The organism is Photobacterium sp. BZF1 (assembly GCF_014349205.1).
In the GTDB taxonomy this organism is placed as follows: Bacteria; Pseudomonadota; Gammaproteobacteria; order Enterobacterales; family Vibrionaceae; genus Photobacterium.
In genome coordinates this window covers 1-57,671 of the sequence record NZ_JACSOF010000009.1, presented here as the reverse complement: position 1 = coordinate 57,671, position 57,671 = coordinate 1, and the positions used below count along the sequence as shown (strand labels likewise).

The window sequence follows — 57,671 nt, the reverse complement described above, 5'->3', positions numbered from 1 at the left end:
CTTACCGCGGCATTCTTAAGCAGAGAAGGTATTATGAAATCAAAGATGTACTCAACGTTCGCTAGCGAATATGACGAAGTTATTCAAGACAACATCTACAATGCTCATTTAGAGCGTCCAACGCTTCAAGCAATGCTGCCAGCCCTCAACGATATTGATGTGCTTGATCTTGGCTGTGGCTCTGGTGTGTATGCTCAATTCTTGCTTGAGCAAGGGGCTAAACATGTTACCTGTATTGATTACTCTGAAGAGATGGTTCAATTGGTAGCAAGCAAGGCAGAAAAAGCTGCGCTTACCGATAAGGTTGTTGCGTATGCGCAGGATCTTTCTAAAGGGTTGCCGAAGGAAAAGGATGCGAGTGTAGATTTGGTCATTTCACCACTGATGGCCCATTACCTTGAAGATTTAAATCCACTGTTCAGAGACGTTCACCGTGTATTGAGAGTGGGTGGTTCTTTTGTTTTTTCGACCCACCATCCGTTCGCAGACTTTGAGTGTACGCAAAGCGGTAACTATTTCGATCGCGAATTAGTGCAAGAAGAGTGGAATACAGTGGGTAAACCGGTTCAAGTAAGCTTTTATCGTCGTTCGCTGACCGAAATCATGAACGCGCTAACCCAGAATGGTTTGGTGATCACCCAACTCTCTGAGGGTGAAGTGTCAGAGAAGGTCAAGGAAATGGATGAAGGCCGTTACGAGTATCTATCAAAGAACCCAAACTTCATTTTCATTAAGTGCCAGAGACTCGCTTAATTTATAGCAAGTGTACATGTGTAAAAGGCCGAGTTAACTAGCTCGGCCTTTTTGTATCGGCTATGGGTGTGAAAAAGCACGAATAGTCGTCATCACAATGTTATCAATCTTCTGTTCAAGTTCTTCACCTTCAGGTAAAGGCAATATATCCAGTACCATAGGCCAAAACAGTTGGCCTTGTAATAGGCTGACATAAACACTAGTAATAGTTTGGACATCTCGAGCGAATAGCTTTTTAGCCACGAGCGCTTGTGCGAACCACTGGCTTACTGCGTGAGTATGATATAGGCGTTGGGTAATGGATTTTGCCAAGTCAGGTTGACGGAAAAACTCCATCAAAATAGTGCGCGACAATTCAATGCCATATTGCTCGTAAATGATCTTTAATTCATGCTGGGTGATTAAACGTAACTGTTCATCCAGTGGCTTATTCACATCAAATTGATAGTGCTCTTCTTCGACTGACTTCTCTCTAATTTCGGTTAAAACCGCTTCAAACAATAACTCTTTACTCTCAAAGTGCCTGTAAAGCGTCCGCTTAGAGACTTCTGCTGCCTGACAAATATTGTTCATATTGGCAGCTAAAAAGCCATTTTTTATAAATTCTTGCTTAGCAGCACTGACGATAGCCAATCTTTTTTGTTCTGAACGCGCCATTAATTCATTCCGTGATGGTTTTCACTGAGTTTAGCAACGTATTGCCATAAGGTAAACTCATGAGTTTACTTTTGGGGGTTCCTGAACTAGAATCCGCCAAAATTTGCTGTACAGATTTTGATCGCCTCAAAAGGGCGACTTTTTTCCTTTTCCAAGAGGAGGATGCTATGGAAAACATACATAGAGTATTTGAGAGATATTCGTTGAAGACTTTGGCTGTGTCTGTAAGTCTCGCTTTTGCTGGTTTGACGTTATTTGGTTGTGGTCAAGAACCGACACAACTAGAAATTACATCAAAGGAAACTAGGCCAACTGTAAGGCCTGCAATGACTGAAGTAGTGTCAGCAACCCGTGGCGATCAGCTGATTTTCAATGGCGTTGTTCGAGCCGCTGAGCGAGCTGAGTTAGCCTTTCGTGTGGGTGGTAGGTTGACAGAGTTACTTGTCGGTGAGGGGGATAAAGTTAAGAAAGGGCAACTACTGGCTCGCCTTGATTCACGTGATGCAACTACGGCGTTGGCTTCGGCAAAGTTAGAGCTGAACAACACGGAAGCCGAATTCTTACGCGCAAAAGCGATTTATGACAAGAGTAAAGCCATTTCAAAAAGCCAACTGGACGAAATCACCACTCGCTATAACTTGGCGAAAAATCGACGTGATGAAGCGCAGCGTCAGTTAGATTACACACGCATAGAGGCTCCGTTCGATGGCATTATCGGTCGTCGATATGTTGATAATTTCGTGCAAATGCAAGCAAATAATCCGGTATTTACGCTTCACAACATTGATGATCTTGAGGTTGTCATTCACATACCAGATAGCGTGATGCTATCAAGTGTGAGCGGTACGGAGGCCAAAGCCGAAATTAATGGTATTCCAAATCACCTTTTTGACCTGTCGTTGAAAACATTTGCGACTCAGGCTGACCCAGTGAGTCAAACTTATCCAGTCGTGTTGGCCTTCAGGGATGTCCAAAACTATCGGGTCTTGCCAGGTATGACGGTAAAGGTGGTCCCAGCAGAGACCGGCGATATGAGTCAACACTCGATGATCACTGTGCCTTTAATTGCAGTGGTACCAGATAACCAAGGCAAGCAATACGTGTGGGTTGTAACTGAAGATAATACTGTCAGTAAGCGATATGTAGAAGTAGGGGCCTTGAGCCGAGATCGAGTGGCTATCACCCAAAACTTGAAGACTGGTGAGCAAGTGGTTGTTGCTGGTGTGTCGAGTTTGGTGGAAGGGATGGAAGTTCGCCCGATGCAGACAGCAAGTAGTTTGGGAGTAACTACGAGCTGGGTGGTTCACGAGGGTCAGCAATGAACATTGCTCGTTATACGCTAGCTAAACGCACCAGTGTTTGGGTTCTTATTGGTTTGATTTTGCTCGGTGGTTATATCAGCTACCTAAAATTAGGCCGATTTGAAGATCCAGAATTTATCATCCGCCAAGCCGTAATAAATACCGCTTATTCAGGGGCAACGGCACAAGAAGTCTCTGACGAAGTCACCGATGTGATTGAAGGGGCGGTTCAGTCACTGCAAGAGCTGAAAGAGGTAAAGTCGGTTTCCAAGCAAGGCATGTCAGAAGTGACGGTGGAAATCAAACTTGAGTTTGCCAAAACAAATGCTGACTTACAGCAAGTATGGGATAAGTTACGGCGTAAGGTCGCTGATGCACAGAGGTTGTTACCGCCTGGAGCAAGCCCATCTATTGTTAATGATGACTTTGCTGATGTTTATGCGCTGTTCTTCGCTGTAACGGGTGAAGGTTTTAGTGATAAACAATTGCAGGATTATGTTGATAGCTTGCGTCGCGAATTGGTGTTGGTTCCAGGGGTAGCCAAAACAGCGACATTGGCTGAACGTCAGGAAACAATATTCGTTGAGATATCGAGTGAGCGACTAGCTCCCTTTGGGGTATCGGCAGAGCAGGTGTTCCAAGTTCTGCAGAAGCAAAACTTGGTGACAGTTGCAGGTGCGATTGATTCGCAAGAGATGCGCATTCCGGTTATTCCTGTCTCCAATATTCGCTCTTTTGACGATTTGCGAAATTTGCAGATTGGTGTCGGTCCAGACAATACGGTCATGCGGCTTGGTGATATTGCCAATGTGACGCGTGGATACCAAGAGCCGGCCAGTATGTTGATGCGCTATAACGGTCAACGAGCGGTCGGTTTTGGTATCTCCAATGTGACCGGAGGTAATGTTGTTGAGATGGGGGATGCGGTTAAGGCAAGGCTGGCTGAACTAGAAGGCCAGAGGCCACTAGGCGTAGAACTCCATGTTATCTCAATGCAGTCAGATTCGGTAAGGGACTCAGTTGCGAACTTTATCGATAACTTAATTGCTGCCGTTGTGATCGTTTTTGTCGTCCTATTAGTGTTTATGGGATTACGCTCAGGGTTGATCATTGGCTTTGTCTTATTGCTCACTGTTGCTGGCACACTTTGTATCATGTTCATTGAAGATATAGCCATGCAACGTATCTCCTTGGGGGCATTGATCATTGCTCTAGGTATGCTGGTGGACAATGCGATTGTGGTCACTGAAGGTATTTTGGTCCGGTTGCAGCAAGACCTAGAACAAGATAGAGAAACCGTTATTTCAGAGGTGGTCGACGCGACAAAGTGGCCACTGTTAGGCGGTACAATAGTCGGTATATTTGCTTTCAGTGCGATAGGCCTTTCGGCATCTGATATGGGGGAATACGCCGGTTCACTATTTTGGGTGATCCTTTACTCGATGTTTTTGAGTTGGGTATTTGCTGTTACCGTTACCCCGATGCTTTGCCATGACTTTTTAAAAGTAAAAGCAACCAAGGGTAAGACTAAAATTAGCCCGATGATGGCCATGTACAAAGTGGTATTGGTTTGGGTATTGAAGCACCGAATCGCTACCGTATCTATGCTTGTCGCTTTATTGGCTGTATCGGTTTATGGCTTGCGATATGTTCCACCAGGATTTATGCCTGAATCACAACGGGCACAGTTTGTCATTGATGTCTATTTGCCTCAGGGTTCTGATATTCAACGTACAGAGCGGTTCGTTGCGAATATAGAAGCTGATGTGAAAGCGAAAGAGGGGGTAACCAACATCACTAGCTTTATTGGTGGTGGTGGGCTTCGGTTTATGCTGACTTATGCACCGGAAGCGCGGAACACAAGTTATGGTCAGCTATTGATAGATATTGATGACTATACCAAGATTGCGTCCCTGTTGATTGAGTTGCAGGATGAACTGTCGGATAAATACCAGGATGCTTCCATTAAAGTGTGGAAGTTTATGTTAGGCCGAGGTGGCGGTAAAAAGATCGAAGCGGGCTTCAAAGGACCAGATAGCCAGGTTTTACGTCAGCTGGCAGAGCAAGCCAAGGCAATCATGCATGCCGATTCGAATCTGATAGCGATACAAGATGATTGGCGTCAGCAAGTGCCAGTGTTGAGCCCGGTATATTCACCGGAAAAAGCACAACGCTTTGGGTTGACCACTCAAGAGATCAATCAGGCTATCGCTCAAACATTATCTGGGCGCAATGTCGGTGTTTACCGAGAAGGTGATAGCTTAATCCCTATCGTTGTTCGTTCGCCAGAGCACGAGCGCAATCATCAACGTGCAGTTGAAAATACAGATGTGTTTAGCTCTGCAGCGGGGGGATATATTCCGGTAAGTCAATTGGTCGACTCGGTTAACGTGGTATATCAAAATGCTATTTTGCGCCGTATCAACCGTGTGCCGACTATCTTGGTACAAGCCGATCCCGCTCCCGGTGTATTGACTGCGGATGCATTCAATAGTGTTCGCGCTAAAATTGAAGCGATTGATTTGCCGCCGGGCTATGAGTTGATTTGGTATGGGGAATATAAAGCATCGAAGGATGCCAATGAAGGGCTTGTCATCTCTGCGCCTTATGGTTTCGCTGCGATGATCCTGTCGGTGATCTTCATGTTTAATGCTATCCGCCAACCATTGGTGATTTGGCTTACCGCGCCGCTAGCCGTTATAGGGGTGACAGTTGGCTTGATCGCATTTCAAACACCGTTTGAATTCATGGCGATACTTGGCTTCCTGAGCTTAATTGGCATGATGGTGAAGAATGCGATTGTCTTGGTTGATCAAGCTGACATGGAGATCGCAGATGGCAAAGCCCCATACTTTGCAATCATTGATGCAGCAATGAGTCGAGCAAGGCCGGTATTGCTTGGGGCGCTGACAACTATCCTAGGTGTTGCACCTTTGCTTATTGACCCGTTCTTTAAGAGCATGGCTGTGACGATTATGTTTGGTTTGCTGTTTGCTACAGTCTTAACCTTGGTTGTTATTCCACTATTTTACGCTTTGCTCTTTAGGGTAAGCGTGGAGAGTTAAAATAAAGTACAAGTAAGGAAAAAGGCGAATCTTTTGATTCGCCTTTTTTTATCGTGAATTATGAGCGGGTACCGACAGTTTGGTAACAATAATTCGTGATACTTAGATGTTTTGCTCTATAGTGGTACCTGCCGTTGTCACAATTATCCAATATGTCAGTGGTTTATATATAAAAAAGATAACAGTTAAAGGAAGAGCTGAATATGTACCCGTTTATGCGTCTAGCGAAAGTAATGTGGCAAGCCAAGCGTAACTCCCCGGTTCACATTACTGATAAGAGTGAAATCTCATTCTCTTGTCGCCCCTGGGATCTCGATATTTTTAATGAAATGAATAACGGTCGGGTGCTTACCCTGTATGACTTGGGTCGAACTGAGCTGGGTATCCGCTGCGGGTTAATGAAAGTACTGGCAAAAAAACGGTGGGCATTAGTAGTAGCAGGCAGTTCAGTGCGTTATAGAAAACGCATCCATATGTTCCACAAGGTAAAAATGTACTCCCAGTGTGTAGGCTGGGACGATAAATGGCTTTATGTCGAACAGTCTATGTGGGTAGACGGCAAACCGTGTTCGTCTGTATTAATTCGGGCGGGTGTGACGTCAAAGAAAGGATTAGTTTCACCACAAGATTTGCTCGAAGCGATGAATGAGCCGGTGAATACACCGATATTGCCACAATGGGTAACAGAATGGATTGATTCCGAGCAGCACAGGCCGTGGCCACCTATTGGTCAATAATTACTCTCCATTCTTAGGTTTATAAACAGCGGAGAGCGCGATAGGGCTCTCCGGCTGCTTGAAACCACATTTAATCGAGTAGTTCGCGTTTAATTACGGTTATTACCCCTGCATCGCGGTGACTTGGTGCTGAGAATCGCGCTATATCCTTTACTTTCGGGTGAGCATTATCCATGGCATAGGAGTGGTAGCTTGCTTTGAGCATTTCTAAATCATTAAGGTAATCACCAAAGCTCATGGTCTGCTCATAGCTAAAACCTAGCGTGTTCTGTAAGTGTTCAATAGCAGCTCCTTTAGAAGCCTCGGCATTCATTACATCAAGCCAGATTTTTGCACTTACTACTACCTGATGAGTCTGACCAAACTCGCGATCAAAGCTTGGGAAAACATGTTCTTCAGTGCCATTAAAGTGGCAAATAGCGACTTTGATAAAGTCATCGTCGACAGCCAAGAGGTCGCTGACATACTGACAACGCTGGTAGTATTTCGAAAACTCTTTCAGTGCCTGTGGATCCTGAGTTTCAATGTAGGCTGATTGGGTACCACACAAAACGATGTGCGCTCCGTCGATTGCTCGTGCCTGCTGAATAATTGCTGATATAGACGCTTTGTCGATTTCGCAGCGGTACAGTTCTTTGCCTTGGTGCATCACCATGGTGCCATTTTCAGCAATAAACATCATATCTTCGCTTACCGGTGCGAATGTCTCCATCAAGCTGTAATACTGACGACCCGATGCAGCAGCCAAAATAATATCGCGTTGTTCTAGTTGCTGGTAAACCGAATAAAATTCGGCAGGGAGCTGGCTATTTTCATCGAGTAAGGTCCCGTCCATATCGACGGCGATAAATTTGATGTCTTTACTTGGCATAGTTGACCGTATTGTTTTCATTAGCAATGGTTCGAGCGTGACAAAGTACATGAGATATGAATCTCTGCAAGTATTTTCGTCTTAACCCCTTCTTAACCCCCTTACCGTTATCTTATCCGCGTCTTAGTGGGAGATAGCATCAATGACGTTCCGATATTCACTGGTTTCACTGATGTTGCTCGGCCTGGTTGGCTGTGCGACAACAGGGGAAGCCGACTTTGCAACGCAAGCCAGCAGCAACCAAAACATCGCCATCCAGCAACTCGTTGAGCGGGTTGAGCAAACACCGCCAGCACTGGGGAGCCAGCAAGCTCCTAACCGGATCACCGATCTGATCAATGTACCTGAGTTGGAGCAATACCTGTCCGCCGCGTTTGCCAATAACCCAAGCTTGCAACAAAGTATTGTGGCGATGAAGATTGCCTACGCCCAAGAGGGGATCAGCTTTGCCGACCAACTGCCAACTTTAGCGGCAGGTTTTTCGGGCGAGAAAACAGAAGGCAGTAACGAAAGCTACAATGCCGACCTTACTGTTAGCTGGGAGTTGGATGTCTGGCAGCGCCTGTCTGATGTCACTGCGGCCTCACAAAAAGATGTCGCCGTCAACCAAGCCAACCTGCAAAATGCCACCAACCTTTTAGCCGCAAACATTATGCGTGGCTGGCTTGAGAACAGCGTTAACCAGCAGCTGTTGGACATCGAACAGCGCCGCTTGGTTATCCTAGAGAACAACGAAACACTGGTACTCGAGCGCTACCAAGTAGGGCTGGGCACACTGGAAGAGCTAGATAACGCCAAAACTAACACCGCCTCAACTCGTGCAACGGTCGCCCAGTACCAAGAGAGCCTCGCCCAAAGCAAACGCAGCTTGCTATTGCTAACTGGTGAGTTGAACGCTCCAGTTACCGATATTCAGGTCGCGGCAGACTTTCCCCAAATCCTTAACCCCTTGGACTCTATGTCGGTGCAAGATCTCTCCGGCCGCCCGGATTTACAGCAAGCCTTTTTCAATATCGAAGCCGAAAGCTTAAGAACCGATGCGGCCTACAAAGCCATGCTGCCGTCATTTAGCTTGTCTGCCAGCCTGAAAGATATGGCAGAGACCCCAAGCGAAGCGTTGTTTGCCAACCCGTTATGGACGGCATTGGGTCAAATCTCTGCGCCGTTATTCCAAGGCGGCAAACTCAAAGCGAATGCGGAAATTGCCGAGCTGACTACAGAGCAAAGTTATTGGGCATACCAGGAAACCCTGCTGACAGCCGTGAACGAAGTTGAGAATGCCATTGGCCAAGAAAGCGCGCTAGCACAGCAACAACAACATTTAAGCACTTCCTTGACCAGTGCCAAGCGCAGTGTCGTGAGCTATGAAGAGAAATACCGCCAGGGGCTGGTCGATATCTTCGATTTGCTGACCGTCCAGCGCCAAGCCTATGACGTCGAAGCCCAGCTGACCAATACCACTTACCAACGACTATTAAACCGAATTGATTTAGGCCTAGCCCTAGGCTTGGGAGTCAACGCATGAAAACCACAATCAAAAAGAATGCCATTACCTTAGCCATCACACTGGCGGCGGCTGGCTCTATCTTTGCCGTCGTAGCCTACAACGGCAGCCAAATGGCACAGGCGGCCCAAGCCACTCCGGCCACGCCAACAACAAAAAATGATGACATTATCAATTGGCAGGCGATGGATGAAAAAGCCATGCAGCAAGCCCTGTCTCAGGTTGGGGTGCAGCTTACCCAAGCTGCGAGCTATCAGGCACAAATCATCGGCTACGGTGAGGCAAAACCACGCTATGAGCTGGCGTTTGCCAGCGAGGTCAGTGGCCGGGTTGAATGGTTATCCGATGCCTTCGAAGCCGGCGCCACGGTGAAGAAAGGAGAGTTATTGGCAAAGCTGGATACCACGTCCTACGAGCAAGCCGTTACCCAAGCAAAATCAGATGTTGCCTCGGCCACACAAGCACTGCTTGAAGAGCAGCGCCAAGGGGAGCAAGCGCGCTCTGAATGGCAGCGTTCAGGCCTGACTGGGACACCGAGCTCACCCAGCGCCTAATCGCCCAGTACGGCTGGCAATATCAAACCACCCAAGCTAATGATGGCTGGAGGGTTGAAGTGGTGTTTGATACTGCCACTTAATATAATTCTTGCTGTTTAGCTTTGAGTACGAAGGTACCACCACACTAATGGAACCAGAAGAATCACTTCGATTACTACATATAACCATTGTTTGGCAACTGAACCGTCCAACATTATTCCTATTAACCTTGCTACAAGTAAACCAAAAACAAGAGAGGCACTGGTAGCGGCAATTGTCGTCATCCAAGGTTGTAACTGGTGGTGAAACAGCAACAAAGAACCGAATCCGATCAGCAAACCCCACCATATTCTGCGTTCGATAGCATGAAAAGTATCATTTGGGATCGGCTTGTTACTGAGGAGTTCTGGGTTGGCTACTAACACCAAGCCAATAATAATCAATAAGATGCCAGCACATCGTAAAATCAAGGTATTTTCTATCATCGTTCTTCTATCCAGAATTTAAGTAGTATTTTCGGGTACATATGGTTTCGTTGCACGAAAGCCATAGTTACAACGCCCAGTTTAATGCTGTTTTTTGCTCAGAAAGCGACCAGAGTTTTGCAGCCATTTCAGTATCCAGAGCAACGTGATCCAATTTACAAGCTCCAACCGGACCAACGGTATCAGCACGTTTGGTAGGGCCGTAAAGCGTAGCGGGTTGTAAATTATCTTCGGTCGCACACATTACCTCAGGCCAAGCGCCTTTTTCTGCCGACTGAGCGATGACACGAGAAAGTACCGACCATAGCATTTTGTTGAAAGTGCTAGCAGTGTCCATCAACAAGTTGGTACGAGATGCTCCTGGGTGACACACCTGAACTTCGACTTGTTTTCCTGCAACGTCAACACGTCGTTGAAGTTCATAGGCAAACATCATCTGGGCGAGTTTACTCTGAGCGTAAGAGTCCCAAGCGGTGTATTTACTACTAAAATTAAGATCTTCGAACTTAATTCTTTTTAGGCCCATTTTATAGGCGTTGCTGCCAACAACGACAATACGTCCTTGAGATGCTTCGATTCGATCAAACAGTAAGCCACATAGCAAGAAATGACCAAAGTGATTGACCCCAAGTTGGCTCTCAAAACCATCTATGGTGATTTCTTGTTTGGTGACCTGAGCAATAGCGCCATTACAGATGAGTGCGTCAATTACTGGTGTTGACCCCAAAAGTTCATCTGCAGCTTGGCGGACGGATGAAAGCTCGGCCAAATCCATCTGTACGAAACGCACATCAATATGGTCACCAAGGTCTTGTTTTAGCTGTTCGATTGCTGCTGCCGACTTGACTGGATTGCGATTCATCATGACAACTTTTGAACCTTTGGAAAGAAGGATGCGGGATGCTTCAAAGCCAGCACCACTGTTAGCCCCCGTTATGACGTAAGTCTTGCCATTAAGAGAACCAATACGCTCTGGAGTCCAACCTTTTGTACCAAATAGCTTAGTTGTCATGATGTAAACCTTATCAGTAATGCGTTAATCCGTGATACGGCGATAAAGGAACTTGTACGCCGTTGTCTACAGTAGTATCGTTGTCTGGAAGTTACTATAACTCTCACTGCGGGGCATAAATAGACGGATTTATCTCTAAAACATGCCTATTTGTATCGATTTTGGCTGGCGGGTATTGCGATGAAAAGGGATGAAATAAAACAGTTGGTAGAAAAGCGTATTACTGAAGATGGTATGGTGGAAACAGGCATTAATGGTGTGCGTATTTTTAAAGTAACCAATGCTATCCCTTGTGCGCCAGCGGTGTATGAGCCAGCCGTCATTGTCATCCTAACTGGAAGAAAAGAAGCAATACTCGACGGTGACAAATATATTTACGATAACAGTCAGTACATGTGCTGTACGGTTTCAATGCCTGTTGAAGCAGGAACGCCAGATGCTTCGCCCGAAGATCCATTATTGGGTGTGTATATCTCCCTTGATACCAAAGTAATGACCGAGTTGGCGATAGAAATGGAAAGTGCGGGGGGCGCAATTAAGCTTCCCAAAGGCAACTTACAACCCCAGGGGCTTTCGCTTGCGAGTTGGGACGATAGCTTTTCGGACGCTCTATTACGGTTACTTCAGTTAGGAGAGGATACGATGGATATATCAATCCTTGGCGAAAGCCGTTTGCGAGAGTTGTATTATGCCGTTTTAAAAGGCGATGCAGGTATTTCAGCTAGAAGATCTTTCAGTATTGGCAACGAAATCGCGCGAACCATTCAGTATCTATCTATGAACCTCAAAAAGAATGTCACGATTGATGAACTCGCTTCGTTAGTAGGTATGAGCCGCGCCGTATTCCATCGTAAATTCAAACAGGCCACCAGAATGTCACCGATTCAATTTATGAAAGCAATGCGCTTGAATAATGCAGCGATGAGGATTGCCGCCGGTATGAGTGTCAATGAAGCGGCTTTGGCAGTAGGCTATGTAAGCTCAACGCAATTTAGTCGTGAATTTAAGCGGTTGTATGGTCAATCGCCGAAAAAATGGAGCCAATCAAAAGAACTCCTTGAGAATATTGCATAGGACTACATACTGCAAAAAGGTAAATGAACAAACAAAAGGCGAACCTATGGTTCGCCTTTTTCATTCTTTGTTCTGCGTTGTAATAGTGGAAAAACGTAAGTTATTGTTAATTATGAGGCTTATAACGGCTTTATGTTATTCACATATGCACCATGTGGTGTATTCTTGGTGTGTTTTTGATGTATCAATGGCTTTTAGGGGAAGGATGATGGAAACCAACAGCCATCCAATGGTGACAATTGAAAATTTATTAGAAGAATACCAAACGCATATAAAGTCTGTTGAGGCAGACTCACTAAAAGGTTTTGTATCCAAACTTAAAGATATCGTATACGGGAATAATACGCTTATTCTCAAGTCGATTAGCGAATTACTGCAACTCAATTTTTTTGTCGATGACTACCAGCGAGGATATAAATGGCAAAAAGACCAAGTTGAAGACTTGCTCAATGATATTGATGAGTTTGAACAAAAGGGAGCAGACTTTTACTGCTTGCAACCTGTGGTTGTAAAATACCATTCAGCAGAAAATGCAGATTCACAATCTCGCTGGGAGCTGATAGACGGGCAGCAACGTATCACAACTGTATTTATGATCCTCTCTTACCTTGATAACAAGCGATATAAGATTGATTACCAAACGAGGGAGAGCAGTAGCGAATTTCTCCAGAACTATTTGTCAGAAACCCTAAGCTATAAGAAATGGGACGACTTTGTTAGCGATCGGAAAGAGTTAGATAATGTCGACAACTATCACTTCTATGAAGCTTACAAGGCAATTCATCAATGGTTTGAAGATAAGTGCCCGGAAGACGTAGGCCGCAAAAAGTGGTTGGCGAAATTGTTAGACCATACCAAGGTAATTTGGTATGCCGCTCGTGATGAAAAGGGCACCGTTGATAAAGCTCAGTCTATTGATATCTTTATGCGGATTAATAGCGGGAAGATCCCACTGACTGATGCAGAACTCATCAAAGCATTATTTTTAAACCATGTCGTTGATGAAAACAATCTTGAATGGTCTTTGTTGAAACAGTCAGAGCTGGCCCAGCAATGGGATATGATTGAACATGGGTTGCAGAATGAAGAGTTCTGGGCGTTTTTAAGCCCGAAAGATCGTCTGAATAACAAAACCACACGTATTGAGTTACTGTTTGATCTCTTGAGTGGTAATAATATCTCTAGTCAGTCTAAACAGACAAATACGCACGATTCTCATGCCGCATTTCGTTTCTATCACGAACAGTTGAAAGACAGTAAAGATGTACATGAACTGTGGCATAAGGTCAAACAAGGTTATTACCGCTTGCTTGAATGGTATAACGATGACGATCTATATCATTTAGTGGGATTTTTGATAACGCGAGATATAACAAGTGTACAGGCGTTGTGGGCGCTAGCAGAACAAAAAACGAAGTCGAGCTTTGCCGAAATACTGAAAAGTGAAATTGCGAAGACTCTGAGAAAAGACTTCAAGCAAGACAATGAGAGTCTACAGTTCGATAACGTCAGTTATGATTCAACTAAACGTCAAACAATAATTTCATTATTGATGTTGTTGAATATTGACGTGCATCGAAAAAATAAAACACGCCTTTCGTTTAGACTCTATCGGGAGACGCAGTGGGATATTGAACATATTCATGCACAGCAATCAAAGGATCATAATAACAAGCAGCAATTTCAGGTATGGAAAGATGAATTACACTACATATCCGAATCTGGTTTAATTTCTTCAGATACCAAAGCAGAGCTTGAACAAAAATTAGCATTTTGGCAACTAGCATTGCAAAACAAGGATGCTAATTGTAATGATTTAAGGAGTGAATACTTAAAATCGTTAGGTGAAGTGGTAGGTGAATTTGATGATGAAAGTTTGCATTCTTTAGATAATCTTTGTTTGCTGCCAGCTAAGGTGAACCGAGGCATCGGTAACCATATTTTTTCGATGAAACGTCAATTAATCATTAACTATGAAAAGCTTGATGGTCAATATATTCCTTTAGCGACGAAGAATGTTTTCTCGAAGTATTACAGTGAAAGTGTATCACAAATGCATAAATGGTCAGAAAATGATCGAGAGGCTTACAGGAACGCACTAATTACCAGTTTCAAATATTATCTTGGCGAGGAGATGTTGTCGTGAGTGTAAAACAGACCTTTTGGCATCTTTTAGATGACTACAGCATAGAAGTACCGATCATCCAGCGCGACTATGCACAAGGCCGCGAAGGGGCAAAAGAACAACAGATCCGACAAAGCTTTGTGCAAACGCTGCACGAAATGGTTATTCATACTGACCGCAGCCAAGATTTAGATTTTGTTTATGGTTCATTGAAAAAGGATAAGCTCGTTCTGCTTGACGGGCAGCAGCGTTTGACTACCTTGTTTTTGCTTCATTGGTATATTGCAGCAGGGACTGGGGTGATAGAGGAAGTTAAACCTAAGCTGGAGAAATTTAACTATGAAACCCGTATTAGCTCCAGGGAGTTTATTCAGTCGTTGATTGCTAATAGCCATGGCTTGATTGATGCTGTTGGCAAAAAATCGCTTTCCAAAAGAATTATCGATACGCATTGGTTTTTCTCTGTTTGGCAGAATGACCCGACCGTACAGTCCATGCTGACGATGCTTGATGAAATCGACAAGGTCTTCAAATCTGATTTGGAGCAAGGCGTTAGCTTGTGGCAGCAATTGGTTTGTAATGATCATCCACCGATTACATTCCACTTCTTGGAAATGCAAGAGTTTGCCCTGACCGATGAGCTGTATATAAAAATGAATGCTCGTGGCAGGCCACTGACTGAATTTGAAAACTTCAAAGCCTGGCTTCAAAGTTATGTTGATAAATCAGACGACATTGTAATTCCTGATACGTTTTGGACTGCTATGGACAAAGAGTGGACCGATGTATTTTGGCGAATGCGCGAAAGCGGCGAGTACGAAGTTGATGGGTTGTTTTTAACTACCTTCAAAAGTGTCGCCCAGTATAACATTGCAGGCAGAATTACACTTGCAGGAAGCAAGTTAGCAGTGGGTGATGAGAAGATCATTACTGCACTCCACAATAATACTTTTGTCTCTTCCACTGAGTACGATGTTCATCGCTGCTTCAAAGACAATACTCTTAATATTATCGGCGATCTGTTCAACTTAATAAGCTATCTTCAGTCACCAGAAGGGAAGGATGGACTTCCAGAACTAGCCAAGCAATGTGATAGCATCATTAAAGGAATGCTGAGGAATAAAGGTTATTATGAACAGACTCGGTTTTCAGCCTTACTTTCTTTTATCAGGCAACGTGAGAGTGGGACGCACTGGGATGCTGATGAGTTAAAACAGCTGACAGATTGGCTAGGTGTGACGACAAGGCTGATCAATAATACACAGTCAGATATTGTTAACTATGTCCGTGCTGTCCACGCATTGCATGAAATGTGTAAGCTAATTGGTGATGGCTGCTTTATACATCGTTTGCTGGATACAGAGCCGAATGCGATCCCTTTCTTTAATGAAATTCAGAAAAAGGAAGAAATTCTCAAAGCTAAATTAGTTGTAGAAGACCCATCATGGCACCCATTGCTCAGAAAGTTTGAAGAGCATGAGTACTTTTATGGTCAAGTTGGCTTTTTGTTGAAAGGATCACAAGACCCAGAATCAGGTCTTTATTGCATTAATAAATTTACGACATTAGCTAATATAGCAGCAGTCCTATTTTCACATGAATTAATTGAGACAAAAGATTTTCTTTTACAGCGAGCATTGTTATCGCTTGGAAATTATTTAATTTGGTCAAAAAGTAACTTAAGCTTCTGTATGAAGAATCCGGGAGCTAGGAATGACAATTGGCGTAAAGTATTTAATGATGAAAAACGTTGTAAAATATTGCTAGAACTATTAGGTAAGTTGAAAGAAGGTAATGAAGTTCAAGGCCTAAAATCTATTATCGAAAGTTCAAACTGCAACCATTGGCGACAATACTTCATCAAGTATCCTCAGGCTATTACTGCTTGTGGAAGACGAAAGATTAGGATGTACTATAATAGTGAAATTTATCTATTAAACAGCGAGAGAATGTCTGGTTGGCATGGTGATGTTCGTACATACGCTCTTTATTTAGAACTTCAAAATGAAAAGTCAGAAAAAATATCTAAGCTTAAGCAAGTACTTAAACCTTACGGTTCAGTAAAAAAAGAGAATGATTACCCAGGTGTAATTTTTAGCCCATGGCAGGGAGGAACCCTTCGTGTTGAATTCATAAAAGATGATTTTGTGATTACGCTGAAGAGCGACACTGGTCGCGTAATCGACGTAGAACAATGCCCAGAGGTAGAAGCACTCTACAGTATTATTGATAATTTAAAGACAATGGAAGGGCTGTAAGAGATAGTGATATCTCATTTAGGTAAAAAGGCGAACCAGTAGGTTCGCCTTTATCGTTTTAGAATCAGATCATACTCCTGATTTGAGCAATGGTCGTTGCAGCATTTTGATAATCAATCGGTAGTTGAATGACGCTATCTGAGGTTTGCATGATTAGCGATGGAAAACTATTTCCACCTATGGAGCGGGCAAAGTCTATTTCATCTAATAAACGTTGGTGATTCTGCTGCGAAAGAAACTCCGCTTCGAATTGAGCCATATCTAAACCAATCTTTTGACCTAGACTGAGCAAGACATCGTTATCACTGGGGTTTTTGGCATTCAGATAGTAGGCCTGTTGAATCGCAATTAACATTGCGAGCTCAGCACCTTGCGAACGGGCGGCGAGAATCGCACGGCACGAAGGGTAGGTGGAACGCCGAGGTGTATTGTTGGCCCAGAAATCATAATTGAAGCGGGTGCCTAGGTAGTCTTCGATTTTCTTCCAATAAGACATAATCTGCTGTTGCATGATCTCGGGCATAGGTACGTCAGAATCTGGGGCAAGGCCACCAAGGACATAGACGATTTCCACCTGATCAGAAACGGCTTCGGTGACTTGATCCCATGTAGGCTTATAACCCCAGCACCATGAGCACATTGGATCGTAAACGTAATACAGCGTTGCCTTTGTTGAGGGCATAGTCTTTCCTTCCTTGGTTTAGTCGTGCAAATAGAAAAATGGACAAACCGAAGTTTGTCCATTTTTGAAAGGTTAGTCCAAATTAATTTGGGGTATTGAAAGCATTACGCTTTAAATCTTAGTCTTCCATGTAGTTCTCGATGCTTGGGCAAGAACAAACAAGGTTACGGTCACCAAACACGTTATCGACACGGTTCACTGTTGGCCAGTATTTCGAGTCTTTGGTTTGTGCTGATGGGAAGCAAGCAAGCTCACGGCTGTAGCTGCGGTTCCACTCTGCGTCCATCATGTCAGCCTGGGTGTGAGGGGCGTTAACTAGTGGGTTGTCTTTAAGATCCCACTCGCCATCTTGAACGCGGGCAATTTCATGACGGATAGCAATCATGGCTTCACAGAAACGGTCTAGCTCAGCAATGTCTTCTGATTCCGTTGGCTCAATCATTAGCGTACCCGCAACTGGGAACGACATGGTTGGTGCGTGGAAACCGTAGTCCATTAGACGCTTAGCAACATCTTCTTCCGAGATACCCGATGCTTCTTTGATTGGACGAATGTCGATAATACATTCGTGGGCAATACGGCCGTGTGTGCCACGGTATAGCACTGGGTAGTGCGGGCGTAGACGTTCCATCACGTAGTTAGCGTTCAGGATTGCTAGTTTGGTTGCTTCCGTCAAACCTTCTTCGCCCATCATCGCGATGTAAGCGTAAGAGATAGGCAGGATTGATGCAGAACCAAGGTCTGCAGCAGAAACTGCATATTGTGGTTGGTCTGCTTCAGTGTTCTCAACATGGCCCGGTAGGAACGGAGCAAGGTGAGATTTAACACCAATAGGCCCCATACCTGGACCGCCACCACCGTGTGGGATACAGAAGGTCTTGTGCAGGTTAAGGTGAGAAACGTCAGAGCCAATGAAGCCAGGGCTAGTTAGGCCAACCTGTGCGTTCATGTTGGCACCGTCAAGGTAAACCTGACCGCCAGCTTCATGAACAAGCTCACACACTTCCTGTACGGCTTCTTCATACACACCGTGCGTAGACGGGTAGGTGATCATGATGCAAGACAGGTTGTCACGGTGTTTTTCGATCTTCGCTTTAAGATCTTCAACATCGATGTTGCCTTGATCATCACAGCCAACAACCACAACCTTCATTGAAACCATTGCCGCTGAAGCAGGGTTAGTACCGTGCGCAGAGCTTGGGATCAAACATACATTACGGTGTGAGTCGCCATTCGCTTCATGGTAACGCTGGATTGCGATAAGACCTGCGTATTCGCCCTGTGCGCCAGAGTTAGGCTGTAGCGAGAATGCGTCGTAGCCAGTGATTTCACAAAGCATCTTAGACAGGTTGTCTGCTAGCTCAGCATAACCTTTCGCTTGGTTTGCTGGTGCGAATGGGTGTAGGGCACCAAACTCAGGCCAAGTAACAGGGATCATCTCTGCAGCAGCGTTTAGCTTCATGGTACAGCTACCTAGCGGGATCATGCCGTGAGTTAGCGAGTAATCCTTGTTTTCCAGTTTCTTCATGTAACGCATCATTAGCGTTTCACTGTGGTACTTGTTGAATACTGGGTGGGTCAGGTACTGGCTTGTACGGCGGCAGCTCTCAGGAATTGCTGCAAACTCGTCGCTGGCAATATCCGCTGTGAACATTGACGCTTTCAGGTCATCGCCGCTGAATAGAGCCAGTAGCTCTTCGATGTCGGCAACCTTAGTGGTTTCGTCAATGCTGATACCTAGCTGTGAGTCGTACTTACGTAGGTTGATGCCAGCATCTAGCGCCTTGTTGTAGAACTCAGTGGTTTTCTTGCCGGTGTTCAACGTTAGGGTATCGAAGAAGCTGTCATTAGCCAGTTCGATGCCTGAGTTGCGAAGACCAGCAGCAAGAATCGCTGTTAGGTGGTGTACACGGCGGCCGATTTTGCGTAGGCCTTCTGGACCGTGGTAGAGCGCGTAGAAGGCTGCCATGTTGGCAAGTAGCGCCTGAGCGGTACAGATGTTAGAAGTCGCTTTCTCACGGCGGATATGCTGCTCGCGTGTCTGCATTGCCATACGTAGTGCTTGGTTGTCACGGGAGTCTTTAGACACACCGATAACACGACCTGGCATAGTACGTTTGTGCTTGTCTTTAGTTGCCATGAAGCCAGCGTGTGGACCACCGAAGCCCATAGGTACGCCGAAGCGCTGTGCCGAGCCGATAACTACGTCTGCGCCCATTTCACCTGGTGCTTTAAGCAGGGTAAGGGCAAGCAGGTCTGAAGCCACTGCAACCAAGGTCTTCTTGGCATGTGCAGCTTCAATAATGTCTGTTAGATCTTGTACGTTACCTGTAGTACCTGGGTATTGAACCAATGCACCGAAAACATCGTGCTGGTCAAGATCTTGGATGTCACCACGGATAATTTCGATACCGATGTAACCGGCACGAGTCAGGACAACATCGACAGTCTGAGGGTGCAAGTCGTTAGAAACAAAGAACGCCTTGCTCTTGTTTTTGCTAGCGCGCTGGCACAGGGTCATGGCTTCTGCCGCTGCTGTTGCTTCATCAAGAAGGGAAGCGTTAGCCAGTTCCATGCCCGTTAGGTCCATGATCACCTGCTGGTAATTCAGCAGTGATTCTAGACGGCCCTGTGAGATTTCAGGCTGGTAAGGGGTGTAAGCCGTGTACCAACCCGGATTTTCCAGAACGTTACGTAGGATAACGTTTGGCGTAAAGGTGTTGTAGTAACCCTGACCGATAAAGCTGCGGTTGATGATGTTTTTGCTGGCGATAGCTTTCAGAGAGGCCAGCATGTCCGCTTCGCTTTGTGGCAGGTCGAGCTGCATTGCCTGTGGTAGGCGAATTGCTGCCGGAACCGTTTCATCGATTAGCTGATCGACGCTTGATGCGCCAATGGTTTCCAGCATGATTTTTTGTTGTGCCGAATCCGGGCCATTGTGACGACCTGCAAATTCTTTATCGTCACTTAGAGCATTTAGAAGAGTCATGTCGGTCATGGTTCTTTCCTGAACAGTTACTACCTATTGCATTGAGCATATTGCAATAGTTTAGGGTCATCGAGTTGTTGAGCGAATATCTGTGTTAAATGGGCTTTCAGATGATTTACCCGAAAGCCCAGCTCAATTAGTCTTCTTCGATGGTTGCTAGGTATTTTTCAGCGTCGATCAGGTTAGAGAGTTCCTCTACATCCTGAACCTTGATTTTAGCAATCCAGCCGCCTTCGTATGGTTCTTCGTTTACAAGCTCAGGGCTGTCTTCCAGCTCTTCGTTAACTTCAACGATTTCACCCGTAATTGGCGCGTAGATATCAGATGCGGCTTTGACTGACTCAACAAGAGAGAAAGACTCGCCAGCTTCTGTTGAATCACCAACTTCTGGTAGGTCAACAAATACAACATCACCAAGCAACCCCTGAGCGTGGTCAGAGATACCCATAGTGATAGTGCCGTCACCATTGTCTCGAACCCACTCGTGGCTTTCAGCGAACTTCAGTGTATTTTCCATTTGTAACTCCTTGCGCAATCTTTCCGCAGATTTTATTAGTTGTTTCAGCGACTGGCTTTACCAGCCGCTAGGTCAAAATAAGTGTTAGTCAGTTTTATCGTTCAGCTTATTGGTAAAGAGGGAAGCGGCTGCAAAGCTTCTGAACTTGTTGCTTCACTTGCTTCTCAACGGCGCTGTTGTCTTCTGGGTTTGCTGCCAAACCATCAAGTACATCGCCGATCCACTGACCAATTTGCTTAAATTCTTCTGCACCGAAGCCGCGGCTAGTGCCAGCTGGTGTACCAAGGCGAATACCTGAAGTCACCATTGGTTTTTCCGGATCAAAAGGTATACCGTTCTTGTTACAGGTAATGCCTGCACGCTCCAGTGCTTCTTCAACTTGGTTGCCTTTTAGACCTTTCGGACGTAGGTCAACCAACATCAAATGTGTGTCGGTACCGTTAGTGACGATATCGCATCCGCGAGCTTGCAGTACTTCGGCCAAGACTTTCGCGTTGTTGATCACATTCTTGATATATAACTTAAATTCAGGCTCTAGCGCTTCACCCAACGCTACAGCTTTACCAGCAATAACATGCATTAATGGACCACCTTGAAGACCAGGGAAAACCGCAGAGTTGATCTTCTTATTGATATCTTCATGGTTGGTTAGGATCATGCCGCCACGAGGGCCTCGCAATGTTTTGTGCGTAGTTGTTGTAATAACGTGGGCATGAGGGATTGGGCTAGGGTGCTCACCAGCAGCGATAAGGCCAGCAATGTGTGCCATATCGACCATTAGGAATGCGCCAACTTCATCAGCGATAGCACGGAACTTAGCGAAATCAATTTGGCGAGGAATAGCAGAACCACCAGCAATGATCATTTTTGGCTGGCTTTCGATAGCAAGCTGACGAACCTGCTCGTAATCAATTTCACAAGTCTCTTTATCTACACCGTATTGGACTGCATCGAACCATTTACCAGAGAGAGCTGGGCGCGCACCGTGCGTTAGGTGGCCACCTGCATCAAGAGACATACCCAAAATAGTGTCGCCTGGTTGAAGCAGGGCTAGCATTACAGCGCCATTGGCTTGTGCGCCTGAGTGAGGCTGAACATTGACGTATTCACATTGGAAAAGCTGCTTAGCGCGGGCAATAGCGATGCGTTCTACTTCGTCGACATGCTCACAACCACCGTAGTAACGGCGACCTGCATAACCTTCAGCATACTTGTTAGTTAGACAGCTGCCCTGGGCCTGCATGACCGCTTTAGAGACAATGTTCTCTGATGCAATCAACTCGATCTGCTGGTTCTGGCGTGTGAGTTCTGCAGCAATGCCTGCGTTGACAGCGCCATCAACCTCAGCAAGGTGGGTTGAGAAGAACACTTCTAAATCGTGGTTTTGGTATGAAGCTTTCATTTCACGTTATCCTCTAATCGCGCTCTTAAGAAGGTCATCCCTTGTTCCGAGCCAAAGCGTGTATCGTTGTTATGGATAGTTGTAGTTACACGTTGCTGAATACCAGTAATACGCGTTGAGTAACGTATCACCCTAACAACTGCATAACATGCCTTATTATAGATAGCCGATTAAACGAAAATTTCCAATAGTGGAACATCATGTACTTTAGTAGTCACAATCTTACGCAAACGTTTGCCTTTTGCAAACTAAATTTCTAATATGATGTTAACTTTTTTCTAAAGAGTCGATGGCTGCCAACTGTATTAAAAAGGTTAAAATTGTATACCAGCCCTTGTTGCGCAAGGGGTTATGATGTTCTACAACGCATTGGCAAAGGATTTGTGATTGACGTAGTTATGCAGTTTTAAGTGAGATTCGATGCGAGGAGAGTGATTGATTTTTGCTCTGTTTCCTTTTGGAAACTAAATTTCAAATATGATGCATTGGTCATATTTTTTTTATCGATGCGCTTTTATGTTTCCGAGTTGCTATGCCAGAATGAAGTAAGTGTCGTTACCAGGGAGGGAAGTAATGAGTGACGAACAACAGGTTGATGTATATCCATCAATGACCGTCGTAAAAGAGTTTGAGTCAGACAAGGCAGATAAGATTGAGCCAATGCAATTAGGAAAGCGGCTCAAAGAAATCCGTATGGCCCACGGCCTGACGCTAGAGGAAGCCAGTAAACGTACAGGTCTTGCTCGCTCTACACTGTCTAAAATTGAAAACGAGCAAATCTCGCCGACATTTCAGGCGATGCAAAAGCTGGCTGGTGGCTTAGAGATTGATATTCCACAGCTTTTTGCACCGCCTAAGCAACTTAAAGCAACTGGGCGTAGGGACATTACACGCAAAGAGCAGGGCAAGCCACACCCTACAACAACCTATGAACATGAGCTTTTGGCAACGCAATTAACTAACAAGAAGATGATGCCTTTTAAATCAAAAGTGCGAGCACGGGCTTTTGAGGATTACTCAGATTGGATTCGTCATGATGGTGAAGAGTTCTTGTTGGTTTTGGATGGTGAGATCACGTTCTATTCAGAGTTCTATGAGCCAGTGAATTTAAGCGAAGGTGATTCTGTTTATTACGATGCCAACATGGGTCATATGCTGACATCGGTCAGTGAAGACGATGCTTTGATTTTGTGGGTCACAGCCTCTTAAGTGACCTTGTCACTTTTTGGTGTGGAGAGCGAGCGGCCAAGGAATTGTTTTGAACAATAAACAGTTTTATCTGCTGTCTTTTCGCATGGTGATTGAATGCCAATATTATGGCTGCTGATTGTTAATCTTATTGAGTGTTTTAACAATTGGTGGCTGGGCACTTAAGAAGAGGAGCTTATTGTGAGGCTCCTTTTATTTTGAAAAAGTGTTAACCCAAGATTATTTACCTATGGTTCAAATGTGTGATGTGGCACGGTTTGAATGATAGGAAACTTTGTTTACTATAAGAAACCATGTATAACATGGTTGTAACAGCTGATATGGAGTATCGCCGCATTGCTCGCGGTGTATGGAGTAAAATCGTATGTCACAAGAATTACTGGTAACACCACTACACGCACTACACATTGAGATGGGCGCCAAAATGGTTCCTTTCGCTGGTTATGATATGCCGGTTCAGTATGCGCTAGGTGTACGTAAAGAACATATCCATTGCCGTGAGTCGGCTGGTCTATTCGATGTTTCTCACATGGGGCAACTTCGCCTGCACGGTGCAAATGCTGCAAAAGCTATTGAGGCTCTTGTACCTGTTGATATCATCGACCTGCCTGAAGGCAAGCAGCGTTATGCGTTCTTCACAAACGAGCAGGGTGGCATTCTTGACGACCTGATGGTGACAAACTTTGGTGATCACCTGTTTGTCGTTGTGAACGCGGCATGTAAAGAACAAGACATTGCCCATATCAAAGCGCACCTACCTGAAGATGTCACACTAGAAATTATTGAAGACCGCGCCTTGCTAGCACTACAAGGTCCTAAGGCGGCACAGGTTTTGGCTCGTTTGAACCCAACTGTTAGCGACATGATTTTCATGGATGCTGCAAAAGTTGAATTGTTGGGGGTTGAGTGCCTAGTTAGCCGTTCTGGTTACACTGGCGAAGATGGCTATGAAATTTCAGTTCCAGCTGATAAAGCAGACGCGCTAGCCCGTGAATTGCTTGGCCAAGAAGAAGTAGAGTGGATTGGCCTTGGTGCTCGTGACTCGCTTCGCCTTGAGTGTGGTCTATGCCTGTATGGTCACGATATTGATACGACAACAACGCCAGTTGAAGGCAGCTTGTTGTGGGGTATTAGCAAGCCTCGCCGTGCCGATGGTGAGCGTGCTGGTGGCTTCCCTGGTGCTGATATCATTCTTGAGCAGATCAAAACAAAAGATGTTGCTCGTAAGCGTGTTGGTTTGGTTGGTCAATCAAAGGCTCCTGTACGTGAAGGTAGCAAGTTGTTTGATGCTGATGATAATGAAATCGGCATTGTTACCTCTGGTACTTTTGGCCCAACGAAAGGTGCACCAGTAGCGATGGGTTATGTCAAAACAGACCTCGCTGTTATCGGTACTGAGATTTTCGCTGAAGTGCGTGGCAAAAAGCTACCGATGACAGTAGAAAAAATGCCATTCGTTCCACAAAACTACTACCGTGGTTAATCAAGTAACCGTCAGTAATGCATTGATATCCTAAGATTTCATTGCATATCTCTAAAGGGGCTATCTAGGCCCCTTTTTTTGTCTCAAAGTCAGGTTGGAAAAGTACGCTGAAATCAACTTTGCTTTAAGTAGGGCGATGCCAACTAAGCAGGGGTTGATATGCAAAAGGGTTGCTTACTTAAGAATCGTGCTTCGAGATATATCTCGACGGTTGCTTTTACGATGGTGATGTCATTCAGCGTGTCCGCCGAATCATTACTGATGGGGTTTGACGAGTATATGGATAGGTGCATGTCTTCTTTTGGCCAAGACAAGGTTACCCGTTCCGTCTGTGAGAATCAGTACAAGGCCATTGAGCAAAAAGAGCAGGAAATTTTTGCTCAAACCAATGATTTAAATAATGAGAATTGGCTCGAAGAAAATAAAAAAGATGACAAATTAAGTGATCAAAATTAATAGCGAAATATCACTTGTTAATAAGAAATATTTGTTGGATTAATCATTTTTATTAATTCAATAAATATTTTTGAGTCCCGTCTTGTCAATTCTGAACACAACCTGTCTGTTGGTGATATTTATTGGTAAATTTACATTGGTTGTCAGCGATTCTTAAGTTGCCTGTGGTTTGGGTTCTGTTTTTTTGTCTTTATAACAGTGGTTTAGTTGTAACTCTCGTTGTTTCAGACGTTTGGTTAATCTATCGGCTGTGATTTAACTGTTCAGCTTATATTTAGCCGATAGGCGTACTATCACTAAGGTAAATTAATCAATTAATGGAAGCTGTTTTATCCTTCGCTTGTTAAGAAGCATCAGGCTTTCATTAAACCTTGTGAGTATATGGTTATGCGGCATTATTTGACTAAGTTTCCATTGTTTGTACGTGAGCAATTAAATATGCGAGAAATGTTATTCGAGATCCTGTTAGCGATCGTAGCAATAGCAGCGGCAATTGGCTTGTTTACCGCTGCTGTAATGGCCTAGTTCTTTGATTCTCCCTCTAGCGTCACTGTTGGTAGCATGACGCAGACTTCAACACCCAGATTATCTTTACGATTCCTCATCAGAATCTTTCCTTGATGATAGTCAGTAATCAAACGAGCGATGAACAGCCCAAGCCCTAAGTGGGGTTTGCTTTGCTGGTTTTGAGTACGAACGGATACCATTGAGTTCAGTAACTGATCGCCCATATTTTCCGGAAGCAGTGGACCCTTATTACTGACTATCAGACAAGCTTGGTTATTTTGTTGTGACAATGTCACGTTGATCGGTTGATCATTTTGGCTAAAATCGACGGCGTTTGAAATAAGCTTGTCGAGTAACTGGGCCAAGTAGTCTGGCGCGCCATCAATCATGACAGGACGTGTTCCTGTATCCACACTAAATAGTTGTTTTTCATAGGCCATTTGATAGCCCTGCATGCAGCCAACAACCAACTCGTTAAATGGGAATATTTCTTTTTCCGCGCCTTGCAGGCTTTGTTCAATCCGTGTTGCTTCTGTCATGCTCGACAAAATAGTATTTAGCCTTTGAACGCCTTCCTGCGCTCTATCTATGTAGCGCTTGGCATCTTCGTCTTGCTCGTGCATGGCGAGGTTTTCAATGGAAGACCGAACAACTGCGACAGGCGTCCGTAATTCATGGGACAGTCGAGAGGAAAGGTTCTCGAGATAATGGTTATACTGGCCCAGCCGATTAACCATACCCGCTAAACTACGGCTAAGATCGCCAATCTCATCGCTGTCGCTTGTCGCAGTGATCGTATGTTGAATCTTTCCTTGGCTATCGATTGCACTCTCAGCTTCGTTTCTGAGTTTTCTTATACGGCGAGAGATATTTGAAGCAAACAAGAAGAGTGTAAGTGTACCAACCACAATAATGGCGAAAAGTGCATTGAGTAACTTCTCAAGGGCTCGGTTACGCAATGTCTGGATGCCAATGGTCGACTCTTCTGCGACTACTGCACCCATTACGTTTTCACCTAGCCAGATCGGGTAGGCGGCAGCCAATATCATTGCGTTGCCATCACTTGAACGACGCCAATGTGAATAGCCTCGGCCTTGTAGTGCTTGTGAGATATGTACGCCTTCAACCTTGGCTGCATCTTTTAGCGAGTCCTGGAATTCAGTAGGTTCGTTGATGAGGTAGCGATAGTAGAGGGGGTGAAGCCACTTTTGTTCTAATGCCGCCCACCAGGAATCATTGTCATCGCTATATTTTACCGATGATGACCATACGCCATTGGAATCTTGGATATCGCCTGTTTGGGCTAATATGCGCTGGTGCCGGTCTATTACCCAGATACGAGAACTGGTATGACCCATACCTTTGAGGATATTTTCGATCTCTGGTGAAGGAATAAGTACGGTGCCAAGTTTGCTGAGTTGGTTGGTATTTGAGGTACCAATAATCGTCTCGATCTCGCGGTTGCTGGTGTTGTTAACATCATAAAATGCAAAGCCAAGTTTGCTTCCTAACATTTCCAGAGGAATACGCAGTTCGATGTTGTAGCCACTGTCGGTAGAATGCCAATACCCCTGTATTTGGCTTTCTAGGGTTAAGTCTGCGGGGTTGGAAATATCCCCATTAATTTGCCAGGCATTAAACCAACCGTCTTCATATACAGAGATGACATATCGTTGGAAATCACCTTTGGGCGTTGTCATGGCTATGATCATATGGTCGTTACGGTCGACCCTCGATGATCCTTTCCTTCGTAAGACAGGCTTTTTGTCATTCACTTCAAACATCGCGTAGAGGTAACCCTCATATTTACCGACCATATGATTGAAGTGAATGCTGGTCCTTTGATATGGCCATCGACTAAATTGAACATATTCACGGCCATAGTGGACTACCTGCTCGGAGTAGTCCGCCCAGTCATTTATTTGGCCATCGAGTTTTATCGCTGATGTCAGTTCGTAGGCATATAAATCACGCCCTTTTTGTACCGACTGTAGAAAGCTAGCTTGGTCGCTAAATAGGTTAGGACGCTCATTGAGTGCAGTTGCTACAGCTCTTGTAGTCCCCACCAAGGTTTGCTCCTGGCCTTGGCGAAGTAACTTTTCCATCTCGAGAATGTAGTTATAGCCAATCCAAGGTAAGGTCAGCAGCAAACATGCAATTAGGGTGATTTTTGAACGTAGGCCAAATGTTGGCTTGAGTTTTGGTCGTTCGAAATGTGTCAGTTTGGTTTTTAATCTTGTGAGCATTAAGACCCCCAGCGGTAGCCCATGCCATAAACGGTATTGATGCAGTCGAAATTAGTGTCAAACTGCATGAACTTCTTACGGATACGCTTGATGTGTGAAGTAATGGTACTGTCATCAACCACAACTTGGGCTTCATCCATTAAATCATGCCGGCTTTTCACATGGCCGGGACGTTTGGCAAGGGCATAGACCATCCAAAATTCGGTCACTGTCAGCTCTACAAGGTTTTGTTGCCAGAATACCTGCATCTTATTTTTGTCGATGGACAGATCCCCATGCTGAATAAGATCGACTTTCTCAGTCGGTTGTTGCATTAAATCACTACGACGAAACAAGGCTGCAATGCGGGCAATCAAATGTGGCAGGCTGATATCCTTAGTGAGGTAGTCGTCAGCCCCCATGCGTAATCCACATACCGTATCAAAATCGCTGTCCCGTGCTGTGAGAAAAATGATAGGCAAGGTTGGTGATAAGGCTCGTAGAGACTGGCAAAGGGTAAAACCACCGTCAATTTCATCCTGCAAGCCAATATCAATAATGGCCAAATCTGGCAGTTCATTTTCGAAGGCTACTTGTGCGTCTGGGCGGTTGTCATAACCTAGGACATCGTAGCCATGCTTTTTTAGTACATCGATGTAGTTTTCACGGATGGCTTTTTCATCTTCGACAATGACAATTTTTTTCATGGCTTATTACCTATACCGCCGGCGGTTGAATATTGTGAACAGTGTTTATGCTGTGACTATACAACAATCTAGCTGATAGAAAAGGCTTGTAGAGGCAATCGGGTCAATTGCCATTTTTTTGCCACAATTGATCATGACATTGCCTTTTTTTGCGCCCTGATTCGCCAGATCGGCTTGCTTTAATAACCTCATCAAAACGAAACAGCGACGCAAACCATGAGTCGCAAGCAAGACACTTGATGAGGACATCACAATGAAAAAGCAGCTTATCTCAACACTAATCGCAACAACGCTTGTAGCATCTTTGGTTTCTCCAATCGCAACTGCCAATGACAACATGGACGATAGCTACAAAGTGGGTGAGCAAGAACAGCTAATTGGTTTGGGCTCAGGTGCAGCCTTTGGTGCCATTGTTGGTGGCCCGGTCGGTGCGGTTGTTGGTGCTATGGTTGGTGGCATTGTTGGTACAGCAGTCGGCCAAGACGAACAAATCAAAGCGCAAGACGCCGAACTGGGTGAGTTGGTCACCCGAAATACCGAACTGGAGCGTATCAGCCGTAAGTACAACCAAGCCCAAATCGAGATTGCCCGTCTCGAACAAGATAAATATGACTTGCTAAACCATCAAGATCGTCAACTTGATCTGGCGCTAGAAATGAATGTTCATTTCAGAACAGGTTCTGCCGAGATCGAGCCTCTATTCAAAGTCCAACTCGATGAAATCGCCGAGATCATGAAGCAAGCGCCAGATATCCGCTGGGAGCTATCTGGCTACTCTGACCGCCGAGGCAGTAGTGAACGAAACCTTGCGCTTTCAGAGCTTAGAGTTGAAGCCGTTCGAAATTATCTGGAGTCACAAGGTGTCGAGAGCGTACAGCTTTTTGCAAGTGCTTATGGTGACCAAGAGCCACTTAAGCATGAACAAAACTTCGAAGGTGACTTCTTCGATCGTCGGGTGACCTTGCGCAGCTCAAATGACAATGTCAGCACGGCCAAAAGTCACTAAGGGGTAAGTGAATGACGGAACAACAGAAAATGAACGTCAAAGAGGAGGCACCGAGCTGGGTGCTTTCCTTCCTGATAACGCTTTTGCTTACCATGCAATTAACGGTTAGGGCAGATGATATTACCGCCCAAAAGATAGACATTATGGATGGCGATACACTTTATGCCTGGGATGAAAACTGGCTGGCAGTTGATACAGAGCAGCACATTCACCAGTTACCAAATAAAGCTGATAGTGCGCTGGTACAGCCAAAAAAGGTAGGGCAGCAATGATGGATAGCATCGTTTGGTACGAACTGTTCCTCAAAGTCTCACTGCTTCACTTTAGCCTTATCTATTGCTGATTAATTAGCTGAAACATTAAAGGAGGAAACGGAACCGGAGAGAGTAATGATATGTGGCATAAACGCTCGCCCTAACGTGGAGATGATCACTGGAGGGCGAGCTTATGTGGTTAAAGGATCTGCTTTAGCCTGTCTTGAACCACTTCGACCAAAAGGTCGGGCTGGAATTTAGAGATAAAACGGTCACATCCTACTTTTTTTACCATCGCCTCATTGAAATTGCCGCTCAACGAGGTGTTCAAAGCAATATGTAAGTCTCTCATTCTTGGGTCGTTACGAATTTCATGGGTCAGCTTGTAGCCATCCATTTCAGGCATTTCAGCATCGGTGAACATCATAAGCAGTTCTTCATTGAGGTTGAGGCCTTTATCACACCAACTTCTCAGCAAATTAAATGCCTGTAAACCGTTATGGGCTTCAATGACTTCTACACCTAATTGTGACAAGGTTTCCCTTATTTGCGTACGAGCTGTGGATGAGTCATCGACAATCAGAACTCTTCGCCCCTGAAAGTGATTAATCAGCGAAGCATCAAGGACTTCCTGTGAAATTTTCGTGTCGTAATCAACAATTTCTGCCAGCACTTTTTCAACATCAATGATGCTGACCAAGCGATCCACTTTATCTTTCTTGATTTTTGTTATGGCTGTTAGGTAGTTGTTTTTACCAACCTGACTAGGGGGCGGCTGAATATCTTGCCAGGTCATGTTCATAATGTTCATCACTTGGCCCACTAAGAATGCCTGCACCGAACGGTTGTATTCGGTAATGATGATATTACTTTCTTCCTCGCAATCGCCTGCCCTCATGCCAATCGCCCTGCGCAAATCAATAACAGGTATTGAAGTACCACGAATATTGGCAACACCACTGATGTTAGGGTGGGAGCCCGGTAGCTTGTTCAAACGGGGCAGTTTGACGACTTCTTTTACCTTGAACACATTAATGGCGAACAACTGTGAGGTGTGGAGCCGGAAGATGAGTAGCTCTAAGCGGTTTTCGCCCACAAGATTTGTTCGCAGGTCAACAGAGTCGAGAATATTGGTCATTAAGTGTGCAGGGGATTAGTAATATCAAATTTATCAATATATTACCTCACTGTCATGGTCTTGTCTAAGTCAGTGTTATTGGTAGCAATAAAAAGCTAGAACAGATCCGATCTCATTAAATAATTTACAAAATAAATACCCGAAATGTTTCAAATCAAAGATTTTGATTCTGCAGGGAGATAGTCTGACCTAATAACTAAAAAAGATGATCGACTAAACCCAATATAAAACTACTGGTTATCATCCTGAGCGTTGTGCTGCTTCTCCCTATGAATAAGAAGTTAGCTATTTAAAGAGCCTGTGAAACTCATAATAAAGGCACAGCGCCAGCAACAGCAAAGAGGCAACTATGAGCAATGTCACGATAGACGGTCAGGTTCTGGCTACTGACGGTCAATTGTCAATTCTTGAGCTCGCTCAACAGTTCGAGATTGAAATCCCATCTCTGTGTGGGCTAAACAAAAACGGTGAAAAAGTACCATGTGATTTGTGTGTGGTAGATATAGAAGGCCAAGGTATTCAGCGAGCGTGTGAAGTGACTGCCACACCTGAAATGGTGATCACTACGCAAAGTGAAGTACTCTCTGAACGCCGTCGCCAATCACTTAACCGTATTATGTCAGATCACTATGCAGACTGTGAGGCGCCTTGCCAAACCGCATGTCCTGCTGGTGTCGATATTCAGTCCTATCTTTACCATATTTCCCAAAATGACCATCAGAAAGCGGTAGAGGTGATCAAACGCACCTTACCAATGCCGTTATCTATCGGTCGTGTTTGTCCTGCATTCTGTGAGACTGAATGTCGCCGTGGTATTGTCGATGAGCCTATCGCAATCCGCCAATTGAAGCGTCACGCTGCAGATATTGATCTTGAAGCCCAAGAGCAATATGTACCAGTGCGAAAAGCTGACAAGGGTAAGAACGTTGCCATTATCGGTAGTGGACCGGGTGGTTTGAGCTGTGGTTACTACCTTAGCAATGAGGGTTACAACGTCACCGTTTTTGAGTCGATGCCAAAAGCGGGTGGTTGGCTGCGTTATGGTATTCCTGAATACCGCCTTCCAAAAGCGATTCTTGATAAAGAAATTGAGCTTATTTGCCGTAATGGTATGAAGGTAGAAACTAACACCAAACTAGGTAAAGACTTCTTGTTGTCTGAGCTGACTACACAGTATGACGCTGTTTGTTTGGCTGTAGGTGCATCCCAAGCGGTTGAAATGAACTACCCAGGTAGTGATCAAGACGGTTGCTACCTAGGTGTTGATTACCTGAAAGATTATGTCACGACGCAAAACTACACCACAGGTAAGAAAGTAGCGGTTATTGGTGGTGGTAACACCGCGATTGACTGTGCGCGTACCGCTGTACGTGCTGGTGCGGATACCACACTTATTTACCGTCGTACTCGTGACGAAATGCCAGCCGAAGATTATGAAATTGTTGAAGCTGAGCATGAAGGGGTGAAGTTCCACTTCCTGACCAATCCGGTTGAAAACATTGCTGATAGCAATGGCCGAGTGACAGAAATTAAACTGGAAAAAATGGCTCTGGGAGAGCCGGATGCATCTGGCCGCCGCCGTCCAGAAGCTACTGGCGAGTACTTTGTCGAGCATTTTGATACTGTAATTTCTGCGGTATCGCAAAAGCCAGATCTGTCTTTCCTAGACAATGACTCAATTGAACTACCTGTTACACGCTGGCTCACCCTAGAGTCAAATGACGACACCATGCACTCTGGTGTGGAAAACATCTTCAGCATTGGCGACTTCCGCCGTGGTCCTGCGACCGCTATTGAAGCCGTTGCTGATGGCCGTGTTGCTGCAGAAGCTATCGACCGTTTCTTCAATGGCGATATGGAGCATATTCCTGTTAAGCCATACAATTCGCAGAAGGCAGCCAAAGTTAAAGACGTGGATCCTAAACAGTTTGAAGGGATCCAAAAGGCTATGCGTTCGATCATGCCGGAGTTGACCTGCGAACAGCGCCAGTTGAACTTTGCTGAGGTCGAGACCGGTTTCATCAATGAAGAAGCCATGCGTGAAGCTGCTCGTTGTCTTGAGTGTGGTTGCCAGGCGAACACAGACTGTAAACTGCGTGATTTTGCGACTGAATATAAGGTCGACAAAGACGAGTTGGATATGTCCAGCTGCCAGAAGTTTGCTGTCGATGACAGCTCTGAATTTATCGTCTTCGATGCTAACCGTTGTATCAGCTGTGGCCAATGTGTCGACACCTGTAATAACAAAGCCGTTCACGGTGTACTGAGCTTCATGAAGGACGATGCGGGCAACAGCGCCAAACGTCCGGAATGCCGTCCAGGCTTTGAAAATGGCTACAATATGGGCGACTCCAACTGTGTGCAATGTGGTGCTTGTGTACAGGTATGTCCTACGGGCGCATTAACAGATGCCCGTGATAAGTCTCAGGGCCGTATCGAAATGCTCAAGCCGGTAGATACAATTTGTACCTACTGTGGTGTGGGCTGTAAGGTCACTATGTATGTGGATGAACTGACTGATAAGATCCGCTACGTACAAGGTGCGAAAGATTCACCAGTGAACCAAGGCATGCTGTGTGTGAAAGGGCGTTTTGGCTTTGACTTTGTCCAAAGCGAAGAGCGTTTGAGCCAACCTTTGATCCGTAAAGACGGCGAACTGCAACCGGCAAGTTGGGAAGAAGCGATTTCACTTATTGCCGATAAGTTCTCTTCTATTAAGAAAGAGTCGGGCGGTAATGCACTGGCTGGTTTCTCTTCAGCGAAAACCACCAATGAAGATAATTTCGCTTTCCAGAAATTCATCCGCCGTGAATTTGGTACCAACAACGTCGACCACTGTGCTCGTTTGTGTCATTCCACAACCGTGACCGGCCTTGAAGCATCACTGGGTAGTGGTGCGATGACTAACGATATTCCGAGTATTGCCCACTCTGATCTGATCTTCATTATTGGTTCAGACACGACGTCAGCTCACCCAATTATTGCCTCGCACATCAAGCAAGTGCTTCGCAAGGGATCTGCTCGTCTGGTCGTCGCCGATCCGAAGAAAGTGGATATTGCTGACCACGCTGAGCTATATGTCGCACACCGCCCGGGTACAGACGTGATGTTGCTCAACGGTATTATGCAGCAAATCATCAAGAATGGCTGGCAAGATCAGAGCTACATCGAACAGCGTGTCGAGGGTTATGAAAACCTTAAAGCTGAGGTTATGAGTGACGCTTACGCGCCTGATAAAGTCGAGCTGGTTACTGGTGTTAAGCAAGCGGATTTGATTAAGCTGGCAGAGGCAATCGGTACAGCTAAACGCACTGCGATTTACTATTCAATGGGTATCACCCAGCATACAACGGGCCACGATAACGTGCGTTCAATTGCTAACCTGCAATTGTTGTGTGGCAACATTGGTATTGAGGGCGGCGGTATCAACCCACTTCGTGGTCAGTCGAATGTTCAAGGTGCTTGTGACATGGGGGCTCTGCCTTGGGATTTCCCTGGCTATCAGAAGGTGACCAATAAAGAAGCGCATGCCAAGTTTGCCAAAGCATGGGATCGCGCAGACTTGTCTGCTGAACTTGGTTTGACACTGACTGAGATCATCGATGCAGCCTGTAAGAGGGAAGTACGCGGCTTATACGTAATGGGTGAGAACCCGGTACTGAGTGACCCAGATCAGAAGCACGTGCTGGAAGGTATTGATAAGCTCGACTTCTTGGTGGTGCAGGATATCTTCATGACAGAAACCGCGCAGCTGGCAGATGTCGTACTCCCTGCTTATTCTTTTGCAGAGAAAGCGGGTCACTTTACCAATACCGAACGTCGTGTTCAGCGCTTGAACCCAGCTGTTAAAGCGCCGGGGCTTGCAATGGAAGATTGGCAGATTATCCAAAATATCGCTAATGCCATGGGCAGTGATTGGGCATATCAGTCGGTTGAGGACATTACTGCCGAAATTAATGCGCTAACACCGCAATATGCCGGTATTACTTGGGACCGTGTAGGTAAAGATGGCCTGCAGTGGCCGTGCCGTGATGAAAACCATCCTGGTACCCGTGTGATGCACCAAGAGAAATTTGTCCGTGGTGAAAAAGCAGAAATGGCTGCCATACCTTTCTTGTATGCCGCTGAGCTTCCGGATGACGAGTATCCAATGGTGCTTTCAACGGGCCGATTGTTGGAGCAGTTCCATACCGGAACCATGACACGTAAAACAAAAGGCTTGGATAATCTTGCAGGCCCAAGGGTGATGATTTCTGTATTTGATGCAGAGCGGTTAGGTGTGTCAAATGGCGAGATGCTGACTCTATCAACCCGACGGGGTTCGATTAATGCACCGGCATTTGTTACTAAGCGAATTCAACCCAATGTTGTCTTCGTACCATTCCACTTTGCGGAATCAGCGGCAAACAAACTGACGGTTACAGCCACAGACCCATACGCCAAGATCCCTGAGTTCAAGGTCGCAGCAGTAAGGGTTGAGAAAGCGTTAGAGCTTGTAGAATAAGCCTAATTAGCTAGAAATATTCAAAAAGCACTCATTTTATGGGTGCTTTTTTTTGCTTGTGAAAATCAAAGGGTGATGTGCGTCACAAAAAATGCATGTGATAAGAGTATCATATTCTAATCGTTTAGCTTGATTCACTACATCCCTCTCTTGCAATAAGAGATCTTTCATAAACGTTTCAAATCATTGCTGCTCCATACGAAATTGTAATCATACATTGCAAATATTTAATATAAGAAAAATTTGTTTGGCATTATAATGCTATCAGTTTTTCTTATTCACGCATTTATTCACTCTTTGACCTGCCAGATTGAGCTTACCGCTCTGACCGATGGGAACATTTATTGGATAAAGATGCGTAACACTTGGGGTAAGCATGAGTTACGGAGATACCAGCAATAATCAACTGTTTTCGCCGATGGAAATGATGGCGGAAGCGGAGAAGTTTGCTCTTAGCAAAGCAAAGAAGACCAGCAGCATGACGCTGGGATTAGCGATGATGGCTGGCGCATTTATCGGGTTGGCTTTCGTATTTTATATCACTGTAACAACAGGGAGTGCTTCTGCTGGATGGGGCCTGAGCCGGTTAGTCGGTGGCATGGTTTTCAGTATGGGGCTGATTCTCATTGTGCTCTGTGGCGGTGAATTATTCACAAGTTCGGTACTTTCCAGTATTTCGTGGGCAAACCGGCAGATCACATTAAAGAAAATGTTATCGATTTGGGGCAAGGTCTATATCGGTAACTTTTTCGGTGCCATGTTCATGCTTATGCTCATCACTGGTGGCGGTCTGTTTCTACTGAACCACGGTCAGTGGGGCCTTAATGCCCTTAACATTGCCCAGCATAAGCTTCATCATACGCCTATTCAGGCATTCACTTTAGGCGTGCTGTGTAACTTACTGGTTTGTTTAGCTATTTGGATGACTTTCAGTTCAGCAAACGCATTAACCAAAGCGGTGTTGATGATACTGCCCGTTTCCATGTTCGTCTCTAGTGGCTTTGAACACTCCGTTGCCAACATGTTTATGGTGCCGCTTGGTATTGTGATTCAAAACTTCGCTCCGGATCAATTCTGGCAAATGGTCGGTAGCACCCCACAGCAGTACAGTGACCTGAATATCAACAACTTTTTATTTGCGAATCTGATACCTGTTACGCTTGGCAACATCGTCGGTGGGGCAGTATTGGTTGGGCTTGCTAATTGGTGTATTTTCCGTCGCCCGCAACTTAAAGCGACTAACGTGACATCAATTTCCCAAAGTGTAGAACTCTCGACTGCCAAGGAGGTGGACATGCTCTCACATGTAACAGTAAAGGACTTGGTCGATTCACATCCACTTACATTATCCGCTGATCTAACTGTGCCGAAAGCCGTAGATTTGATGACAGAGCATCAACTTTCAGGCGCTCCTGTCTGTGATGTCAATGGGCGTCTGATTGGATTCTTATCGATGTTCGATGTAATGAAAGAGCTTTGGTACAAGGATTATCAACCAGCCAAAGAAACCAAAGTGGTCGATTTGATGAGCAGCGAAGTCGTTGCTGTAGATATCAATGATCGTCTGGTCGATTTGGTCGAGTACATGTGTATTGATAAAGACATGCTTTACCCAAGCTCTGATATGGGAATAGCAACCAGTGCGACGTCTTTATCACTAGATCAGCGCGTAAAAGCATTGAAAGCCAGTAAGCCCCGTGTTCTACCTGTTCTGCAAGATGGTCTGTTTGTCGGGGTGATAACACGCGATGCCCTGATGGCAGAATTACGCAAGGTTTACCACGATGTCGCATTGACAGAAGTGAAGAAGCTTGAGATCGCATAATTATAACCATTAGATGTGTGAAATTTGTGATTGTTAAAAACACCCGGTTTTACTGGGTGTTTTTTTATATCCGTCACAAAATGGAATGTCACATAACTGAAAGATTAAATTCCATATTTAATGTCGCCCACTGGTTGTCTGATGAAATTGAATACTAAGATTTCACCATTAAGCGGTGGTAACTTGGATGTATTTAGCGAAAAAAGGCTATTCGACACTATTTCTTACATTTTTAAGGGTTGGTTACACATCTTTAACAAATGAATGGTAAACTTATACACGGTAGATATTTAGGGTGTTACAAAATGTAAAATAATGAAAGTTAGGGCGAAAAGCTGTGTGCTACAGAGCGTCAGGGTGTATGCATTTTGATCGGAAAGTGGGAAAATGCTCGTATTAGCTTAAAGCACATTGAAAGGACGCAATTCTAACTTTCTCAAAGAGGTGTCTATGAAGTTCGGTTTGATTTTTTTGTTGTCTGCCGTTGCTGGTGTTCTATCTGGTGAGCATTTTCACTCCTTTCTAGTCGGTTTTGGAGTTGCCTCGGTGGCTGTCGGCGCGGGCTACTGGTTAGCTTTCCGCTGTTCAACTCGATATCCTCAACTTGCATTGCTGATGCTTCTTATGGGGCTGATGGCAAAAATAGGTGTCACTATCGCCGGTGTGATGTGGGGACTTGAGTCTAACCTTATCAACTCACCATTCGTTTTCTCACTGTCGTACTTGTTCTTCTCCATTGTCGTGACCTACTTGTATGCCAAGCTACGTGAATTCCAGATGTCTCGTACATCCGTAACACTCACTGCGAAAGCAGCTTAATAAACGCATTTAAGAAAAAACGGGCTATATGCCCGTTTTTTTGTGCCTGTAACAAATGGATAATGAAATTGAAAATAGAAGAGGCGGCATAGATACACTCAGGAGCTATTCTTGGGGGTGTCTACAAAGTAGATAAATAACTAGTCCTATGCCGCCATGTACCTCTTGGGTACTTGGTTATTTTTACGCTAAAATAGGAAACCTAAAACAGAAGAAGCAAAATAAATAGGTTCCTCTTTTATGAGCGGTCAACGTCTTAAAGTCCAATTTCAACGTTTATACAATCACTTCTCTGGCCAAGATGCCGATACCAACCTTCAAGATATTGCCGAAGTACTGTTTTGTACTCGCCGCAACGTGCGTATGGTCATTAATAAAATGGTCGATAAAGGTTGGATTGACTGGGAGCCTGCCGTTGGTCGAGGTAAGCAATCAAGGTTGACTTTCTGTAGTACCGACAGTGAATTGCAGTTAATGCATGCAAGAAAGTTGGTAGCAGAAGGGAAGTTAGAGCCGGCGTTGGAGGCCTTAGAGCATAATGCTGACAAACTGGCCCAGATCATCCAGGAACAATTAGGCCATACAACCGCACACGGTAAACAGATTGTGCGACTGCCATATTATCGCGCGTTTAGTAATCTTAATCCGCTGCAACCATTGCGACGTTCAGAGCAACATTTGGTACGACAAGTGTTCAATGGCCTCACTAGAATAAACGAGGAAAAAGAGGAAGTAGAAGGTGATTTAGCCCACCATTGGGAGGCACTGACTCCTCGTCATTGGCGTTTTTACATCAGGCCATCAGTCCGTTTCCATGATGGCCGGATATTAAGTAGCGAAGATATCATTGCTACTTTCAATCAGGTCAAGCAGCACCGGTTGTTTAATCATATTAATGAGATTCAAGCGCCTTTTAATCACACCATCGATTTCTATTTAGCATCAGATGATCATCGCTTTCCTGATTTGCTCACCAACTTGATAGCCATGGTCCAGCCCGCTGATGCTGATATGAGCAACCCTAATGTCCTTTTCCCTGTAGGCACTGGCCCATATAAAGTGCTCCAGAATGACAGTAAGCGATTCAAGCTGGAAGCGTCAGATCAGTATTTTGGCTTTAGGGCTTTGATTGATGTTGTCGATATTTGGATGTTGTCTGAGGTGGCATCTTGTTATCTTCAACCAGCCACTGATGCGAGCCAACTGGGGGGAGTCAGTGTCTCAACGCGTTTGAAACTCGATGAGGGGTGTAACTTCTTGCTATTTAACCGCACCAGTGGGCTACCGGCTGATCCTGAGTGGTTAAATTATCTGAAAGGGCGCTTAACTGCACTGCAACTGCTACAGCGTTTGAATAAAGATCAAATCGGTGATTTCCGTCTGACCAATGCTTATGGCATCTTGCCGGGTTGGACACATGTCCCGCTGCACTCTATACCTGTCCAGACTCCTCCTTCCAAGCGTATTGTGACGATTGCTTTTGCTTGCCAACATCCCGTTTATCCTCATGTTGCCAAGGCCATACAAGAGATTTTGGCTGAAGACGGTATCAAGTTACGTATGCTTGAACTCACGACGACAGAGATTGCGCTGGGCAAACATAGCCAGAAAATTGATTTTTGGCTAGGGGGGATGAGCTTAATGAATTACCGGGACGATGCCCTGCTATCTTGGTTCTTTAACTTTGACCATATTGCCAGAGCAATGCCAAAAGATGAGTTCCAACTTCTCGAGCAGGAAGTGATGAGGTGGCGTGCAAACCCGGAACAAGCATCGCCCTGCCAAGACCTCGGCGCAAAGTTAGTCGAGTTTGGTCAGGTAATGCCATTGTTTCATAACTGGCTAGGGGTAGATGATACTGGGGCAGTGCAGGGGATGCAGTCTAATTCAATGGGCTGGTTTGATTTCAAATCAGTTTGGATGAAACCTGATCTTGAAGATACCGGAATCTAATCAGGTATTTATCTCTCTGTTGAATCTTAATATATCTAACATTTTTTATTCATCGTTCTGACATCCTGACTGATTACAAAATAGCCATGCCTTGTCACTTATGTTCCGGCATTAAGTGGCACGGTATAGTTATTACTAGCATGGAGAGTCACAATGTTTGAGTTTGATCCGAATGATATTGAGCTTAACGAACACGATCTGTGGGACGAGAATCAGGATGAGATAGAATTCGATGACTGGTTTGAATCTGAAGATCTTGAAGATGATTATGAGTAAACCGAATTAAATAACAGAGAACAGGCCGGAGCTTGTTCTCTGTTTATTCAGTAATTCATTCATCGATCTAAGTTTGATTTACCGAGGCTTTTAATGCTTCATTTTGGTCACTGAACCATTGATTGATAGGCCGCCAAACGACATCAAACATCGACTTGTACCATGGTGCTTCTTCAACCGCTCCCTTTGACAGTAAGGGTTGCTCTGCGATAACTTCGTCTTGTATATACCACACGACCTTACCGACTTCTTGCCCCTGAGTGATTGGCGCCTCAAGGTTTTCGTAATGAATGCTATATTCAACGTTCTTTCTTTGCCTACGGGGAATAGTGACTTTGCCACCCGAGGCAACTTCAACATCTATCGTGGATGGACTGCCGTACCAAACGCGTAAAGGAACGAGTTCATTACTACTAAAGTTTGGTTCGATATCTTGATAGAAACGAAAGCCCCAAGTTAACAGCTTTTTGCTTTCAGTGCGGCGAACGTTGGCGCTTTTTGTTCCAAGCACAACCGCAATCAAACGCTGGCCATTTTGCTCTGCTGAAGAGACAAGGCTATAACCCGCTTGCTTGGTATAGCCGGTTTTTACCCCATCTACATTGATCGTGGTATCCCATAACAGGGCATTTCGATTACCTTGCTTAATTTTGCCAAAGGTAAAGGACTTTTCTTTGAATAACGGGTACATATCAGGCAAATCAGCAATTAATGCTTTAGTCAGCAGTGCCATATCATAGGCTGTCGTTTGTTGGTCAGCTGAATCAAGCCCATGGGGGTTGGTAAAGTAAGTGTCCTGCATACCAACTTTCTCAGCATACTTGTTCATCATTTCAATGAATGCAGACTGGTGACCTGCTACATGTTCGGCGAGGGCAACCGTTGCATCATTGCCTGACGAGATAATGACGCCCCGATTGAGATCATCGACCGTGACCTGATCGCCTACGTTGAGAAACATCTTAGATGAACCGGGGAACTTTTTACCCCAAGCATTTTCGCTGATCACCACCATATCTTCTGCCGTGATATGGCCAGATTGAATTTCTTTTCCAACCACATAACTAGTCATAATTTTCACTAGACTGGCAGGCGCATGGGGCGCATTGATGTTTTCACCAGCAATGACTTGTCCAGTGTCGTAGCTCATCAAAACCCAAGACTGGGCGGCAACTTCGGGTGGTGTAGGCAGGTAATCTGCATAAGTGTGAGTAGCGATCACCAACGAAAAAGCACTTATTGCCAGTCTACGGCAAGCTTTCGCTAAGGTTGGAAATGTCATTGGAAAAACCCCGTGTTTGCTGCATCGTTGCACTTTTCAGCATAGTAAAAAAATACAGACAAGAATAAATTTGATGCTCAATGCGCGAGATAATTCACTGGGTGTCTCATGGCTGAGATTAATATAAATATTCTTTATAACAATATATTAGGGTATGAAAAGATCATTGTGGCGCTACGAAGACCGAACCTAACGATAAATTTTGGTGGTTCATTGACTGCATAAAATGAACATGGGCATCGATGAGTTGCTGACTTTCATTTTGCCAAACTACCGTTGATTGTTGTTGGCAGAATTCCAGCATGTTGATGACCATTATTTCGAGCTTTTTAATGCACCATCGTTTGATTGCCGCATCCTGCTGCGGCGCTATCGCCAGTGCCTGTAGTTTGCTGTAACAAAACTGTTTGTAACGAAAAGCAAGCTCGTAATCACCGTTATTTTGGTAGAAGTTCACCAGTTGTTGGCAGAGCTCAAGCCAATAGGCAATAGCCTCGTTTTGCGTTTCGGTGATGACAGGACCGAATATGACTGGTGGTGCGCCATTGAGTAGCTGGATTGCTGGGTTAATATCACTCTTTAATTTTAAATCTAGTTTGCTGACGCTTTTCAACCAACAATCAACGTTGTGTTTGTTCTCAATGTCATTCATCTGATTGAATCCTATTTCCTTCCAATACATCTCTACTAATTTAGTCAAAATGGTTAAAAGCAATGGTGGTAGCAAGAAAGTGTGATGGGGTGCATGCAAAATAATACTGATAAATAACTCAATTTACGTATGTTTTTTTGATGTTAATTGTCTGTTGTAATATTTGCTAACATATTGGATTGGTTCACGTAAATGTCTTCAAGGAATGTGTAGACTATCGCTAGATTAATCACTCAGGGAGTTGAGTTGCGAATGAAACTGTTACGAGGAAGCATGTTTTTCGGGGGTATCGCTGCAGCCCTGATGGCATCAAGCAGTGCTTTAGCAGTGGTTCCGGGTACAGATCTTACCCAATCAACAGTCGGCTATGCCTCACTGGTCATTTTTGGTCTTGCCTATTGCTTAGTCATGGGTGAAGAGTACCTACAATTGAGAAAGTCGAAGCCGGTGCTGTTGGCGGCAGGTATTATTTGGTTAATGATTGGCTTCGTTTTCCAGCAACAAGGCCAAATAGAGTTAGCTCAATCGGCACTAGAACATAATTTATTGGAATATGCTGAGCTGTTGTTGTTTTTGTTAGTCGCGATGACATACATCAGTGCGATGGAAGAACGCCGGTTGTTTGATTCTTTGCAGGCCTGGATGGTTAGCAAAGGGTTTAATTTTAGAAGTTTGTTTTGGCTTACCGGTTTATTGTCTTTTGTTATTTCACCTATCGCCGATAACTTGACGACAGCACTGCTGATGTGTGCAGTCGTTATGAAAGTGGGGGGGAGTAATCTTCGCTTTATCAATATCGCCTGCATTAATATTGTTGTAGCCGCTAATGCTGGTGGGGCATTCAGCCCTTTTGGTGATATTACGACCTTAATGGTGTGGCAAGCCGGTTTGGTCACATTCACCCAGTTCCTTGACCTATTCGTTCCATCTCTGGTGAATTACCTGATCCCTGCACTTATCATGTCGTTCTTTGTACCTAAGACAAAGCCGAATACAACCAGTGAACATGTCGAATTGAAGCGTGGTGCAAGACGTATTGTATTCCTCTTTATCATGACCATTGCAACGGCTGTCAGTTTCCATGCTTGGGTCCATTTCCCACCGGTTATTGGCATGATGATGGGCTTGGCCTACTTACAGTTCTTTGGTTTCTATCTTCGGAAAACCCTGCCACGTTCACTAGAGAAGAAAACAGCACTGGCGATAGCGAATAACGATGAAGAGGCCTTGAAACGTATTGGCTCAGTGGTGCCATTTGATGTCTTTAAGCGGGTATCACATGCCGAGTGGGATACATTATTGTTTTTCTACGGTGTGGTGATGTGCGTGGGTGGCTTGAGTCTATTAGGCTACCTCGGCTTGGTTTCTGAGGTGATGTATTCTCAATGGAACCCTGTGTGGGCCAATGTGATGGTTGGGATATTATCAGCGATTGTCGATAATATACCCGTGATGTTTGCTGTGTTGACGATGCAACCTGAACTGTCTTTGGGGAACTGGCTCTTGGTGACTTTGACTGCGGGTGTCGGTGGTAGCTTGTTGTCGATTGGCTCAGCGGCAGGTGTTGCACTAATGGGGGCTGCGCATGGTAAATATACTTTCTTTGGACATTTGAAATGGATGCCCGTTATCGCATTAGGGTATGTGGCCAGTATTTTATGTCACCTGCTATTGAACGGTCATTTGTTCTAATTGACACATCAATAAATTGCCAGTATTGGAAATTGATTAAATTTCACACGGGTAAGCAAAAGTTAGTAATTAGAAAGTGTGTAGAACGTCACTAAAGAATAATGAAATGTAAGCCCAGCAAATGCTGGGCTTTTTTTTGGGTAAATGTCGTGCTTAACTAGGAATATAAAGCTGTAGTAGTCATAGGAATGGCGCATGAAAAAATATGGATGTTATGTTGTTGGCGCATTGACGCTTTTTTCTGGAACTGTTGCCCATGCAATGAACTTAGAAGATTTATTCAGGGTTCCTAGTGTTAAATTAGGTATTGCTAAGTCGACTGGCAACGTTGATATTTCAAAAGACGGTGAGTTTAACGATATTCCATTTAACTCATCAAATTCGGTTACGCCCGTAATTAGCCTGATTCAATCACCTTACTTTTTCACAGAATCTACCCGCTGGGGTTACCATACCGAGCTATCGGCGAGCTACTTTGACCTAGATTATGATGACGACGATGACGATCAGTTCTCTGGTGGCGATTATAAAGGGTATTCAGTGGGTTTTACCCCTGTGCTGTTTTACCAATGGGGCGATCGTAAACTCTGTTCAACGTGTAAGAGTTGGCGGGTAGAGATTGGCGCAGGTGTTCATTACCTTAATGCTGATGGAAAACTCAAGAATGCAGACAACAGTCAAATTAAGTTTGATTCATCTGGCTTTGGTTTTAACTCGCATCTAGGCACTGTCGTTAACTACAAAAAGTGGGAGTTGGGCCTGAGGTTAGTTGCCCCAACCAGAATGGATGACGGTGATATCAAGGTCGAACATGGTATTTCTTCTGTCAGTCTTGGCTATCGATTCTAGGGTAAATACCACTTATATAAGTGGGGCACTTAGTTGAAAAAAGGCGCTTAATGTTATCAACATTAAGCGCCTTTCCGTTTTATGGTCGTTTAAAGAAGGTGAATTAAGCTAGGGCTATTTCCAGTTCTTTAAGGAAGGTACCAATGTCGTCACGGGTAATATCAATATGGGTGACCAGTCGCATTGGATTTCCAGGGGTGATGATGATGTCTTTTTCTTTTAGCTTTGCAGCCAGTGCCTGTTGGTCGATAGCCGGGTCCACTTTGGTAAATACAATGTTGGTTTGGACAACATCAGTATTGACTTTGAAACCGGGAACGCGGTTAAGTCCTTCAGCTAGCGCTTTAGCATTAGCATGATCATCCGCTAACCGACCTACGTGCTCAGTCAATGCGATCTTAGCGGCAGCAGCTAAGATGCCGGCCTGACGCATACCGCCGCCTAATACTTTACGCCAGCGTCTTACACGTGAAATAAAGGCTTTGTCGCCGAGAACTAGAGAGCCAATAGGCGCACCTAACCCTTTAGATAGGCATACTGTCATTGAGTCAAAGTACTGGCTGATTTCTTTAATATCTACACCCAAAGCAACCGCAGCATTGTAGACTCGAGCGCCGTCTAAGTGCAGTTTAAGGTTATGTTGGTTTACAAACTCCCTTGCTTCAGCCATGTATGACAAAGGGAGTACTTTGCCATTGATGGTATTTTCAAGGCTCAGAAGTCGGGTACGCGCGAAGTGTGCATCATCCGGCTTAATGGCAGCAGCAAGTTTAGTAAAAGGAATCGTTCCATCCTTTTCGTTTTCAATCGGCTGCGGCTGGATAGAGCCAAGTACGGCGGCACCACCACCTTCAAACATATAGTTGTGAGCTTGCTGGCCGCATAGGTATTCATCACCGCGCTCACAGTGGGCCATTAGCGACAATAAGTTTGCTTGTGTGCCCGAGCTACAAAATAGAGCACTCTCAAAACCATGACGCTCTGCTGCCCATTGTTCTAGTTCATTGACGGTAGGATCGTCACCATACACGTCATCACCAACTAGTGCTGCAGCCATTGCATCGCGCATGGCTTGTGTCGGGCGGGTGACGGTATCAGAACGAAAATCTATCATGGCTACTTCCTTGGTTTATTCTGTTTAGCCCATTGCTTATTTAAATGGGATATAACACTTTGCCAGAAACAAAACAAAGAGAATAGAAATCTATGCCATGATTTTTCTGGGATGGCGAAAATTTGATACCGAGCAAAAAAATGATTGAATAATTGTTATCCTTTCGTGAATTTTCATTTCCCACTTGCTGGTTTAGCTAGACTTAAGATGAAGTGAGATTGGGAGCGCTGCTTTGCAGCGTTATTCAGCACCTTACGTTGTAAGTTTGCTGAAGCGGGAGAATCATGGCGTAAGTCAGATAGGAGGCTGTCATATGTTGGCTGAGCATAGGCATTTCATTTTACCTGGAGAGTCAAGACTTCATGCGGATGTTACTGTAAGTCCGGTTGGCGAACTTGAAGTGAACATCTTAGAGCAAAATAGCCATTTAAGTGGTGAATTTGATCAGCTCTATTTTTATTCTGAAGGTAAGAAAACGGAGCTTGTTTGTAAAAGCCAGATTCAAAAGGATGATGTGCAATGGCACTTGCCTTTGTCGAGTGACGATGCAAGGGAACTGGCCAAATTGATCGAACTTGCTGAGGAAGAATACGAAATTCTGATGCGTGATCTATAGCGACTGCTTTACATTGGGCGTGACAATTTTCTTTTGATCCTGCTTTTTCAAGCAGGATTTTTTTATGGGGGGACTTAACCCTGACTCAGCAACTGGGTAATAGTCTCGATAATATGCTGGTAGCGCTTGGGAAGAGGGCGGTGTTGTTTTCTCAATAAGTAAAGCTCTTGCATAACCGTGTTTGGTAGCGGGAGTGTTTTGATCTTATCTTGGTAGCTGAACTGGCTAACAGCCTTTTCCGGCAATACCGTAAAGCCAAGTCCTTTTGAGACAGGTAATAGGATTTGATTTAACTGGTTGATGTAACCCGATTTGGTAATTTTGTTGAAGTCAAAGTGACTGTCACTGAAATTTGCCAAATGCACCTGCTGGAGATAATGCTTTCCATCAGGGTGGTTGATAAAACCGAATGAGTAGAGCGACTCTTTATCTAAATCTTCATCTGGATAGTTGGCAGGCACAACCACGCAAAGGGCCTCTTGTCCTATTTGATTCTGCTCGAAATAAGGATCATCCAATGAATGAGTGATGATACCTATATCAAATTGGCTACTCTTGATCCCTTCTATAATGCGGTGGTTCGGTGCCGACTCTAAATGAATACTAATAGCGGGGTAATTTTGCTGATGGCTGAGAAAGTGGGGGTAAAGGAACATGGCGAGTGATCCTGAACAAGCCACGTAGCACTCACCACTAAAGGGGTCATCTGCTAATAATTGGCTCAACAATTGCTTTTCATCTTCTTGCCGTTTGACACCATATTGATAAAGCTGTTGTCCTGCAGGTGTCAGCTCAAACCGTTTACCTATGCGTTTGATGAGCGGCGTACCGGCTTGTTCTTCGAGCTTCTTGATATGTTGGCTGACTCCAGGTTGAGTCATAAACAGTTTTTCTGCAGTCTGCGTGAAGTGGCCGACTTCAACCAAGGTAATAAAGGTATGTAGCCATTGGGTGTTTAGCATGGCAGTTAGCGATCTTTAAATGATTAACTCCTTTGATTAGTATCATTTGCTGATTAAGCACGTCAAGCAGATACCTAGATAGGTATCTGCTTGACGTGAAAATAAAGTGCAGAAGAATAATACTAATTAAGTCGTGTAGATTAGGAATTCTCTAGCATTAAAGGCGCTTGTTGCCCATTTGATATACCGCGCATACTTCATTGTGATCGTTCAGCAGAGTGATGTTGGCTTTGTAGCCAGGCAGTAACTGGCCATACTGTTCATCAATCCCAGCTGCTTTTGCTGGGTATAAGCTAGCCATCCGAAGTGCTTCTTCGCGGCTTAGCCCAACATGCTGGATAAGGTTTTTGATACCTTCGATCATTGTGATGGCTGCGCCGGCAATGGTGCCATCGGCGTAATGACACTTACCGTCTGTAACGTATGCCGTGGTACCTGCCATATCGTATTCTTTCATATCTGTTCCAGCGGGAGCTACAGCGTCGGTAACCATGAACAGTTTTTCACCAAGAATTTGATGGGCAATACGCACAGAAGCGTAAGAGGAGTGAATGCCATCGACGATAATACCTGCATGGGGTTTTTTATCGAAAATATAACCCACAGTACCTGGCTCACGGGAGCCGAGAGGGGTCATAGCATTGTACAAATGGGTTGCCATTTTTAGATGGTTTTTCGCTGTTAGCTGGTGGTAGTCGGCATTGGTGTGACCGAGTGATACCATGATGCCTGCATCATTGAGTATATCGATAACAGCTTGAGAAGTATTTTCTGGGGCAAGCGTAACCACGGAGATATGTTTGGCATTATCTGCCATATAATGAGCCGTTAGTTCATCGAGGATACGAATGTGATTCTCGTCATGAGCCCCTTTTTTTTCTTTGCTAATAAAAGGCCCTTCAAGGTGCAATCCGATGATGCCTTCGCTTTCATGGTTTTCAATGGCCGAAATCAGTTCAACAGCTTGGCACATTGTTTCATGTTTGCTGGTAATTAAGGTCGGCAGGTATTGCGTGGTACCCGATTGAATGTTGGTTTCATTCATTGTGTCGAGCGTTTGCTTTGAAATATCGATATTTAGCATCACGCCACCACAGCCGTTGAGCTGTAGGTCAATGAAACCAGCGGTTGCCGTCAGTCCCTGACCATCATAAACGGTCTCTGGTAAGTTAGCAGTTTCCATTGGAACAACGGCTTCAATGGTATCGCCGGCAACAATAATGGCTTGGTTCTCAAGGGTATCTTGACCGTTAAAAACATTGATATTTGTGATAGCGTACATAGGCGTCCCAACTCTTGAAGCTTTATAGAATAAGTGAAAACGTAACCCTGCAAATAAGCAAATCGGTGCCATACAAGGTAACTTATTTTTGTTTAAAAAATAAGTTAGAGTAATGTCTGCCTTTTGTCAATGCTCAGCGTGTTATAAGTGAGAGCTTATGCTCCATAATCTTCTGTTTTCGTAATCAAATGTTTGATTTATCCTTGTGGCGCATTCATAGGAGGGCACATGTCGCCTAAAACGATTTTTGCCAGCGTCGCATTAGTTATTGCGCTGGGTTCATTAGAGAAAAGTATTGTAACAACGCCTTTACCTATTATTGGTGAAGAGCTTGGTGCCGGTCAGGCATTGACCTGGGTGGTGACGGCCTATTTGTTGGCGGCAACAGCAGTGCTGCCAGTGTACGGTAAGCTGAGTGACATCTTTGGCAGGGTCAAGATGCTAAATATTAGCGTGGTATTGTTCCTGCTAGGTTCGGTTGCCTGCGCGGTTGCTCAAGACTTGCCGACATTGGTCGCAGCGAGAGTATTGCAAGGTATTGGTGGTGGGGGCCTCATTGCTCTGGCATTCACTGTAATTGCTGATTGTATTCCTGCTCGCGAAGTGGGTAAGTATCAGGGGTATATCTCGGCGGTTTACGCCGCCTCGAGTATCGCCGGACCGCTGCTTGGGGGATATTTCGCTGAGCACTTAAGTTGGCGTTGGGTATTCTGGATTAATCTGCCTTTGGGGGCTTTAGCTTTATGGATGATAAATACCAACCTAAAACATCTAAGCAAAGGGCGGGATAGCCGCTTTGATTGGGCGGGAGCGGGTTTATTGATGACAATTACTACGCTCTTGCTGTTACTGATGTCACCGGATATCGCGATAAGCCAAATCAGCTTAATTATTGCAACGGTTGTTGCAACGATAATTTTTATGATTGTAGAAAAGCGAGTGCCAGACCCAATCCTTCCTGCACGTTTGTTTAACCTTCCCGGTTATATGATTAGTGTGTTGCTTATTATGTGTTCTCAGCTTCTGATGTTTGCAGTGTTGGTGTATTTACCACTGCAAATGCAATGGCAGCATGGAATGACTGCTTCAGCAAGTGGCCTCATCATGATGGTGTTTATGATGAGTATCACCAGCGGGGCGTACCTCGGTGGTAAGCGAATAGCCAGAACAGGTTATTATAAGTCCCTTGTGGTTGTTGGTTTTGCTATGTCTGTTGTTGCTGTTTTTCTGCTCTATCAAGGTTTGTGGATGACAGTTGCACTGGCCTTTGCCGGTTTGGGTTTGGGGCTGACTCTGCCGAGTTTGAATGTGGTGGTGCAAAATGTGTTGCCTGCCCAAGATAGGGGAATTGGACTTTCTATGTTCGGCTATGGCCGCGAGTTTGGAGGTGCAATTGGGGTGGCCTTTTGTGCTGCACTGTTTCATATCAAAGTCCCTGTTTTGGTCGGTGAGGGAAGTGCCGATGGTCTCGCAGAGTTTGACCCAGTTGCCTTGGGGGAGGGCTTTACCATGACATATGGCGGCTTAGTTATTGTCGCATTGGTCTCTTTGATCGTGACGGTTGTGTGTTTGAAAGCTCAACCACTATCAACAGATGTCGCGAAGCCAAAGCGCTCATACAAGCAAGAAAGCCTAGATTAACCAGAGGTAGAGGTACTTCATCGGCAAATAGCCCTGTTAGCTCGCTAGCAGGGCTTTTTTATGGACAAATTATTGCTATCAGGCACAATACGCCGCCTTATGTTTGTAATATCGCTGCATAGTGTGGCGACGAGGTGAGTCATGGCATGGTTTGAGTGGCCATTAATTCTTTCTAGTGTATTAACCCAACTGGCAATTGGTGCATTTATTGTTCTCGGTATCGTGCTGTTGACGGGCAAACTGTGTTTTGGCCAAGCTGATAGACTGTATCGGACCATGCCTGCTTTGTGGCTTATGTTATTCAGTGCGCTATTGCTGCGAGAGCTTAACTTGATGCTTGCCGATACTGCCGAGGTTTACCAAATTGGCGACGAAGCGCTTCTTGCTATCACCTTTATTGCTACCGCCTTGATGTATTGGTTTGCTGAGAAAGCCTTGATTGGATCAGATACTTTCCGCAAGGCATGCCTGGCCTTGGCAATTTTGGTCGGTTCTGGTTATTTACTCAACGGCTTGGTGTTGCGCAGTGAGCAATGGCTTGTCAGCTCTCATTTCCTAGCGACAACGCTTTGTGGGGGAGCATTGTTGGCACACGCATGCCTTATCAGAGCGAAGCATAAAGTCGAAGCGCTAAATGTTGTTCTGCCATGCGTTGGCGCTGTTATCGCGCTTGTTTGCTTGCTGACGGGCTTGCCACAGTTGGGTGAGTTGTCGAATCAAATTGAAGTGGGTGGCTCTGCCATGCCCTTTATTGCCCAAGTTGTGAGCCTTGGCTTGCTGTTAGCTGCTGTCGGTGTTTGGTCTCTGCCAATTATTACCAAGAGCAAACCGGTAATGGGGGTAATGACTTTTGCATTGGTATTAAGTGGTTTTTCATCCTACTTTGCAGGTGTTGGCTATTAAGTCCCTCCCTAACGGGGCATAAAGAAAAACCGCGATGCTAACATTTACACATTGGCATCGCGGTTTTTTACATTAACGCGCTAAGTCGCTATTTCACAACGCTGAGTATTTCCCTAAATCGCTCACCTTCGGCAACTTCTTGAAGCTCAAAAATGAGCATTTCAGCAGTCGTTAACGATGCGCCAAATTGCTGCATTTTTTGGAGTGCGACCTGTTTATTCGTTGGGTTGCGTGACGATACGGCATCGGCAACCACTTCAACATGATAATCCGCTTCTAACAGTTGGCGAACAGTTTGGTATACGCAGATATGGGCTTCGATACCGACGACAACGACATTCTTACAACCTGATGCTGCCAAGGCATCCACGAATTTTGGTTCGCGATAACAACTAAAGCTATTTTTGGCGATAGGGCTATGGTCATGCAGGTGATCAGAGATTTGCGGAATGGTTGGACCTAGCTTGTGTGGGATTTGCTCAACCCAAATAATCGGGATATCAAGAATCTTGGCGCCTTTGACAACGGTTTCCAAACTTTTGAAAAGCGTTTCTTTGTTATCCATGATTTGAGCCAGCTTTCCCTGGACATCAACTATCACCAGTGCAGTATCGTTTGTTGTAAGCATATGAATATCCACTCATTAGTTAAGCTTTTACCATATAGGAATTTTTAAGGGATTAACAATATCGCCTTCGCAAAAATCCTATTCGCGTTGCTTAAAGCCTGAGTATTCAATACCTGCAAGCTGAGCCATATCACTATTCCAAGTTGCTAAATCATCTTGGTTAAACTGGTTAAGGTGATGGTGCCCGCAGGCTCTGGCCATGACTTGCATTAGCTCTGTTGAGGCGGTCAGGAAATTAGCAAGCTTGGTCGCGGCAAGATTAGGATCGAGTTTTTTGCGAAGCTCTGGATCCTGAGTAGCTATACCGGCAGGGCAGTTGTTGGTATTACAGATCCGAGCTCCGACACAGCCGATTGCTTGCATGGCACTGTTGGCAAGCGCAATACCGTCAGCACCCAAGGCCATGGCTTTGACAAAATCTGTTGGTGTACGTAATCCCCCGGTGATAATCAGTGTCACTTCGCCCGTCATGCCTTGTTTATCGAGGAAGTATCTCGCCCTGGCTAAGGCCGGAATGGTTGGTACACTGATATGATCACGGAATATTTCAGGGGCGGCACCGGTACCGCCTCCACGCCCATCAAGAATGATGTAGTCTGCGCCAGCTTCTAGAGCAAACCCCATGTCACGTTCAATATGGTTTGCGCTGAGCTTAAACCCGATGGGGATCCCACCTGTTATCACCCGGACATTCTCAGCAAATGCTGCAAAGTCTCGAGGTGTTTTTAGGTCTTTGAATGTGGGAGGAGATATCGCATCCGTCCCTTCTTCCAGACATCGTGTTTTCGCTATTTTACCGGTGTTTTTAATCGCCGGAAGGTGTCCGCCGGTACCCGTTTTAGCACCTTGCCCGCCTTTGAAGTGAAAGGCTTGGACTTTCTTAAGCAATCCCTCATGGTAGCCGAACATCGCGCTGGCAAGCTCATAGAAATACCGGCTGTTGGCTTGTTGTTCTTCGGCGAGCATGCCTCCCTCACCAGAGCAAATGCCAGTGCCAACTTTTTCCGCACCCATAGCAAGCGCCGTTTTTGCTTCTTCAGATAACGCACCAAAACTCATGTCAGAGACGAACAGTGGCATGTTTAATACTAATGGCTTTTTTGCTTTCGGGCCAATAACGAGCTCTGTACCGACCTTAGCGTCTTCCATCAGGGGTTTGCTGGCCATTTGAGCCACCATGATTTGGATGTCATCCCAATCTGGCAGTTTATGTCTGGGAACCCCCATGGCGGTCATGGCACCATGATGGCCAAGGTTGCTAAGACCTTCACGGGCTAACTGGTGAATATATTCAACGGTAGGCTCTTCTTTAGTCGCTTTGGCAATCGGTAACTCATTAGCACTGGATGTGATGCCTGGACCTTCTTGTCCAATGTTAGTGTCATCGAACTGTTGGTGGGTCCCATCGCAGAAAGGAGCATTGCCAGTGTGCTTGCAGGCGCAAAGAAAGGCATCGCCATCTTTCTCCGCTTTAAAGCTCATAGGTTTGAAATCAGTGGTTTGATGTGAACCATCACAGAAAGGTTGTTTGGCGGAACGTCCACAAGTGCAGAAGTAGTAGGTTTGCCCTTTTTCTAGGTTAACTTTGCTCGGCTTGATATTTGCGACCACTGGCTTGCTCATTTAACGCTCCAACGAAGATAGGCACAAGGATGCTCAAAGTATGGGAGACGATGGGCATATTTGCATAATTGGCAACGGTACAGAAAATGTTCTATCTGTTGGATATCAGAGATAGTTTTGCCTAAATCGAAAAGGGGATTTAATCTTTTGTAACGGTCAACTACTTTACAGTTGACTCAATTCACGGAACAATGCAGATGTTTACGTTTAGATAACTTTGTAAAATATTATGACGGAAAAGAAAGCTAGTCCTCTTAACGATTTGATTTTTAATGTCATCGTGCCTTCAGTTGTACTAATGAAGCTCAGTGGTGATGAATACCTTGGCTCTGTTGGCGCACTATTAGTTGCTTTAGCTTTTCCGGTGGTACTGGGTGGCTATGAGCTGATTAAGTACAAAAAGTTTAACTTTATCTCGTTGTTAGGCTTTGTCAGTGTCTTACTCACTGGTGGTATCGGTCTTTTGCAGCTAGACCCTAAATGGTTAGCGGTAAAAGAAGCGTTGATCCCAGGTCTTATCGGTATTGGTGTGTTTGCTTCAACGTTTACAAAATACCCAGTTGTGAGCAAGATGCTTTTTAACGAAACAGTATTAAACCTTCCTCTTATCAATGAAAAGCTGAATGAGTTTGGTCGTAAGCGCGATTTTGATCGCCGTTTGCTGACATCAAACTACTTGTTCGCCGGGACTTTCGTGTTTTCATCGGTGATGAATTATGTATTGGCGAAAATGATTGTGACCAGCCCCTCCGGGACTCAGGCCTTCAATGAAGAGTTAGGCCGCCTGACTTTGGTCAGTTACCCAGCTATCGCGATTCCATCAATGATTATGATGATGGGCATTTTCTTCTACATGTGGCGTCAGATCCGTCAGATGACACAGCTTGAAACGGCTGAAATCCTCAAGACCGAACAATAGCCATCAGTATTGGATAGAAAGCCAGCACATGTGCTGGCTTTTTTGTACCTGAATTAATGCAAAGTTGGTTGCAAAGCCAGAGACGTGTATAGTTCAGACCAAACGCTTTTACTTATATTGCTGTACGTAAGGGCAAGATAGATTTAGTTGTGCTGCAAAAGCAGCATAGAATGATGAGGTACTCCATGGCTCGCACAGCGCATGCTCTACATATCTTGGTGAAACACAAAGAACTGGCTGAAGATATTCTTCAGCAACTGAAGAAAGGTGCTAAGTTCCAGGCTCTGGCTAAGAAGCACTCGACGTGTCCATCAGGTAAAAAAGGTGGGGATCTGGGCGAATTCCGTAAAGGCCAAATGGTGCCACAGTTCGATAAAGCTGTTTTTTCGAATAAAGCAATCAGTACCAGTGAAGCACTAAAATTGAAGACACCAGAACTCCGTGGTGTGATTCCTGAAGTGGTAAAGACAAAGTTCGGATGGCACATCATCAAGGTGCTATATACGGTGTAAACCCGTATTTTATGCAAAAAAGGCGCTTATGCGCCTTTTTTTGTTAGTGCTATTAGTTGTCAGTTTGGCGGGGAAACTCAATGACAGATGATGTCTTTTGCCGGGTATCAGACCATCTTAAAATAGCGGAATAATAGTACCGAACCAGAGTGATCCAAAGGGCCGTTACAATGCAGCCAGTTAACACCAAACCTCCCTCAACTTGTGTCGATGGTGATTGGATTAAGATCGCAGAGAGGATCAAGCCGACGGTGATAAGACCGAACAAAGGCTTGAATGTAAGCTCAAAGAAAGCCCTTAGATGGTAGAAAAAAAGATATATACCTTGTTTTACATGCATTAGCTTCCCTCCTTCCCTGAATCAGGCAAATTACCTTAGGTTTGGTTAACATAATATTTACATTTTGGGTTCGCTGCAATAGTGTTATCACTCACTATGCTGGGTGGGAGAAGGTGCTGATTGTGCAGATAAAGGGTTGGGGCACTTGGTTTCAAGTAGTCTTAATGTCTTATCTTGTAGTGAGATATCTTTAGCAATGTCTGGGTAAAGTTGGCGAAAGGACTCCATACATAATGTGGCAGCATTGATGGTTGCCATCATCTCATCTTGTGACCTTGTCACTTTCGCTAGATCATTAGATCCTTGTTCACCATTGAGTTGGCGAAGAGATTGTTCGGCCTGTTGGTAGGGAGCTTCAAGGCAGAGGCAGATTTCATCTGCTGCTTTGTCGAGGTGGCTGCCTGCTTGGGAATACAATGACAGGAGTCCGAGAAGAAATAGCATATTAATATTGCTTATCATACAACCTCCTCTCTGGACGACCTGATAATTATATACCTAAGTTGAAAAAGTGGAGCTTATGGGCAAGATGGCTTGTTTTCAAAGTCTATTGGCAGCTCAGCACATTTCTCTCCACGGATGAATTGCTTGAATACATTGTCATTACTTCCTTCCTTGATAAACCAATGGAAACCATAGCCTTCAGATAACCATAGTTGGAGGTGAGGTTGGCGGTAAAGCAAGTAACTGATGTACTCTTCGACATCTACATAGAAATCATTAGTTAATGTTTCTAGTGGGCCGGGTGGTTTGATCCCGAGCTTTGCCTTATCTGCTGGACTAAGTACCCAATAAAAATATTCAGGGTAATTCGTTACGGTTATGAGGAATGGCAGTTTACTCTCTGCTTCCATAATTGAACGACCACCGCGAAAGGAAGCTGCAATGTATTCACTCTGATCGCTATTCGGACGATAATTAATCGATGTAAAGAGCCAGGTGGAGTCGTCAACTTGATTAACGAAGTGGTGTGATAGGTTTGTTGTAAAGTCACCATCTTCAAGGAAAATATTATATGACTTAACACCAGATTGCATGGTGGTGTTATCTTTTAATACATTCATAGCTGCCAACGGTGGGACTTGTGGTAGGTATTTATCAAGTAATTCCCATAATGTGCTGAGCTCCGAGTGCTTGAAGCTAATGGCATGTGCTGTATCAATATCACAACCATCTGGTGTTTTCGTACAGATGGCAACAGAAAACTCGTCATCAAGCTTATGGATAAACATTAGCTTATTGTTGAGCTTAGCTGGTTTGAAAAAAAGCTCATTGGTTTGTAGCAAGTAGTCAAAGTCATCCTGATTCATTGACAAAAAGACGAGGGTATTGTTTTTGTCGTCATTGATCAGTTTATATTTATATTCAGTTGGCCAGTTGATATACAGCAAACTCACCAATAGGGTACAGAAAGCAAAGGCTATAGCTGCGATCAGGTAGCGCTTGTTATTCAATCGCGGTTTCTTTTTATCCTGCTTTGGCATCTCAGGTATGTTGCAAAGCTCTTGATAAGACACAAAACGTTGGATTTTGATTTGGTAACCCAACCGAGGTACTAATTCAATGACTTGACCAATCTCTTGTTCTTTCAGCTTAATTCGTAATGTTCGAATAGTCTGAAACAGGGAGGTTTCAGCGACTTCTTTTCTTGCCCAACCAGCTGTCAGTAACTCTTCTTTGCTAACCATGTTCGGCGCTTCGGTAACAAGTTTGTAGAGCACGCCTTTCTCTGCTCTATTTAAAGGAATACTGCCTACTGTTGTGAATAGTGTTTTTTTTTGGCAATCAAAGAAATAATTCTCTGAAATCTGTGCTATGTGATCCGTAGCCTTAACTTTCTCAGACATTAAGTGCACTCAGTGTCATAGTTGTTGTGATGAAAGAAATCTTATCAAGCAATTATAGATATAAGTATCTATTTCTTCAGATAATTTTGCCATACATCAAGTAATGCGACCACTTAAAACAGAGTAAGTGTGCTCATCAATAAGACAAAATATTTCCAAGAAAGAAAGTTTTAATATCAAAAAAAAGAGTTTTGTTTATTTTTTGCGACTGCAGGGCAGTTCGTACTTTTTGCTTGCCCCTGATAACTACACTCAAATCATAACCACGAAGCAGTAAAGAATATAAGTGGTATGAAAGTTTGGGGGCAATATGTTTGCGTCAGTCAATAGGGCACCATCAAGCCTGCCCGTCATTTACATTGTAATCACAGTAGCGTCAGGAAGCGCCATTGGCTCAGATTTTTTTGATGGATCATTGACTAAAAAGTTATCAGCCGAAGTTGATACGGCGGTGTCTGAAATCAAAGGCATAGCAAGTC

General features: G+C 44.7%; 46 protein-coding genes. 26 read left to right on the top strand and 20 right to left on the bottom strand.

Annotated elements, in window-relative coordinates; translation table 11 throughout:
• Positions 1–33: 33 nt before the first annotated feature.
• On the top strand, positions 34–753 hold the full coding sequence (locus BIZ37_RS03285; protein ID WP_187460286.1) for a class I SAM-dependent methyltransferase: 720 nt from the start codon (positions 34–36) through the stop codon (positions 751–753).
• Positions 754–813: 60 nt separating this feature from the next.
• Here the strand turns inward: BIZ37_RS03285 and BIZ37_RS03280 are convergent, their stop codons facing one another.
• Positions 814–1,410, bottom strand: a complete 597-nt coding sequence (locus tag BIZ37_RS03280; RefSeq protein WP_107296689.1) for a TetR/AcrR family transcriptional regulator — start codon at positions 1,408–1,410, stop codon at positions 814–816.
• A gap of 167 nt (positions 1,411–1,577) precedes the next feature.
• On the opposite strand from BIZ37_RS03280, the gene BIZ37_RS03275 reads away from it, so the two are divergent.
• The 3 genes from BIZ37_RS03275 to BIZ37_RS03265 all read left to right on the top strand — a co-directional run bounded on the left by BIZ37_RS03275 (position 1,578) and on the right by BIZ37_RS03265 (position 6,513).
• Entirely contained in the window at positions 1,578–2,732 is a 1,155-nt protein-coding gene (locus tag BIZ37_RS03275) for an efflux RND transporter periplasmic adaptor subunit (RefSeq protein ID WP_187460285.1), read from the top strand.
• Positions 2,729–5,776, top strand: coding sequence for an efflux RND transporter permease subunit (locus BIZ37_RS03270; protein WP_187460284.1), 3,048 nt, complete (start codon positions 2,729–2,731; stop codon positions 5,774–5,776). Before BIZ37_RS03275 ends, BIZ37_RS03270 begins: the two co-directional genes overlap by 4 nt.
• A gap of 203 nt (positions 5,777–5,979) precedes the next feature.
• Positions 5,980–6,513: a thioesterase family protein gene (locus tag BIZ37_RS03265; protein WP_187460283.1), complete on the top strand. Its 534-nt coding sequence runs from the start codon at positions 5,980–5,982 to the stop codon at positions 6,511–6,513.
• A 70-nt stretch (positions 6,514–6,583) separates the two neighbouring features.
• Here the strand turns inward: BIZ37_RS03265 and BIZ37_RS03260 are convergent, their stop codons facing one another.
• A complete protein-coding gene (locus tag BIZ37_RS03260) occupies positions 6,584–7,384 on the bottom strand; it encodes a Cof-type HAD-IIB family hydrolase (RefSeq protein WP_187460282.1) in 801 nt (266 codons plus the stop codon).
• A gap of 142 nt (positions 7,385–7,526) precedes the next feature.
• Between BIZ37_RS03260 and BIZ37_RS03255 the strand changes: the two genes are divergently transcribed.
• Together BIZ37_RS03255 and BIZ37_RS03250 are read left to right on the top strand one after the other, a co-directional pair.
• Entirely contained in the window at positions 7,527–8,909 is a 1,383-nt protein-coding gene (locus tag BIZ37_RS03255; protein ID WP_187460281.1) for a TolC family protein, read from the top strand.
• Complete coding sequence (locus tag BIZ37_RS03250) at positions 8,906–9,442, top strand: biotin/lipoyl-binding protein (protein WP_222939571.1); 537 nt, start codon at positions 8,906–8,908, stop codon at positions 9,440–9,442. The genes BIZ37_RS03255 and BIZ37_RS03250 overlap by 4 nt, the downstream gene beginning before the upstream one ends.
• 98 nt (positions 9,443–9,540) lie before the next feature.
• Here BIZ37_RS03250 and BIZ37_RS03245 read toward each other — a convergent pair whose 3' ends face one another.
• Together BIZ37_RS03245 and BIZ37_RS03240 are read right to left on the bottom strand one after the other, a co-directional pair.
• A complete protein-coding gene (locus BIZ37_RS03245) occupies positions 9,541–9,909 on the bottom strand; it encodes a DUF4345 family protein (protein WP_187460280.1) in 369 nt (122 codons plus the stop codon).
• Between the two features lie 67 nt (positions 9,910–9,976).
• On the bottom strand, positions 9,977–10,921 hold the full coding sequence (locus BIZ37_RS03240) for an SDR family oxidoreductase (protein ID WP_222939570.1): 945 nt from the start codon (positions 10,919–10,921) through the stop codon (positions 9,977–9,979).
• A 180-nt stretch (positions 10,922–11,101) separates the two neighbouring features.
• On the opposite strand from BIZ37_RS03240, the gene BIZ37_RS03235 reads away from it, so the two are divergent.
• From BIZ37_RS03235 to BIZ37_RS03225, 3 genes are all read left to right on the top strand, one after another.
• Complete coding sequence (locus BIZ37_RS03235; protein WP_187460279.1) at positions 11,102–11,995, top strand: AraC family transcriptional regulator; 894 nt, start codon at positions 11,102–11,104, stop codon at positions 11,993–11,995.
• A gap of 205 nt (positions 11,996–12,200) precedes the next feature.
• The gene (locus tag BIZ37_RS03230) at positions 12,201–14,141 is read left to right on the top strand and encodes a DUF262 domain-containing protein (protein WP_187460278.1); all 1,941 of its coding nucleotides are present in this window, start codon (positions 12,201–12,203) and stop codon (positions 14,139–14,141) included.
• Positions 14,138–16,378, top strand: coding sequence for a DUF262 domain-containing protein (locus tag BIZ37_RS03225; protein WP_187460277.1), 2,241 nt, complete (start codon positions 14,138–14,140; stop codon positions 16,376–16,378). Before BIZ37_RS03230 ends, BIZ37_RS03225 begins: the two co-directional genes overlap by 4 nt.
• Positions 16,379–16,442: 64 nt before the next feature.
• Here the strand turns inward: BIZ37_RS03225 and BIZ37_RS03220 are convergent, their stop codons facing one another.
• The 4 genes from BIZ37_RS03220 to BIZ37_RS03205 form a co-directional block, all read right to left on the bottom strand.
• Positions 16,443–17,060: a DsbA family protein gene (locus tag BIZ37_RS03220; protein ID WP_187460276.1), complete on the bottom strand. Its 618-nt coding sequence runs from the start codon at positions 17,058–17,060 to the stop codon at positions 16,443–16,445.
• Between the two features lie 118 nt (positions 17,061–17,178).
• Positions 17,179–20,058 (bottom strand): aminomethyl-transferring glycine dehydrogenase, encoded by a 2,880-nt coding sequence (gene gcvP / locus BIZ37_RS03215; RefSeq protein WP_187460275.1) that lies wholly within the window; start codon positions 20,056–20,058, stop codon positions 17,179–17,181.
• A gap of 127 nt (positions 20,059–20,185) precedes the next feature.
• Positions 20,186–20,566, bottom strand: a complete 381-nt coding sequence (gene gcvH, locus BIZ37_RS03210) for a glycine cleavage system protein GcvH (protein ID WP_107296676.1) — start codon at positions 20,564–20,566, stop codon at positions 20,186–20,188.
• Positions 20,567–20,672: 106 nt separating this feature from the next.
• Positions 20,673–21,968: a serine hydroxymethyltransferase gene (locus tag BIZ37_RS03205; protein WP_107296675.1), complete on the bottom strand. Its 1,296-nt coding sequence runs from the start codon at positions 21,966–21,968 to the stop codon at positions 20,673–20,675.
• 573 nt (positions 21,969–22,541) lie between these two features.
• Here BIZ37_RS03205 and BIZ37_RS03200 point away from each other — a divergent pair.
• The 3 genes from BIZ37_RS03200 to BIZ37_RS03190 all read left to right on the top strand — a co-directional run bounded on the left by BIZ37_RS03200 (position 22,542) and on the right by BIZ37_RS03190 (position 25,116).
• Positions 22,542–23,177 (top strand): helix-turn-helix domain-containing protein, encoded by a 636-nt coding sequence (locus BIZ37_RS03200; RefSeq protein ID WP_107296674.1) that lies wholly within the window; start codon positions 22,542–22,544, stop codon positions 23,175–23,177.
• 364 nt (positions 23,178–23,541) lie between these two features.
• Positions 23,542–24,660, top strand: a complete 1,119-nt coding sequence (gcvT, locus tag BIZ37_RS03195) for a glycine cleavage system aminomethyltransferase GcvT (protein WP_187460274.1) — start codon at positions 23,542–23,544, stop codon at positions 24,658–24,660.
• A gap of 291 nt (positions 24,661–24,951) precedes the next feature.
• Positions 24,952–25,116 (top strand): hypothetical protein, encoded by a 165-nt coding sequence (locus BIZ37_RS03190; protein WP_187460273.1) that lies wholly within the window; start codon positions 24,952–24,954, stop codon positions 25,114–25,116.
• Between the two features lie 521 nt (positions 25,117–25,637).
• On the opposite strand, the gene pdsS is transcribed toward BIZ37_RS03190, so the two are convergent.
• Both pdsS and pdsR read right to left on the bottom strand, forming a co-directional pair.
• Complete coding sequence (pdsS, locus tag BIZ37_RS03185; RefSeq protein ID WP_187460272.1) at positions 25,638–27,869, bottom strand: proteobacterial dedicated sortase system histidine kinase; 2,232 nt, start codon at positions 27,867–27,869, stop codon at positions 25,638–25,640.
• Positions 27,869–28,555, bottom strand: coding sequence for a proteobacterial dedicated sortase system response regulator (gene pdsR / locus BIZ37_RS03180; RefSeq protein ID WP_187460271.1), 687 nt, complete (start codon positions 28,553–28,555; stop codon positions 27,869–27,871). The genes pdsS and pdsR overlap by 1 nt, the downstream gene beginning before the upstream one ends.
• Positions 28,556–28,808: 253 nt before the next feature.
• Between pdsR and pdsO the strand changes: the two genes are divergently transcribed.
• On the top strand, positions 28,809–29,561 hold the full coding sequence (gene pdsO / locus BIZ37_RS03175; RefSeq protein ID WP_187460270.1) for a sortase-associated OmpA-like protein PdsO: 753 nt from the start codon (positions 28,809–28,811) through the stop codon (positions 29,559–29,561).
• 11 nt (positions 29,562–29,572) lie between these two features.
• Positions 29,573–29,833, top strand: coding sequence for a hypothetical protein (locus tag BIZ37_RS03170; protein WP_187460269.1), 261 nt, complete (start codon positions 29,573–29,575; stop codon positions 29,831–29,833).
• A 181-nt stretch (positions 29,834–30,014) separates the two neighbouring features.
• Here the strand turns inward: BIZ37_RS03170 and BIZ37_RS03165 are convergent, their stop codons facing one another.
• On the bottom strand, positions 30,015–30,953 hold the full coding sequence (locus BIZ37_RS03165; protein ID WP_187460268.1) for a chemotaxis protein CheV: 939 nt from the start codon (positions 30,951–30,953) through the stop codon (positions 30,015–30,017).
• Positions 30,954–31,302: 349 nt separating this feature from the next.
• Between BIZ37_RS03165 and fdhF the strand changes: the two genes are divergently transcribed.
• The 5 genes from fdhF to BIZ37_RS30375 all read left to right on the top strand — a co-directional run bounded on the left by fdhF (position 31,303) and on the right by BIZ37_RS30375 (position 40,330).
• Positions 31,303–35,457 (top strand): formate dehydrogenase subunit alpha, encoded by a 4,155-nt coding sequence (gene fdhF, locus BIZ37_RS03160; protein WP_187460267.1) that lies wholly within the window; start codon positions 31,303–31,305, stop codon positions 35,455–35,457.
• Between the two features lie 376 nt (positions 35,458–35,833).
• Positions 35,834–37,282, top strand: coding sequence for a formate transporter FocA (focA, locus tag BIZ37_RS03155; RefSeq protein WP_187460266.1), 1,449 nt, complete (start codon positions 35,834–35,836; stop codon positions 37,280–37,282).
• A 450-nt stretch (positions 37,283–37,732) separates the two neighbouring features.
• Positions 37,733–38,101 (top strand): NADH:ubiquinone oxidoreductase, encoded by a 369-nt coding sequence (locus BIZ37_RS03150; RefSeq protein WP_187460265.1) that lies wholly within the window; start codon positions 37,733–37,735, stop codon positions 38,099–38,101.
• A gap of 240 nt (positions 38,102–38,341) precedes the next feature.
• The gene (gene sgrR / locus BIZ37_RS03145) at positions 38,342–40,054 is read left to right on the top strand and encodes an HTH-type transcriptional regulator SgrR (RefSeq protein WP_187460264.1); all 1,713 of its coding nucleotides are present in this window, start codon (positions 38,342–38,344) and stop codon (positions 40,052–40,054) included.
• A 153-nt stretch (positions 40,055–40,207) separates the two neighbouring features.
• Positions 40,208–40,330 (top strand): hypothetical protein, encoded by a 123-nt coding sequence (locus tag BIZ37_RS30375; RefSeq protein ID WP_255526657.1) that lies wholly within the window; start codon positions 40,208–40,210, stop codon positions 40,328–40,330.
• Between the two features lie 67 nt (positions 40,331–40,397).
• Here the strand turns inward: BIZ37_RS30375 and BIZ37_RS03140 are convergent, their stop codons facing one another.
• Both BIZ37_RS03140 and BIZ37_RS03135 read right to left on the bottom strand, forming a co-directional pair.
• Positions 40,398–41,612 (bottom strand): D-alanyl-D-alanine carboxypeptidase family protein, encoded by a 1,215-nt coding sequence (locus BIZ37_RS03140; RefSeq protein WP_187460263.1) that lies wholly within the window; start codon positions 41,610–41,612, stop codon positions 40,398–40,400.
• A gap of 163 nt (positions 41,613–41,775) precedes the next feature.
• Positions 41,776–42,264 (bottom strand): hypothetical protein, encoded by a 489-nt coding sequence (locus tag BIZ37_RS03135; RefSeq protein ID WP_187460262.1) that lies wholly within the window; start codon positions 42,262–42,264, stop codon positions 41,776–41,778.
• A gap of 303 nt (positions 42,265–42,567) precedes the next feature.
• Here BIZ37_RS03135 and nhaD point away from each other — a divergent pair, with 303 nt between their 5' ends.
• Positions 42,568–43,956: a sodium:proton antiporter NhaD gene (gene nhaD, locus BIZ37_RS03130; protein WP_255526658.1), complete on the top strand. Its 1,389-nt coding sequence runs from the start codon at positions 42,568–42,570 to the stop codon at positions 43,954–43,956.
• A gap of 195 nt (positions 43,957–44,151) precedes the next feature.
• Complete coding sequence (locus BIZ37_RS03125; protein ID WP_187460260.1) at positions 44,152–44,805, top strand: acyloxyacyl hydrolase; 654 nt, start codon at positions 44,152–44,154, stop codon at positions 44,803–44,805.
• 103 nt (positions 44,806–44,908) lie between these two features.
• On the opposite strand, the gene ltaE is transcribed toward BIZ37_RS03125, so the two are convergent.
• On the bottom strand, positions 44,909–45,916 hold the full coding sequence (gene ltaE, locus BIZ37_RS03120; RefSeq protein ID WP_187460301.1) for a low-specificity L-threonine aldolase: 1,008 nt from the start codon (positions 45,914–45,916) through the stop codon (positions 44,909–44,911).
• Positions 45,917–46,232: 316 nt separating this feature from the next.
• Here ltaE and BIZ37_RS03115 point away from each other — a divergent pair, with 316 nt between their 5' ends.
• A complete protein-coding gene (locus BIZ37_RS03115) occupies positions 46,233–46,535 on the top strand; it encodes a hypothetical protein (RefSeq protein WP_107296656.1) in 303 nt (100 codons plus the stop codon).
• Positions 46,536–46,609: 74 nt separating this feature from the next.
• Here the strand turns inward: BIZ37_RS03115 and BIZ37_RS03110 are convergent, their stop codons facing one another.
• Complete coding sequence (locus tag BIZ37_RS03110) at positions 46,610–47,497, bottom strand: LysR family transcriptional regulator (RefSeq protein ID WP_187460259.1); 888 nt, start codon at positions 47,495–47,497, stop codon at positions 46,610–46,612.
• Between the two features lie 157 nt (positions 47,498–47,654).
• On the bottom strand, positions 47,655–48,779 hold the full coding sequence (nagA, locus tag BIZ37_RS03105) for an N-acetylglucosamine-6-phosphate deacetylase (RefSeq protein ID WP_187460258.1): 1,125 nt from the start codon (positions 48,777–48,779) through the stop codon (positions 47,655–47,657).
• Between the two features lie 228 nt (positions 48,780–49,007).
• Between nagA and BIZ37_RS03100 the strand changes: the two genes are divergently transcribed.
• Both BIZ37_RS03100 and BIZ37_RS03095 read left to right on the top strand, forming a co-directional pair.
• Positions 49,008–50,420, top strand: a complete 1,413-nt coding sequence (locus BIZ37_RS03100) for an MDR family MFS transporter (protein WP_187460257.1) — start codon at positions 49,008–49,010, stop codon at positions 50,418–50,420.
• Positions 50,421–50,561: 141 nt separating this feature from the next.
• Entirely contained in the window at positions 50,562–51,323 is a 762-nt protein-coding gene (locus tag BIZ37_RS03095) for a DmsC/YnfH family molybdoenzyme membrane anchor subunit (protein ID WP_187460256.1), read from the top strand.
• 88 nt (positions 51,324–51,411) lie between these two features.
• On the opposite strand, the gene BIZ37_RS03090 is transcribed toward BIZ37_RS03095, so the two are convergent.
• Positions 51,412–51,951 carry a hydrolase gene (locus tag BIZ37_RS03090; protein WP_187460255.1) on the bottom strand — a complete coding sequence of 180 codons (540 nt, stop codon included), beginning with the start codon at positions 51,949–51,951 and terminating at the stop codon, positions 51,412–51,414.
• Positions 51,952–52,029: 78 nt separating this feature from the next.
• Positions 52,030–53,574, bottom strand: coding sequence for a glutamate synthase-related protein (locus BIZ37_RS03085; protein ID WP_187460254.1), 1,545 nt, complete (start codon positions 53,572–53,574; stop codon positions 52,030–52,032).
• Between the two features lie 229 nt (positions 53,575–53,803).
• Between BIZ37_RS03085 and BIZ37_RS03080 the strand changes: the two genes are divergently transcribed.
• Positions 53,804–54,493, top strand: a complete 690-nt coding sequence (locus BIZ37_RS03080) for a VC0807 family protein (RefSeq protein ID WP_107296649.1) — start codon at positions 53,804–53,806, stop codon at positions 54,491–54,493.
• Between the two features lie 185 nt (positions 54,494–54,678).
• On the top strand, positions 54,679–55,005 hold the full coding sequence (locus BIZ37_RS03075) for a peptidylprolyl isomerase (protein WP_107296648.1): 327 nt from the start codon (positions 54,679–54,681) through the stop codon (positions 55,003–55,005).
• A gap of 427 nt (positions 55,006–55,432) precedes the next feature.
• On the opposite strand, the gene BIZ37_RS03065 is transcribed toward BIZ37_RS03075, so the two are convergent.
• Together BIZ37_RS03065 and BIZ37_RS03060 are read right to left on the bottom strand one after the other, a co-directional pair.
• Entirely contained in the window at positions 55,433–55,807 is a 375-nt protein-coding gene (locus tag BIZ37_RS03065; protein ID WP_187460252.1) for a hypothetical protein, read from the bottom strand.
• Between the two features lie 56 nt (positions 55,808–55,863).
• On the bottom strand, positions 55,864–57,192 hold the full coding sequence (locus BIZ37_RS03060) for a winged helix-turn-helix domain-containing protein (RefSeq protein WP_187460251.1): 1,329 nt from the start codon (positions 57,190–57,192) through the stop codon (positions 55,864–55,866).
• Positions 57,193–57,671: the final 479 nt, after the last annotated feature.

Excerpts from the sequence above, each read along its gene's own strand:
- BIZ37_RS03235 (WP_187460279.1), top strand. The coding sequence starts at position 11,102 with ATGAAAAGGGATGAAATAAAACAGTTGGTAGAAAAGCGTATTACTGAA.
- BIZ37_RS03250 (WP_222939571.1), top strand. The coding sequence starts at position 8,906 with ATGAAAACCACAATCAAAAAGAATGCCATTACCTTAGCCATCACACTG.
- BIZ37_RS03205 (WP_107296675.1), bottom strand. The coding sequence starts at position 21,968 with ATGAAAGCTTCATACCAAAACCACGATTTAGAAGTGTTCTTCTCAACC.
- BIZ37_RS03165 (WP_187460268.1), bottom strand. The coding sequence starts at position 30,953 with ATGACCAATATTCTCGACTCTGTTGACCTGCGAACAAATCTTGTGGGC.
- BIZ37_RS03280 (WP_107296689.1), bottom strand. The coding sequence starts at position 1,410 with ATGGCGCGTTCAGAACAAAAAAGATTGGCTATCGTCAGTGCTGCTAAG.
- pdsO (WP_187460270.1), top strand. The coding sequence starts at position 28,809 with ATGAAAAAGCAGCTTATCTCAACACTAATCGCAACAACGCTTGTAGCA.
- BIZ37_RS03285 (WP_187460286.1), top strand. The coding sequence starts at position 34 with ATGAAATCAAAGATGTACTCAACGTTCGCTAGCGAATATGACGAAGTT.
- BIZ37_RS03230 (WP_187460278.1), top strand. The coding sequence starts at position 12,201 with ATGATGGAAACCAACAGCCATCCAATGGTGACAATTGAAAATTTATTA.
- BIZ37_RS03255 (WP_187460281.1), top strand. The coding sequence starts at position 7,527 with ATGACGTTCCGATATTCACTGGTTTCACTGATGTTGCTCGGCCTGGTT.
- BIZ37_RS30375 (WP_255526657.1), top strand. The coding sequence starts at position 40,208 with ATGTTTGAGTTTGATCCGAATGATATTGAGCTTAACGAACACGATCTG.
- BIZ37_RS03260 (WP_187460282.1), bottom strand. The coding sequence starts at position 7,384 with ATGCCAAGTAAAGACATCAAATTTATCGCCGTCGATATGGACGGGACC.
- BIZ37_RS03265 (WP_187460283.1), top strand. The coding sequence starts at position 5,980 with ATGTACCCGTTTATGCGTCTAGCGAAAGTAATGTGGCAAGCCAAGCGT.
- BIZ37_RS03125 (WP_187460260.1), top strand. The coding sequence starts at position 44,152 with ATGAAAAAATATGGATGTTATGTTGTTGGCGCATTGACGCTTTTTTCT.
- sgrR (WP_187460264.1), top strand. The coding sequence starts at position 38,342 with ATGAGCGGTCAACGTCTTAAAGTCCAATTTCAACGTTTATACAATCAC.
- BIZ37_RS03075 (WP_107296648.1), top strand. The coding sequence starts at position 54,679 with ATGGCTCGCACAGCGCATGCTCTACATATCTTGGTGAAACACAAAGAA.
- BIZ37_RS03220 (WP_187460276.1), bottom strand. The coding sequence starts at position 17,060 with ATGCCCTCAACAAAGGCAACGCTGTATTACGTTTACGATCCAATGTGC.
- nhaD (WP_255526658.1), top strand. The coding sequence starts at position 42,568 with ATGGCATCAAGCAGTGCTTTAGCAGTGGTTCCGGGTACAGATCTTACC.
- nagA (WP_187460258.1), bottom strand. The coding sequence starts at position 48,779 with ATGTACGCTATCACAAATATCAATGTTTTTAACGGTCAAGATACCCTT.
- pdsS (WP_187460272.1), bottom strand. The coding sequence starts at position 27,869 with ATGCTCACAAGATTAAAAACCAAACTGACACATTTCGAACGACCAAAA.
- BIZ37_RS03110 (WP_187460259.1), bottom strand. The coding sequence starts at position 47,497 with ATGCTAAACACCCAATGGCTACATACCTTTATTACCTTGGTTGAAGTC.
- BIZ37_RS03060 (WP_187460251.1), bottom strand. The coding sequence starts at position 57,192 with ATGTCTGAGAAAGTTAAGGCTACGGATCACATAGCACAGATTTCAGAG.
- BIZ37_RS03270 (WP_187460284.1), top strand. The coding sequence starts at position 2,729 with ATGAACATTGCTCGTTATACGCTAGCTAAACGCACCAGTGTTTGGGTT.
- BIZ37_RS03140 (WP_187460263.1), bottom strand. The coding sequence starts at position 41,612 with ATGACATTTCCAACCTTAGCGAAAGCTTGCCGTAGACTGGCAATAAGT.
- focA (WP_187460266.1), top strand. The coding sequence starts at position 35,834 with ATGAGTTACGGAGATACCAGCAATAATCAACTGTTTTCGCCGATGGAA.
- BIZ37_RS03095 (WP_187460256.1), top strand. The coding sequence starts at position 50,562 with ATGGCATGGTTTGAGTGGCCATTAATTCTTTCTAGTGTATTAACCCAA.
- BIZ37_RS03170 (WP_187460269.1), top strand. The coding sequence starts at position 29,573 with ATGACGGAACAACAGAAAATGAACGTCAAAGAGGAGGCACCGAGCTGG.
- BIZ37_RS03065 (WP_187460252.1), bottom strand. The coding sequence starts at position 55,807 with ATGATAAGCAATATTAATATGCTATTTCTTCTCGGACTCCTGTCATTG.
- pdsR (WP_187460271.1), bottom strand. The coding sequence starts at position 28,555 with ATGAAAAAAATTGTCATTGTCGAAGATGAAAAAGCCATCCGTGAAAAC.
- BIZ37_RS03090 (WP_187460255.1), bottom strand. The coding sequence starts at position 51,951 with ATGCTTACAACAAACGATACTGCACTGGTGATAGTTGATGTCCAGGGA.
- BIZ37_RS03080 (WP_107296649.1), top strand. The coding sequence starts at position 53,804 with ATGACGGAAAAGAAAGCTAGTCCTCTTAACGATTTGATTTTTAATGTC.
- BIZ37_RS03115 (WP_107296656.1), top strand. The coding sequence starts at position 46,233 with ATGTTGGCTGAGCATAGGCATTTCATTTTACCTGGAGAGTCAAGACTT.
- fdhF (WP_187460267.1), top strand. The coding sequence starts at position 31,303 with ATGAGCAATGTCACGATAGACGGTCAGGTTCTGGCTACTGACGGTCAA.
- BIZ37_RS03200 (WP_107296674.1), top strand. The coding sequence starts at position 22,542 with ATGAGTGACGAACAACAGGTTGATGTATATCCATCAATGACCGTCGTA.
- BIZ37_RS03190 (WP_187460273.1), top strand. The coding sequence starts at position 24,952 with ATGTCTTCTTTTGGCCAAGACAAGGTTACCCGTTCCGTCTGTGAGAAT.
- BIZ37_RS03240 (WP_222939570.1), bottom strand. The coding sequence starts at position 10,921 with ATGACAACTAAGCTATTTGGTACAAAAGGTTGGACTCCAGAGCGTATT.
- gcvT (WP_187460274.1), top strand. The coding sequence starts at position 23,542 with ATGTCACAAGAATTACTGGTAACACCACTACACGCACTACACATTGAG.
- BIZ37_RS03150 (WP_187460265.1), top strand. The coding sequence starts at position 37,733 with ATGAAGTTCGGTTTGATTTTTTTGTTGTCTGCCGTTGCTGGTGTTCTA.
- BIZ37_RS03100 (WP_187460257.1), top strand. The coding sequence starts at position 49,008 with ATGTCGCCTAAAACGATTTTTGCCAGCGTCGCATTAGTTATTGCGCTG.
- gcvH (WP_107296676.1), bottom strand. The coding sequence starts at position 20,566 with ATGGAAAATACACTGAAGTTCGCTGAAAGCCACGAGTGGGTTCGAGAC.
- BIZ37_RS03135 (WP_187460262.1), bottom strand. The coding sequence starts at position 42,264 with ATGAATGACATTGAGAACAAACACAACGTTGATTGTTGGTTGAAAAGC.
- BIZ37_RS03085 (WP_187460254.1), bottom strand. The coding sequence starts at position 53,574 with ATGAGCAAGCCAGTGGTCGCAAATATCAAGCCGAGCAAAGTTAACCTA.
- gcvP (WP_187460275.1), bottom strand. The coding sequence starts at position 20,058 with ATGACCGACATGACTCTTCTAAATGCTCTAAGTGACGATAAAGAATTT.
- BIZ37_RS03245 (WP_187460280.1), bottom strand. The coding sequence starts at position 9,909 with ATGATAGAAAATACCTTGATTTTACGATGTGCTGGCATCTTATTGATT.
- BIZ37_RS03275 (WP_187460285.1), top strand. The coding sequence starts at position 1,578 with ATGGAAAACATACATAGAGTATTTGAGAGATATTCGTTGAAGACTTTG.